Below are 45,992 nucleotides of genomic sequence, written 5' to 3'. Positions count from 1 at the left end.
CGCATAGCCGAATGAGGCGAATTCAGTGATCCTATGCTGCCGAGAAAAGCCTCTAGCGAGCTTTCACACGGCCCGTACCCCAAACCGACACAGGTGGTCAGGTAGAGAATACTAAGGCGATCGAGATAACTATGGTTAAGGAACTCGGCAAAATGCCCCCGTAACTTCGGGAGAAGGGGGGCCTCGTCCGGTGATCACTCTTGCAGTGTGAGCTGGGTGGGGCCGCAGAGACCAGTGAGAAGCGACTGTTTACTAAAAACACAGGTCCGTGCGAAGTCGTAAGACGATGTATACGGACTGACGCCTGCCCGGTGCTGGAAGGTTAAGAGGACCGGTTAGCCACTTCGGTGGCGAAGCTGAGAATTTAAGCCCCAGTAAACGGCGGTGGTAACTATAACCATCCTAAGGTAGCGAAATTCCTTGTCGGGTAAGTTCCGACCTGCACGAATGGCGTAACGACTTCTCAGCTGTCTCAACCATAGACTCGGCGAAATTGCATTACGAGTAAAGATGCTCGTTACGCGCGGCAGGACGAAAAGACCCCGGGACCTTCACTACAGCTTGGTATTGGTGTTCGGTTCGGTTTGTGTAGGATAGGTGGGAGACTGTGAAGCGCTCACGCCAGTGAGTGTGGAGTCGTTGTTGAAATACCACTCTGATCGTATTGGACCTCTAACCTCGGACCATGATCTGGTTCAGGGACAGTGCCTGGTGGGTAGTTTAACTGGGGCGGTTGCCTCCCAAAATGTAACGGAGGCGCCCAAAGGTTCCCTCAGCCTGGTTGGCAATCAGGTGTCGAGTGCAAGTGCACAAGGGAGCTTGACTGTGAGACTGACAGGTCGAGCAGGGACGAAAGTCGGGACTAGTGATCCGGCACCGGCAAGTGGAAGCGGTGTCGCTCAACGGATAAAAGGTACCCCGGGGATAACAGGCTGATCTTCCCCAAGAGTCCATATCGACGGGATGGTTTGGCACCTCGATGTCGGCTCGTCGCATCCTGGGGCTGGAGTAGGTCCCAAGGGTTGGGCTGTTCGCCCATTAAAGCGGCACGCGAGCTGGGTTTAGAACGTCGTGAGACAGTTCGGTCTCTATCCGCCGCGCGCGTTAGAAACTTGAGGAAGGCTGTCCCTAGTACGAGAGGACCGGGACGGACGAACCTCTGGTGTGCCAGTTGTTCCACCAGGAGCACCGCTGGTTAGCTACGTTCGGAAGGGATAACCGCTGAAAGCATCTAAGCGGGAAGCCTGTTCCAAGATGAGGTTTCTCACCCCCTCGAGGGGGTAAGGCCCCCGGCAGACCACCGGGTTGATAGGCCAGAACTGGAAGTCCGGTAACGGATGCAGGTGACTGGTACTAATAGGCCGAGGACTTACCACAAAGAAGCTACGCGTCCACTGTGCAGTATCTGAAACAACACACAGATACTCATTTCAACCCCACCGGTCACCCAGCAGGGTGCCCGAGTTGAGGGAACAACACGAAATGAGTGTGTGACAGTTTCATAGAGTTACGGCGGCCATAGCGGAGGGGAAACGCCCGGTCCCATTCCGAACCCGGAAGCTAAGCCCTCCAGCGCCGATGGTACTGCACCCGACAGGGTGTGGGAGAGTAGGACACCGCCGAACATCCGTTACCGAAAGGGGACCCAATATACTGGGTCCCCTTTCGTGGTTTGTGTGAAAGGAATGACTGTGTCGGAGAGTGACGACGGACGTCGGTCCTTCCGCGGAGGCGGTGCCTCCAACAACAATCGAGGCGGTGCCTCCAATAGCAATCGTGGCGGTGCGTCCAGCAGCGACCGTGGCGGCGCCGGTGGTTCGGGTCGTGGTGGCTCGACCGGTGGTCCCCGTCGCGATTCGCGCGACAACCGTGGCGGTGCCGGTGGCGATCGTCGCGGTGGCGGACCCCGTCGTGGCGGCGAGGGCGGCTTCGCGCCTCGCGGACGTGAAGGCGACCGTCCGCAGCGGCAGCAGGCCCGTCCGGACGAACCGGATCTTCCCGAGAACGTCGAGGCCGGCGAGCTCGATCCCGCTGTACGCCGCGACCTGCTGAGCCTGGACAAGACGAACGCGAACACGGTTGCGCGTCACCTGGTGATGGCCGGCAAGCTCGTCGACGACGATCCGCGTCTTGCGCTCGCGCATGCCCGCGCCGCGCGCCAGCGTGCGGGCCGTATCGCCATCGTGCGTGAGGCCGCGGGTATCACCGCATATCACGCTGGCGAATGGGCGGAGGCGTTGTCGGAGTTGCGCGCTGCTCGTCGCATGGCCGGCGGTCCTGGACTGCTCGCGGTGATGGCGGACTGCGAACGTGGACTGGGCCGCCCGGAGCGTGCGATCGAACTCGGGCGGAGTGAGGAAGCTGCAGCGCTGTCCGGTGACGAGGCCGCCGAGCTGCGCATGGTGGTCGCCGGAGCGCGCATGGACCTCGGTCAGTTCGACCAGGCCGTGGTCACGCTGCAGACCCCTGATCTCGACGCCTCGCGGACCGGTCCGGGTGCCGCTCGCCTGTTCTACGCGTACGCGGATGCCTTGGTGGCGGCCGGTCGCATCGAGGACGGACTCAAGTGGTTCCTCAATTCCGCTGCGGCGGATCTCGAGGGTGACACCGACGCGGAGGAGCGTGTGGCCGAGCTGACCGGAGACGATCAGTGACGGTTCTGCGCGACGGTTACGACGCCCTGCTGCTCGACCTCGACGGCACCCTGTACCAGGGGCCGCAGGAAATCCCCGGTGCGCGAGAGGCTTTGGCGGCCGGGGAGCAGTCCTGCTACTACGTGACCAACAACGCCAGTCGCAGCCCGGGGGAGGTCGCGGAACACCTGACCGAACTCGGATTCGACGCCGACGAGTCGACGGTGGTGACGAGTTCGCAGTCCGCGGCCAGGCTTCTCGCGGAGAACGTTGCCCCCGATTCGCCGGTCCTGATCGTGGGCACCGAAGCGCTCGCCGACGAAGTCCGGAACGTCGGACTGCGGCCGGTGCGGTCGTTCGAGGACGCGCCGGCGGCTGTCGTTCAGGGTCATTCGCCGACGACGGATTGGGCGATACTCGCCGAGGCGACCCTCGCGATCCGGGCCGGCGCGGTCTGGGTGGCGGCGAACCTGGACTCGACCCTCCCCACCGAACGCGGACTCGTCCTCGGTAACGGGTCGATGGTCGCAGCGCTGCGCACGGCGACGTCCCGGGAACCGCTCGTGGCGGGTAAACCGGCCGCGCCGCTGATGGAGGATGCGATGCGCCGCAGCAAGTGTGTGCGCCCGCTCGTCGTGGGCGACAGGCTGGACACCGACATCGAAGGCGCCAATAATGTCGGTCTCGACTCGCTGCTGGTACTCACCGGCGTGAGCACCGCGGTGGACGTGCTGCGCGCCGCGCCGGAGCAACGGCCCACCTATCTGGCGTCCGAACTGGACGCCCTCAACCGGCCCGCCGAGGAATCCCTCATCGGTGAGGACAGCCGGTGGTCCGTCGAGTTCGACGGCACCGATCTGGTGATCGAACCGACCACCGATTCCGCCGCGCCGGTGGATTCGGCTGCGCTGCTACGGGCCGTGGCCGTCGGCGCCTGGAAGTTCCCCGACTTCGCGCGGATCACGTCGAAGACGCCCGCGGTGAGCGCTGTCGTCTCAGGCTGGGGTGCCTGAAACCCGGCAGACCCGCGTTGTTCGTCACGCGATTCGCTGTATGCGTATCGGAACGCGATGGACTAGCGTTGTGCCCGATGAGCACGCCAATACCGCGCCCGGGAGCCCATCTACCTGGGCCTCCTCAGAGTGTCGACCCCGAGAAGATCCACACGGAGGTCGACGGATTGTTGTCGCGGCTCGGAGCCGTCGAACCGGATCCTGACGACGAGCACGGCGCCGGGGTCATCCCACGCAAAGCCCATCTTCTCGAGAAGGCGCACGACGTGCTGGTGGAGGCGCTGGCCACCGTGGACAAGATCTGACGTGGCCCGTCGAGCACGGGTGGATGCCGAACTCGTTCGGCGGGGACTGGCCCGGTCCCGCGAACACGCGCAAGAACTCATCGCCTCCGGCCGCGTACTGATCTCGGGTGCGGCAGCGACCAAACCGGCCACCGCGATCGAAGCGGGAACTCCGCTGCGGGTGGTCGAGGTCGACAACGAAGTGTCCTGGGCATCGCGTGGTGCGCACAAACTCCTCGGTGCGCTGGAGGCCTTCGGGCCCCGTGGGCTCCAGGTCGAGACCAAGCGCTGCCTCGATGCCGGCGCGTCCACCGGCGGCTTCACCGACGTGCTGCTTCACCACGGCGCGCGGGAGGTCGTGGCGGTGGACGTCGGCTACGGCCAGCTGGTGTGGCGGCTGCAGTCCGACGATCGCGTCCACGTCGTCGACCGGACCAACGTGCGATCGATCGACGCCGAGCAGATCGGCGGCCCGGTCGATCTGGTGGTCGCGGACCTCTCGTTCATCTCGCTGAAGCTCGTCCTCCCGGCGTTCGTGGCCTGCGTGGCCGACGGCGCGGATCTGATTCCGATGGTGAAGCCGCAGTTCGAGGTCGGAAAGGACCACGTGGGTTCCGGTGGAGTGGTGCGTGACCCTGAGCTGCGTGTCGCCGCGGTACTGGATGTCGCGAAGACGGCGGAATCGCTGGGACTGCGTACCGTCGGTGCAGTGGCCAGTCCGCTGCCGGGACCGTCGGGGAACGTCGAATACTTCCTGTGGCTCCGCGCGGATGTCACACCCGGGACGGATGATGTACCGGTCGAGTCGGTAGAAGAGTTGATCCGCACCGCGGTGCAGGAGGGACCACAGTGAGCGGGGGAAGCAGCGGCACCCAGCGAGGCGAGCGGGAGATCCTGCTCGTGGCGCACCCGGGCCGCGCCGAGATCACGGAGACCGCGCGACGCGTCGGCAAGATCTTCGAGCGTGCCGGCATCGGGCTGCGCGTCCTCGTCGACGAGGTCGACAGCACCCGCATCGAACCGATGGACGGCATGGCAGCCGACGAATTCCTGGTTCCCGGGCTGGAAGTCACCATTGTTCAGGCAGGTCCCGACGCCGCCCTCGGTTGCGAGATGGTGCTCGTCCTCGGCGGGGACGGAACGTTCCTCCGGGCAGCGGAACTCGCCCAGGCCGCGTCCATCCCGGTTCTGGGAATCAACCTGGGCCGGATCGGGTTCCTCGCGGAAACCGAGGCCGAGCACCTCGACGAGGCGCTCGCCCAGGTGGTGCGTCGTGAGTACCGCATCGAACACCGCATGACACTGGACGTGCTGGTCCGGGTGGACGACGAAATCATCGAACGCGGCTGGGCGCTGAACGAGGCGAGCATCGAGAACCGGTCCCGGCTCGGTGTCCTCGAAGTGGTGCTCGAGGTGGACGGCCGCCCCGTGTCGGCCTTCGGTTGCGACGGTGTCCTCATCTCCACCCCGACCGGGTCGACGGCATACGCGTTCTCGGCCGGCGGCCCCGTGGTGTGGCCCGAACTCGAGGCCCTGCTGGTGGTCCCGAGCAACGCGCACGCCTTGTTCGCGCGCCCCCTCGTGACGAGCCCGAATTCGCTGATCGCTGTCGAGACGGTGGCAGGCAGCCACGACGGCCTGGTGTTCTGCGACGGTCGCCGGACCCTCGAGCTGCCCGCGGGCGCCCGCGTCGAAGTGGTGCGTGGCAAGGAGCCCGTTCGTTGGATACGACTGGATTCGGCGCCGTTCGCGGACCGGATGGTGCGAAAGTTCGAGCTGCCCGTCACCGGGTGGCGAGGAAGGAAGCCCTAGACGTGCTGGCAGAGATCAGGATCGACAACCTCGGTGTGATCTCCGAGGCGTCGGCGCAATTCCACGAAGGCTTGACGGTGCTCACCGGTGAAACCGGCGCGGGCAAGACGATGGTGGTGACGAGCCTGCACCTGCTCAGCGGTGCACGAGCGGACGCGGGCCGGGTGCGTCTCGGTGCGCCCCGTGCCGTGGTCGAGGGCCGGTTCATGACGGACGAGGGCTCGGAGCACGTCGAACGTGCCGTGTCCCGGCTGCTCGAGTCGACCGGCGCCGAGCGGGACGAGGACGGCACCATCATCGCGGTGCGGACCGTCGGCAGCGACGGACGGTCCCGCGCCCACCTGGGCGGGCGCAGCGTTCCGGCGGGCGTGCTGTCCGAGTTCACCGATCCGCTGCTCACCGTGCACGGGCAGAACGATCAGCTGCGGCTGCTCCGCCCGGACCAGCAGTGCGCCGCGCTGGACAGGTTCGCGGACAAGACGGTCGGCCCGCTGCTGGCGCGGTACCGCAAGCACCGCGACGAATGGGTGACCGCACGATCCGAGCTGATCGAACGCACCGGGCGCACCCGGGAACTCGCGCAGGAAGCCGACCAGCTGACGTTCGCCCTCAACGAGATCGACGGCATCGCCCCCACCCCGGGCGAGGACGAGTCGATCGTGTCGGAGGTGCGCAGACTCAGTGAACTCGACTCGCTGCGCTCGGCTGCCGAGGAAGCGCACGCCGCGCTCGCCGGCGGCGACGACATGGACGGCGACGGCGTGGGCGCACCCGCGCTGGATCTGCTGTCCGAGGCGCGGGCCCGGATCGAATCGGCCACCGACCCCGAACTCGACGGGCTCGGACCGCGTCTCGCCGACGCGATCGCAGTGGTCACCGACGTCTCCGCCGACCTGACCACATATCTCGCCGGGCTTCCGGCGGACCCGGGGGCACTGGACTCTTTGCTGTCGCGGCAGGCGGAACTGAAGAACCTCACCCGCAAGTACGCCGCCGACGTCGACGGCGTACTGGAATGGGCAGACAACGCCCGTGCGAGGCTCGAGAAGATCGATGTGTCCTCCGATGCGTTGGCGGCATTGACGAAGCAGGTCGAGGAGTCTGCGGCGTCCACCGCGGAGGCCGCGTCGAAGCTGACCGCGGCCCGCGTCAAGGCGGCGGCCAAGCTCGCCAAGGCCGTCAGTTCGGAACTCGCAGGTCTGGCGATGGGCCGGGCCGCCCTCGAGGTGTCGGTCCGCCCCCGGATCGCCGGACCCCAGGACACGGCACCGCTCACCGTCGACGGTACGGAACTGCACGCGGGATCGTCCGGCGTCGACGAAGTGGAATTCCGGCTGTCGGCGCACAGCGGCGCACAGTCGCTGCCCATCAGCAAGAGCGCGTCCGGCGGTGAACTCTCACGGGTGATGCTGGCCCTCGAGGTGGTGCTCGCCGGGTCCGATTCGGGCGCGACGATGGTGTTCGACGAGGTCGACGCCGGTGTCGGCGGTCGGGCCGCGGTCGAGATCGGCCGGCGACTGGCCCGGCTCGCCCGGACGCACCAGGTCATCGTCGTGACACACCTGCCGCAGGTCGCGGCGTTCGCAGACACTCACCTGGTGGTCGACAAGGTCGACGACGCGGACGGCGTCGTCAGCAGTGGTGTGCACACACTCACCGACGACGAGCGGGTGGTGGAACTGGCCCGCATGCTCGCCGGACTCGACGACACGGAGACCGGTCGCGCCCACGCGGAGGAGTTGTTGGCCACGGCCAACGCCGAGCGTTCCGCCTGAACCCCGCCCGGCGGACCGTCGGCCGCACCCGTGGTAATGGTGTGACTGATGTGGTAAACGGTTCGGCGCGCCTCCACAGGTCGGTCCTGCTTCCGGTCCATCATCGAACTCATGAAGATGCCGGCACTGCTGTCACGTAACACCGAAACTTTGCCTGGGGTCAGCGGCATCGCCAGGGTGGATCGCAACACGGCCAAGTTGCTGCGACGCGTCGGACCCGGTGACATCGTCGTTCTCGACGAGCTCGACCTCGATCGCGGGACCGCGGACGCCCTGGTGAAGGCCGGCGTTCTCGCAGTGATCAACGCGTCGCCCTCGATCTCGGGGCGCTATCCCAACCTCGGTCCGGAGGTGATCGTCGCCAACGGGATCCTCCTGGTGGATTCGGCCGGCGCCGACATCTTCAAGAGCATCAAGGACGGCAGCAAGGTCCGGGTGAACGGGGGCGGTGTCTACTCCGGGGAACGGCGCATCGCCAAGGGCGACGAACAGACCGAGGCGGAGATCTCCGACCGGATGATCGAGGCGAAGACCGGTCTGGTCGACCACCTCGAGGCGTTCTCCGGCAACACCATCGAGTTCATCCGCACCGAGAGTCCGCTGTTGATCGACGGTGTCGGAGTCCCCGACGTCGACGTCGACATGAAGGAACGGCACGTCGTGATCGTGTCCGACGGCCCGGACCACGCAACCGACCTGAAGAACCTCAAGCCGTTCATCAAGGAGTACTCGCCGATCCTCATCGGCGTCGGTGCAGGCGCCGACGTCCTGAAGTCGGCGGGCTATCGCCCGGATCTCATCGTCGGCGACCCCGAGGACATCACCAGCGCCACGTTGAAGTCGGGCGCCGAGGTGGTTCTCCCCGCCGACCAGGACGGTCACGCCCCCGGTCTGTCACGGATCCAGGACCTCGGCATCGGAGCGATGACGTTCCCGGCGTCCGGGTCCCCGTCCGACCTGGCGCTGCTGCTGGCCGATCATCACGGCGCGTCGCTGATTGTCACGGTCGGGAGCACCGTCTCCCTCGACGAGTTCTTCGACCGCGGCCGCCGCGACAGCAACCCGTCGGCGTTCATGACCCGCCTGAAGGTCGGGCCGAAACTGGTGGACGCGAAGGCCGTGGCGACCCTGTACCGGAGCCGGGTGTCGGGCGGTGCGATCGCGTTGCTCGTGCTGGCCGGACTGGTCGCGGTGATCGTGGCCCTGGTGGTGTCGAACATCGGTGGTGAGGCACTGGACTGGGCCGTCGCGACGTGGAACAGCTTTGCGTTGTGGGTTCAGGGGTTCTTCAAGTGATTTCTCTGCGTCAACATGCCATTTCCATAGCGGCGATCTTCCTGGCTCTGGCAATCGGCGTGGTGATGGGTTCCGGCCTGTTGTCGAGCGGTCTCGTCTCGGGGCTGCGCGACGACAAGGCCGACCTGCAGACCGATATGGAGAAGGCGACCGAACGCAACAACCAGCTGACCGAGCAGTTGAACTCGGCGGACGGCTTCGATTCCGCGGTCGGCGGCCGCGTGGTGGCCGACTCTCTCGCGCAACGCACCGTGATGGTCGTGACGACCCCGGATGCCGACCCCGCCGACCTGGACGGGGTCAACCGGATGATCGCGCAGGCCGGCGGGTCGGTGACCGGGCGGGTGTCGCTGACCGACTCGTTCGTGGACGCCACCGGCGGTGACCGGTTGCGGACGGTCGTCAACAACGTGATCCCCGCTGGTGTCACGTTGAAGACCGGGGCCGTCGACCAGGGCAGCCTCGCAGGCGACCTGCTCGGCTCGGTCCTCATGCTCGGCAAGGAGACGGGTCAGCCGCAGAGTTCCGCGCAGGAGATGGCGCTCGCCCTCGAGACCCTCCGCGGGGCGGGATTCGTCAGCTACGACGACGGTGCGGTCCAACCGGCACAGGTCGCGGTGGTGCTGACCGGCGACCGCGACGTGGAGGACGGCGTCAGCGGCAACCGCGGTGCGGTGGTGGCCCGGTTCGCGGGCGCGTTGGACTCGAGAGGGGCCGGGGCGGTTCTCGCCGGGCGTCCGGCCTCGGCGCAGGGCAACGGTGCGGTCGCCGTGGCGCGGGCCGACGCGGCGCTCTCCGCGGCGCTCACCACTATCGACAACATCGACCGCGAAGCGGGCAAGATCACCGTTCCGCTCGCGCTGCAGGAGCAACTGAACGGCGGTGCCGGCCGGTACGGCACGGGGCCCGGCACCACCGGTGTCACCGTGGGGGCCACACCGGCGTAGCGCGCATCACATCGGGGCGGGCAATCGCGGCGCGTTGTTTCCGGGACGTACGACAAGGTGTTACCGTGAAGTCCCGTGGGTCGGCAGGCCCCAGCATTGCTCGAACAGACCAAGCCCTGCACAGTCGTCACGGGAGCCCCTTTGCCACAGTCACGCACTCATTCGCGTACCGCTACCAAGCACATCTTCGTGAGCGGCGGCGTCGCCTCCTCACTCGGCAAGGGCCTCACAGCCTCGAGCCTCGGGCAATTGCTGACCGCGCGAGGGATGCGCGTGACCATGCAGAAACTGGATCCGTATCTCAACGTCGATCCGGGCACGATGAACCCCTTCCAGCACGGTGAGGTCTTCGTCACCGAGGACGGCGCCGAGACCGACCTCGACGTCGGCCACTACGAGCGCTTCCTCGACCGCGACCTGTCCGGTCAGGCGAATGTGACCACCGGCCAGGTGTATTCGACGGTCATCGCCAAGGAGCGGCGCGGCGAATACCTCGGCGACACCGTCCAGGTCATCCCGCACATCACGGACGAGATCAAGAGCCGGATCCTGGCCATGAGCGGACCGGACCTCCAGGGCCATCAGCCCGACGTCGTCATCACGGAGATCGGTGGCACCGTCGGTGACATCGAGTCGCAGCCGTTCCTCGAGGCCGCCCGTCAGGTACGCCACGACGTCGGGCGCGACAACGTCTTCTTCCTCCACGTCTCCCTGGTTCCGTACCTGGCGCCGTCGGGTGAGCTCAAGACGAAGCCCACCCAGCACTCGGTCGCGGCACTGCGGAACATCGGTATCCAGCCCGACGCGCTGATCCTGCGCTGCGACCGCGAGGTTCCCCCGGCGCTGAAGAACAAGATCGCACTCATGTGCGACGTCGACGTCGACGGCTGCATCTCGACCCCCGACGCACCCTCGATCTACGACATCCCGAAGGTGCTGCACAGCGAGGGCCTCGACGCGTACGTCGTGCGTCAGCTGGGTCTGCCGTTCCGCGACGTGGACTGGACCGTGTGGGGCAACCTGCTCGAGCGCGTCCACCAGCCGCGCGAGACCGTGCGGATCGCCCTGGTCGGAAAATACGTCGACCTGCCGGACGCCTACCTGTCCGTCACCGAGGCACTGCGTGCAGGCGGGTTCGCGAACCGCTCGAAGGTGGAAATCTCCTGGGTGCCGTCCGACGCGTGTGAGACGGAGGCGGGCGCGCAGGCCGCCCTCGGCGACGTCGACGGCGTGCTGATTCCCGGTGGCTTCGGAATCCGCGGTATCGAGGGCAAGCTCGGCGCGATCCGCTACGCCCGTCACCGGAAGATCCCGCTGCTCGGCCTGTGCCTCGGCCTGCAGTGCGTCGTGATCGAAGCCGCGCGCAGCGTGGGTCTCGACGACGCCAACTCCGCCGAGTTCGAGCCCGAGACCACGCACCCGGTGATCTCCACGATGGCGGATCAGGAAGACGTCATCGCCGGCGAGGCGGACCTCGGCGGCACGATGCGCCTCGGTGCGTACCCCGCCGTCCTGACGAAGGGGTCCGTCGTCGCCCGGGCGTACGGCAGCGAAGAGGTGTCGGAGCGTCACCGCCACCGCTACGAGGTCAACAACGCGTACCGCGACCGGATCGCGAAGAGCGGACTCCGATTCAGCGGAACCTCGCCCGACGGTCACCTCGTCGAGTTCGTCGAATACCCGGCCGACCAGCACCCGTTCTTCGTCGCGACGCAGGCGCACCCCGAGCTGAAGAGCCGTCCGACGCGTCCGCACCCGCTGTTCGCGGCGTTCGTCGACGCGGCGCTGAAGCACAAGCTCGAAGAGCGGCTTCCCGTCGACGTGCACGGTGAGGAGCGGGCCGCCGTCGCCGCCGATGACGAGCTCGCCGACTCCGCCGACCGCGACGAGGTCGCGTCCGTCGACAGCGCGGGATAGGGCGAGACCGACCATGACCGACACCGGCCGGCACGAATTCGAGACTCTCGACTCGCGCGCCGTGTACAGCGGCGCGATCCTCGCCCTGCGGGTGGATCACGTCGCGATGCCGGACGGCCGGACCGCCGAACGTGAGGTCGTCGAGCACCACGGCGCCGTCGCCGTCGTGGTTCTCGACGACGAGGACCGGATCGTCCTGATCCACCAGTACCGGCACCCGGTGGGGCGCCGGTTGTGGGAGATCCCGGCCGGCCTGCTGGACGAGCCGGGGGAGGACCCCGTCGACGCCGCCGGCCGCGAACTGGCGGAGGAGACGGGGCTCGGGGCCCGTCGCTGGTCCGTTCTGGTGGACGTCGTTCTCTCGCCAGGGTTCACGGACGAGTCGGTGCGCGTGTTCCTCGCCGAGGACCTGTACGAGGTGGACCGGCCGGACCCGGAGGACGAGGAAGCCGACCTCGAGATCGAGCGGATTCCGCTCGACGACGTGGTGTCGATGGTGCTGAACGGGACCATCGTCAACGCCACGGCCGTGGCCGGGGTGATGGCCCTCGCCGCTGCCCGGTCCCGGCCGGGCGGTCTCGGCGAACTCCGCGACGTGACCGCGCCCTGGGTCGATCGCCCCGCCAGGTTCAGTGAGAGGAAACGCTCGCGCGCCGCCGGGGACGAGGCCGCGCGGGCATGACATGGTGATTGCGCGGCAGGTGGATTCGTACCTCGACCACCTGGCCGTCGAGCGCGGAGCTGCCCGCAACACTCTCGGTTCGTACCGCCGCGACCTCGAGCGGTACACGCAGTTCCTCGCCGAGCGGGAGGTCACCGACATCGGCCGGATCCGCGAACAAGACGTCAGCGACTTCGTGATCGCCCTGCGAACCGGCGATCCGAAACGCGAACTGCCGCCGCTGGCCGCGAGCTCGGCGGCCCGCGCCCTGATCGCGGTGCGCGGATTCCACCGGTTCGCCGCGGCGGAGGGGATGACCGCCGTCGACGTCGCCCGGGACGTGCGGCCGCCGTCGCCGGCGAAACGGCTCCCCAAATCGCTTCCGGTCAACGAGGTGCTGGCACTGCTGGAGGCAGTCGGAGGCAGCGGACCCGCCGACGGACCGCGGGCGGTCCGCGACCGCGCGCTGCTGGAGTTGCTGTACTCGACGGGCGCCCGCATCTCCGAAGCCGTCGGTCTGGATGTCGACGATGTCGACACCGAGACCCGGTCGGTGCTGCTGCGGGGCAAGGGAGGCAAGCAGCGGGTGGTGCCGGTGGGCCGGCCCGCCGTCGAATCCCTCGACGCCTACCTGATCCGGGGCCGGCCGGCGCTGGCATCACGCGGAACACCCGCGCTGTTCCTCAATGTCCGCGGCGGACGGCTGTCCCGCCAGAGCGCGTGGACGGTGCTGCAGACCGCCGCGGACGCCGCGGGCATCTCTTCGGCGGTGTCACCGCACACGCTCCGCCACTCGTTCGCGACCCACCTGCTCGACGGGGGCGCCGACGTCCGCGTCGTCCAGGAGCTGCTCGGACATGCCTCGGTGACGACCACCCAGATATATACGCTGGTGACAGTGGGTGCGCTGCGCGAGGTGTGGGCCGGAGCGCATCCCCGGGCGAGGTGACGGAAAGCGTGTCGAGGGGAAAATTCACGGTACGAGGCGGTAGCGTTCGTATAACGATGTGGGATCGGCAGCGATCATCGAGAGAACAGGGGATCATCGGACCGTGGTGACACCGCAGCCGCCAGCGGCGGAGTCAGAGCACTCGCAACAGGAGGGCGACATGTTCGACGTGCGGCAGACCGAACCCGCAGCCTTGTTCGAGGACGCTGCCGTGGTCGTGGAGGAAGAGCTCGGCCCCACGGGACGGCCGACGCGTGAGGTGCCGGAACCCGCCCCGTTGCCCTCGCACGGCCCAGCCAAGATCATCGCGATGTGCAACCAGAAGGGTGGCGTCGGCAAGACGACGTCGACGATCAACCTGGGAGCGTCTCTGGCCGAATTCGGCCGGCGTGTCCTGCTCGTCGACCTCGATCCCCAGGGGGCGCTGTCCGCGGGCCTCGGCGTCGCGCATCACGACCTCGAACTGACCGTCCACAATCTGCTCGTCGAACCCCGCGTCGCGATCGACGACGTCCTGATGCGGACACGCGTCGAGGGCCTCGACCTTCTGCCGAGCAACATCGACCTGTCGGCGGCGGAGATCCAGCTCGTCACCGAGGTCGGGCGGGAACAGACGCTCGGACGGGTGCTGCACCCGGTGCTCGACCGGTACGACTACGTCCTGATCGACTGCCAGCCGTCCCTCGGACTGCTCACGGTCAACGCGCTGGCCTGCGCGGACTCGGTGATCATCCCGATGGAGTGCGAGTACTTCAGCCTGCGCGGCCTGGCGCTGCTCAACGATACGGTCGAGAAGGTCCACGACCGGCTCAACCCGCGGCTCGAACTCGCCGGCATCGTCGTCACGATGTTCGACGCGCGGACCCTGCACGCGCGCGAGGTGATGGCCCGTGTGGTGGAGGTGTTCGGGGATCTCGTCTACGACACCGTGATCAACCGCACCGTGCGCTTCCCCGAGACCTCGGTCGCCGGGGAACCGATCACCACCTGGGCGCCGAAATCGACCGGCGCCGAAGCGTATCGTGCTCTGGCACGCGAGGTCATTCACCGGTCCGGCCGGTAAGTGGTGAATACGCAAGACATTCCGGCTCCACCGCAGACCGAGGACCCGCAGACCCCCGTATCGCACGCCGCGGAAACACAGGCCGCGGTCAAGCCCGGCTTCCGGGTGACCCTGCGGAATTTCGAGGGACCGTTCGACCTGCTCCTGACCCTGATCAACCAGCGACAGCTGGACGTGACGGAAGTGGCGCTGCACCAGGTGACGGACGACTTCATCGCCTACACCCGCACGCTGGGCGCGGAGATGGGACTCGATCAGACCACCGAATTCCTGGTGGTCGCGGCGACGCTGCTCGACCTGAAGGCGGCGCGTCTGCTCCCGGCAGGACAGGTGGAAGACGCCGAGGACCTCGCGCTTCTCGAGGCGCGCGACCTGCTGTTCGCCCGGCTGCTGCAGTACCGCGCGTACAAGCAGGTGGCGCAACTGTTCGGTGAGCTCGAGGCGGCCGCGCTGCGCCGGTACCCGCGTTCGGCGGCACTGGAGGACCAGTTCACCCAGTTGCTTCCGGAAGTGTTGCTCGGTGTCGACCCGCAACGGTTCGCGGAGATCGCCGCGACCGTGTTCACTCCGCGCCCGAAGCCGACCGTGGGACTCGACCATCTGCACGACATGCACGCGGTGTCGGTGCCCGAACAGGCGGCGCGGATGCTGGAACTGCTCCGCGAACGAGGCGCCGGGGAATGGGCGACGTTCGGCGACCTGGTCTCGGAGTGCGAGGTGACCGTCGAAATCGTGGCAAGATTCCTCGCGCTGCTCGAGCTGTATCGCGAGCAGTCGGTGTTGTTCGAACAGCCCGAGCCGCTCGGGGAATTGTTGGTGAGCTGGACCGGGGAGGGCACAGACGCCCCGGTGACCGAGGAGGACTACGGATGAGTTCGGCCCCGTTCGACGAGTCGGACGACCAGGGCGCCGTCGACGCAGATCCCGAGCTGTCGGACACCGAACTCGAAGCCGTTCTCGAGTCGCTCCTGCTGATCGTCGACTCTCCCGCCGGCGCCGAACAGCTCGCCTCCGCGACCGGCGCTTCTGTGAATCGCATCACGGACGTGCTGAACCGCATGTCCGCCGAGCTCACCGCCCGCGGGAGCGGGATGGACCTCCGATATGCCGGTGACGGTTGGCGTCTCTACACACGCACCGCGTACGCGCCCTACGTGGAACGGCTCCTGCTCGACGGCGCACGATCCAAACTGACGAGGGCGGCTTTGGAAACTCTGGCCGTGGTGGCATACCGTCAACCGTTGACCCGCGCACGGATCAGTGCGGTGCGCGGCGTCAACGTGGACGGTGTGGTGCGCACACTTCTCGCTCGCGGATTGATCGCCGAAGCCGGCGTCGATCCCGATACCAACGCCACGCAGTATTCGACGACGGAGCTCTTCCTGGAACGGCTCGGCTTGGCGTCTCTCGCCGATCTTCCCGCCTTGGCTCCGCTGTTGCCGGATGTGGATCTGATAGATGACATCAGTGACAGTCTGGAATCTGACCCACGATTTGCGAGAATGAATAAAGCTACGGCTTCCACAGAAGAGTTGGACACCGGGCTGGACACCGAAGACTGACAGGGATAGTACAAAAGTGAAGAAACCCGCTCGCCGAGATGGCACACCGGATCGCAACAACAACAAGAAGCAGCGCCCCACCAGGTCGGAGACCGGGGGTCGCTCGGACAGGTCGGAAGCTGGAGGGCGACCGAGCCGCTCCGAGACCGATCGGCGTCCGACCAGGTCGGACGCCGTCAAGGGGAAGCCGGGCAGGCCCGACGCCGCGGCCGCGAAGAACAAGCGCGGCAAACCCAAGTCGGCCAAGCCGCAGCGCGCCCAGGCCCACGCGCCCAAGATCAGCAACGCCAAGCCGGCCCGGCACCAGTACGCCGACGCCGCCGATCGGCCCGCCGGCCCGCCGCAGGGCGACGGCATGCGACTGCAGAAGGTTCTCGCCCAGGCCGGTGTCGCGTCGCGCCGTGCGGCCGAGGAACTGATCTCGCAGGGGCGAGTCGAGGTCGACGGCCGCATCGTCATCGAACAGGGACTGCGCATCGACCCCGAGAACGCGGTGGTGCGCGTGGACGGTGTCCGCGTCGTCGTGCAGAAGGACCTGGTCCACCTCGCGCTGAACAAGCCCCGCGGCTGGCAGTCGACGATGTCGGACGACCTGGGTCGCCCGTGCGTCGGCGACATCGTCTCCGAGCGGGTCGCCGCAGGTCAGCGGTTGTTCCACGTCGGTCGACTGGACGCCGACACCGAGGGACTGCTGCTGCTCACCAACGATGGTGATCTGGCGCATCGGCTGATGCATCCGTCCTTCGAGGTGTCGAAGACGTACCTGGCGACTGTGTCGGGTGCCCTCGAGCGCGGCGTCGGAAAGAAGCTCAAGGAGGGTGTCGAGCTCGACGACGGACCGGCGAAGGTCGACGCGTTCACCCTGCTCGACATCAACGAGGGCAAGTCGCTCGTCCGTGTCACGCTGCACGAAGGCCGCAAGCACATCGTGCGCCGCCTGTTCGACGCCGTGGGACACCCCGTCATCCGGCTCGTCCGGACGGACATCGGCGCGGTCGCTCTCGGCGACCAGCGTCCCGGCACGCTCCGCGTACTCGGTCGAGGCGAGGTCGGCGGTCTCTACGGGGCGGTGGGCCTGTGAGTACCTCGCCGCTGGTCGTCGCGATGGACGGCCCGTCCGGAACCGGGAAGTCGAGCGTCTCGCGGATGCTCGCGCAGCGGCTCGACGCCCGGTACCTCGATACCGGCGCCATGTACCGGATCGCGACGCTGCATGCGCTGCGTAAGGGCGTGGACCTCACCGATCCCGCCGCGATCGCCGACGCGACCGCAGGGCTGCCGTGGTCGATCGGCACGGACCCGGCGGGCGAGCAGGTTCTGCTCGACGGGGAGGACGTGGGGGAGGAGATCCGCGGCGACGCGGTGACCAAGGCCGTCTCGGCTGTCTCCGCCGTGCCGGCGGTGCGTGAACTGCTTGTCGCGGCGCAGCGTCGTCTCGCGGGCGAGGCCGAACGGATCGTCGTCGAAGGCCGGGACATCGGCACCGTCGTCATCCCGGACGCCGACGTGAAGATCTATCTCACCGCCTCGGCGGAAGCCCGGGCACAGCGCAGAAATGCGCAGAATCTCGCAGAAGGACGAGGTGACGACTACGCGGCCGTGCTGGCCGACGTGCAGCGTCGTGACCACCTCGACTCCACGCGCGCCGTGTCGCCGCTGCGGCCGGCCGACGATTCCGTGCTGGTCGACACCAGCGAACTCGGAATCGACGACGTGATCGGCAGGTTGCTGCTGGTGGTTAGCGAAAGAAGGGGAGCAGGGCAGTGACCGAACAATTCACCACCGAGTTCGCAGGCGACGGCACCTGGAGTGAGGAATCGGACTGGGAGGTCCTGGACCTCGAAGACGGTGGCGACGGAGAGTCCCACGTCCCGGTCCCCACCCTCGCAGTGGTCGGTCGCCCGAACGTCGGCAAGTCGACGCTCGTCAACCGGATCATCGGCCGACGCGAAGCCGTGGTCGAGGACATCCCCGGTGTCACCCGCGACCGTGTCTCCTACGAGGCGAACTGGAGTGGCCGCCGCTTCATGGTGCAGGACACCGGCGGCTGGGAACCCGACGCCAAGGGCCTGCAGCAGTCGGTGGCCCGGCAGGCGGAACTGGCGATGCAGACCGCGGACGCGATTCTCCTCGTCGTCGACGCCGTCGTCGGCGCCACCGCAACGGACGAGGCTGTGGCCAAGGTCCTGCGCCGGTCCAAGACCCCGGTTCTGCTGGTGGCCAACAAGGTCGACGACGGCCGAACCGAATCCGAGGTGGCCGCACTGTGGTCGCTCGGTCTCGGACAGCCGCACTCGGTGAGTGCGACGCACGGCCGCGGTACCGGCGATCTCCTCGACGAGGTGCTTGCCGCCCTCCCGGAAACCCCGCGTGAAGGCATCCCCGGCGGCGGGCCGCGACGCGTGGCTCTGGTCGGGAAGCCGAACGTCGGGAAGTCGAGCCTGCTGAACAAGCTGTCGGGCGACGAGCGTTCGGTGGTCCACAATGTCGCGGGGACCACCGTCGATCCGGTCGACTCGATCGTGGAGCTCGGCGGCAGGCCGTGGCGTTTCGTCGACACCGCCGGTCTGCGCAAGCGGGTCAGCCACGCCAGCGGCGCCGAATTCTACGCATCGCTGCGGACGAAGAGCGCCATCGAGGCCGCCGAGGTCGCGATTCTGCTGATCGACGCATCCGAGCCGATCTCGGAGCAGGACCTGCGCGTGCTGAGCATGGTGGCCGACGCCGGGCGGGCCCTCGTCATCGCGTTCAACAAGTGGGATCTCGTCGACGAGGACCGGCGACTCCAGCTGGACCGGGAAGTCGATCGGGACCTGGTGCGGGTGCCGTGGGCACAGCGAGTCAACATCTCGGCGCAGACGGGGCGCGCGGTGCAGAAGCTCGTCCCCGCCCTGGACACCGCACTGGAATCCTGGGACAAGCGCATTCCCACGGGCCGGCTCAACACCTGGCTCAAGGAAGTCGTCGCCGCGACTCCGCCACCGATGCGCGGTGGCCGACTGCCTCGCGTGATGTTCGCCACGCAGGCCGGAACGCGTCCGCCGACGTTCGTGCTGTTCACGACCGGGTTCCTCGAGGCGGGCTACCGCCGGTTCCTGGAGCGGCGTCTGCGCGAGGAGTTCAATTTCGACGGCAGCCCCGTCCGCATCTCGGTGCGGGTGCGGGAAAAGCGTGAGCGGCGAAGTCGTTGATCCGACAGAATGCGCTCTGACCAGGCGATTAGCGTTACGGACTGCCCCTGATGTAATCTCATCGAGCACCTGAACGAGGGTGTGGACGGGCTGTGGCGCAGCTTGGTAGCGCACTTGACTGGGGGTCAAGTGGTCGCAGGTTCAAATCCTGTCAGCCCGACCAGATGATCAGCGAAGGCGGTTTCCCGGAAACGGGAAACCGCCTTTTCTGTGTCTCGGGCACTCAATCCGTCACGATGACCGGGTCGCCGATCTTCGCGTTGTCGTAGAACCACTGCGCGTTCTCAGTGCTGAGATTGATGCAGCCGTGGCTGACGTTCTCGAAGCCCTGAGAGTTCACCGACCACGGTGCGGCGTGCACGAAGATCCCGCCCCACGTGATTCGGGTGGCGTACTCGACGTAGAGCCGGTAGCCCTCCTCCGAGTCGATCGGGACGCCGTACGTCGACGAATCCATGATCATGTCGCGGAACTGCTCGATGACGGGGAACGTCCCGAGCGGTGTCTCGTATCCGGGTTTGCCCATGGACGCGGGCATGGTCTGAACGACCTGGTCGTTGATGCTGACGGTGAACTGGTGCGTCGTCGTGTTGGCGACGGCGACGAGTGCGTCACCCACCTGGAACTGCGATCTCGCGCCCGCCGCCTCGACGGTCACCCGGGTGTGGGCCGGCCAGAAGTGCTCCGGGGTCCACTGCACGGTGCGGTCGTCGATCCAGGAGAACTGCCCGGGGACCGGTGTCGACGGCATGATCCGGACACCCTGTTCGGCGAGTGCGCGATCGGACACCGGTGACGCGAACCGGACGACGACGGGGTGCGCGATGCCGACGACCTGACCGCTTGCGGGGGACAGTGCCGGGGTGATGATCTTCCCGGTGACGGCCGGGGCCTGCGCCGCCGCGGTGGCGCTCACTGCGCACACGGCCAGCGCCGCGAGTACCGAGACGAGAAACAGACGTCCGACCTGCTGCGCTTTCGACATGACGTCCAGCCCTTCAGCGACTGTGAGCGTCATTTCAGTTAACCACGGCGATATCCGACAGCGGAACCAGGGAAACTGGATGCATTGTGCGCATCAGAGAGCTACGGGCGACGCGACGTCGTCACATCGGCCGCGTTTCGCCGGTCACATAGGTGACAGACCGCGACGGAAGGATGTGACCGGTGAACGAGAACGACGTGCTGGCGCAGCAGTTCGAGGCCCATCGCACGCACTTGCGCGCGGTGGCCTACCGGATGCTCGGCTCGATCGGCGAGGCCGAGGACGCCGTGCAGGAATCCTGGCTGCGACTGAGCCGCACCGACGCCGACACCGTCGAGAACCTGGGCGGCTGGCTGACGACGGTGGTGGCGCGGGTGTGCCTGAACATGCTGCAGTCACGCAGGTCGCGGCGTGAAGATCCCCTGGACGCGGTGATGCCCGACCCGATCGTGACCCGGGCGGACGGCAGCGACCCCGAACACGAGGCGGTGCTGGCCGATTCGGTGGGTCTCGCGCTGCTCGTGGTCCTCGGCACGCTCGCTCCTGCCGAGCGGTTGGCGTTCGTGCTGCACGACATGTTCGCGGTGCCGTTCGACGACATCGCCCCGATCGTGGAGCGAACCCCGGCGGCCGCCCGGCAACTGGCCAGCCGCGCACGGCGGCGTCTGCAGGGAGCCCCCGTTCCCGACACCGATCCGGTCCGCCAGCGGGCGGTCGTCGACGCGTTCCTGGCGGCCGCGCGGAGCGGCGACTTCGACGCGCTCGTGGCGGTGCTCGATCCGGATGTCGTGCTCCGCGCCGATACCGGAGCACTGCCTGTGGGCGCCTCCACGACGGTGCGCGGTTCGGAGACCGTCGCGGGCCGGGTCCTCGGGTTCGCTCGGCTGGCTCGATTCGCGCATCCGGCGCTCGTCAACGGTGCCGCCGGGGTGGTCGCGATCTCCGACGGGCAGCTGCTGTCGGTCATGGGCGTCACGATCCGGCGGGGGAAGATCGTCGAGATCGACATCCTCGCCGACCGCGAGCGCCTCGCCGGGCTCGTCGTCGAGAACCTCGACTGACGAGCCCAGCGTGGTCAGTTCGTGCGGTGCTCGCCGTCTCCGTGTGCGTTGCCGGTGCGCAGGCCGATCAGGGCCGCGGCGACGAGGAAGATGCTGCCGGTCAGCAGCGCTCGCTGGAAGCCGAGGGTGAGTGCCTCGGGCACAGGCGAATTCGCTGCGAGCAGATGCTGGGAATGCGAGGTGGCGATCGCGGCGAAGATCGCGAGACCGAGTGCGCTGCCGACCTGCTGGGAGGCGTTCAACAACGCCGCCGCGAGCCCTGCCTCGCCGGCAGGCACACCGGCGTTGGCCGCGGTCGTCACACCGACGAAGACGGCGCCGAGACCGAACGACACGATCATCAGTCCGGGCAGCAGATCGTCGAGATAGGACCCGTCGACGGGAATCCGGGACAGCAGGTACAGGCCGGCCGAGGCCACCAGCGCGCCCGCGACGATGACGGGACGGGGTCCGGTCCGGGTGAGCACCTGGGAGGAAATCCCGGCGGCGACACCGACACCCAGGCAGAGCGGCAGGTAGGCGGCACCGGTCTGGATGGGGGAGTAGCCGAGAACGTTCTGCATGTAGAGAGTCAGGAAGAAGAACATCGCGATGAGACCCGCAAAAGCAATCAGCCCTGTGACATTGGCGGCGGCAAGCCCTTTGACGCGGAATATCGACAGCGGCAGGAGAGGGTGCGGATTGCGCTGCTCGTTGATCACGAACGCCACGATCAGAACGAATGCGCCGGCGAACTCGGCGATCGTGCGGGCGCTGCCCCATCCCTGGTCGGGTGCCTTCACCAGGGCGTAGACGAGCACCAGCATCCCGCCGGTGCCGAGCACACTGCCCGCGACGTCGAAATTCGCGAACCGGGCGCGGCGCCGGTCGCCGGGAATGAGCGCGAAGACCGCCGGAAGCACGAGCGCGCACGCCAGTGGGTTGACGAACAGCACCCATCGCCAGCCAGGCCCCTCGGTGAGCACGCCGCCGAGAAACACACCGACGGCGGATGCGAGACCGCCCACCCCGGCCCAGACACCCAGTGCGGTATGCCGCTCGGGGCCCTCCTCGAACGTCGTCGTCAGAATCGACAGCGCGGCCGGAAGCATCAGTGCCGCACCGACACCCTGCGCGAGCCGTGCGCCGATCAGGATCTCCGCGTTTCCGGCGAACCCGCCGATCAGCGATGACAGCCCGATCACGACGGTGCCGGTGACGAGCACGCGACGGCGACCGAGCAGGTCGGCCAGGCGGCCGCCGAGCAGCATGAATCCGCCGTAGGTGAGGAGGTAGGCGCTCGGGACCCATTGCAGTTCCTGAACCGAGATGTCCAGGTCGCTGCGCATGTCGGGCAGGGCGATGTTGACGATGGATGCGTCGACGAAGTCGAGAAATGCCACGGCGCACAACAGCGCCAGCGTGAGAGTGCCGCGGGCGGTGGAGAGAAACGGGCGTGCCGGGGTCGATCGTCCGGCCCGGGAGGTATCGCCGACCGAGATGTCCATGTCGAAGCCTTTCTGTGCTCAGGGTTCGTGCAGAGGACGCCGCAGTGGTCGTCCGTCACTTCTATGACCGACGGCCCGGCGGTGATGTGACCGCGCCGCGGCTGCGTCGCGAGTACTGTCGGAACCCGGCAGGTCACGGAAACGGGAGGCTGGCATGGCTGGACGGTTCGAAGGCACTGTTGTGATCAATCGCCCCATCGGGGAAGTGTTCGCGTACCTCGCCGCCGGGGTCAACGACCGGGACTTCAGTCCCCGGGTGCAGGAGATCGTGAAGAAGACGGACGGTCCGCCGGGCGTCGGGACCATCTTCGTCAGCACCGTCAAGGATGCCGGGATGACCACGAAGCGGGAGTTCGAGATCACCGAATTCGAGGTGCCACGGAAGATTCGCTGGGCGGAGCGTTCGAAGAATTCCATCACCGCGAAAGAGGGTGGTTACGACCTCGAACCCTCGGGCGCAGGGACCAAGGTGACGATCTTCAACGTGCTGGAGGGGCACGGAATAGGAAAGCTGATCGCACCTCTCGCCCTTCGGGCGGCCCGGAAGGACGCACCCGATTTCGCGCAGCGGATCAAGGCCGCCGCGGAGAAGTGACCGGCCTTACCGTGCCGGAATGACGAGCTCCAGTACCTGATCGACGTTGTCCGCGAGGCTGTCCGCCGCGGTGTCGTCGCCCGACAGATACCGTGCGAGGCTCTGCTGGAACAGTCCGTCGAAGACCGCATACATGGTGGCCGGGGCGATGGTGATCGTGCGCCCCGCCAGTTCCGCGTACCGGGACACGATGCGCCAGATCATGTTTTCGAGACTTTTGTCGATCGCGGCGACGTCTGCGCGGAACGACTCCTCGAACAGCGACTGCGAGCGGAGGTCGTACCAGAGGCGATGCATGGTGGCCTCGTCGCGGAGCGAATCCACCAGCACCCGGCCGAATCCCGCCTTCAACTCCTCGGGAGTCTGCGCTGTGGCGACCACGCCGTCGTATCGCGTGACGCACCGGGCCTTGTAGTGCCGGACGCAGTGCGTGATCAGATCGACCTTGTCGCTGAAGTAGTAGTGCAGGACGCCGTGGGAGAACTCGGAGTTCTGGGCGATCTCCCGGAGGCTGGTGCGGGCGTAGCCGAGTTCCGAGAGGGTCTGCAACGCGGCCTCGGCGAGCTGATCCCGGCGCTCGGCGAATTTGTCGACCTGGCGGCGCGAGACCCGATCGGCGTTCTTCTCGGCGACGGGTGTCACGGCAATGATTCCTGTTCGGCTCGCATGGTCCAGCACGGTGTGCATCAGTCTAGCTCGCGTTCCTTGACGACTGTGTAACAAAAACTTGACAGTCGTCAAGAGAATTCTTGACAGTCGTCCAAAGTCGAATACTCTGTGATCCACACCACATTGCAGGGCTCGGTCTCGTGACGTGGTTTCCGCGAATCGTCTCGTACGAAGGCAGGTCGGAATGAGCGTGAGTGATCTTGCAGGACGGAAAGCGCTGGTCACCGGTGGTGCGAAGGGGTTGGGCGCCGGTATGGCTGCCGCCCTCGCCGACGCCGGTGCGGCGGTCGTGATCGGCGACGTCCTCGAGGAGGAGGGGCACGCGACCGCCGATTCCGTCGGGAAGTCCGGCGTCGACACCGGATTCGTGAAACTCGACGTCACCGACGACGGCAACTGGGAGCGCGCCGTCGCCGCCACCGTGGAGCAACTCGGCGGATTCGACCTCCTCGTCAACAACGCGGGCATCGAGATCTCGTCACTCGTGGTCGACATCGATCCCGCCGACATCCGCCGGATGTGCGACGTCAATATTCTCGGTGTCGCGCTCGGTCTGAAACACGGTCTGCGCGCCATGCGTCCCGGAGGCGCGGCGGGAGCGGGCGGGGCGATCGTCAACGTCTCGTCGGTGGCCGCGACGATCCCGTTCCCGGGTATCGCCGGGTACTCCGCCACCAAGTCGGCCGTCGACCGGCTGACCCGGGTCGCGGCCCAAGAGGCAGGCAAACTCGGGTACGGCGTCCGCGTGAACTGCGTGTACCCCGGGCTGGTCGCCACGGAGATGGGACTCGGGCTGGCCGCCGACATGGAGAGGCTCGGACTGTGGCCCAGCGCCGACGCCGCGGTGGCCGACGTGATCGGCCTGACGCCGCTCGGGCGACTCGGCGAGGTCGCGGACATCGCCGACACCGTCGTCTTCCTGGCCTCCGACGCCGCTCGCTTCGTCACCGGAATCGGCCTGCCGGTCGACGGTGGCATGGGCATGTAACCGATCTCCCCGGACTCTTCTCACATTCTGAAAGGCACGTCATGACCGACAAGAAGCCCGTCATCGTCTACGGAGTCTCCGGTTACACCGGGCGGCTCGTGTGTGAATACCTGCGCGAGTTCAACATTCCGTTCGTCGCCGCGGGCCGGGACAAGAAGCGGATCCAGGAAGTGCTGGACCGCATCCCCGGGCTGGACACCGTCGACCACGAGGTGGTCGAGGTGGAGCACACTGTGCCGGCGCTGACCGAACTGTTCAGCGGCGCACGGGTTGTCAGCAACATGGTCGGCCCGTTCATCAAGCACGGCGCCGTCGTCGTCGAGGCGGCTCTCGCCGCGGGCTGTCATTACACCGACACGACCGGTGAGCAGGACTGGGTTCTGGACGTGCAGGCGAAGTTCGGCGACAAGTTCGCGGAGAAGGGGCTGCTGCTGTCTCCGGGCGTCGCGCAGATGTACACCACCGGTGAAATCGCCGCGAACATCGCGCTGGAGACGCCGGGGTTGGACACTCTCGACATCCTGGTGTTGTGGAAGGGCTTTCCCACCTACGCGTCCACGCAGACGATCTTCACGATCCTCAAGGCCGACTGGTACTACCTCGAACAGAACCGGTACGAGAAGTGGGACCCTGGTACCACATTCGACGTCGTGGTGCCGGGACAGCACCAGATGGCCCTCGCGCTGCCGTGGGGCGGCACCTGCCATCCCGTGTGGTTCAAGGACGATCCGCGGGTGGCGAACGTGAAGGCGGCAGGAGGCGTGTTCGACCGTTCCGTGATGGAGGGTGTCGTCGCGACGCAGAAGATGGTCGAGGAGCAGATCAAGACCCTTCCCGCGGACGAGCAGGACGCGGCCCTCGCGGAGATCGCCGGCTCCGTGCAGGCGGGAATGCCGCCGAGGGAGAACCCGCGCGTCAACACGTCGCTGGACTCCGTGTACGCGTCGGGCCCGCTGGGTCGGGCGCACTGCGTCATCCACGGAAACTGCAACTACAAACAGACGGGGCTCCTGCAGGCGTACGCCGCGTACTCCCTGTTGCAGCAGCCTCCGAAGCGGACGGGTCTCGCGTCGGCGTGCCAGGCGTTCGGGCATCGCGAACTTCTCGGAATCCTGCGCAGCTTCGGCCTCGTGATGGAGCCGGTTCTCACCGTGCAGAGCTGATCGTCCCGGCCGCGACTTCGAGGAGGACCGCACGATGCGCTTGACCGACTACCTCGACAAGGGTGCCTCGCTCGGACCGTCGGAGCCGTGCCTGACGATGGGCGACCGGACACTGTCGTACGCCGATGTCCAGGACCTGAGCCGGCGCGTCGCGGCCGCGCTGGCACGGTCGGGGATCGCCGCGGGCGATAAGGTGGCCGTCCTGTCCGGCAACGACCCGACCGCGTTCTCCTGCGTGTTCGGGATCAGCCGGGCGGGGGCGGTGTGGTGCCCGATCAACCCGCGGAACGAGGCCGCGGAGAATCGGGACCTGCTCGACCTCTTCGACTGTCGCTGCCTGATCTTCCAGAAGGCGTTCGCGCCCTTGGTCGATCGGATCCGGCAGCAATTGCCGCTGCTGACGACCCTCGTGTGTCTCGACGGCGACGAGGAGTACGCCCACCCGTTCGACGACTGGCTGGGTACCGAACGTCTCGACGCCGAGCCCGTCGACGACCTCGCGCTGATCGTCGGCACCGGCGGGACGACGGGGAAGCCGAAGGGTGTGATGCTCACCGGCCGGAACATCGAGACGATGTCTGCGCTGACCCTGATGAGCTACCCGTTCGACGGCAGACCGGTCTACCTCGCACTCGCGCCGTTGACGCACGCGGCCGGCGTCCTGTGCTTTCCGATCCTCGCCCTCGGCGGGCAGGTGGTCATCATGCCCGCGCCCGACCTGGGGCAGTTCCTCGCGCACATCGACCGGAACCGCGTCACCCACACGTTCCTCCCGCCGACCCTGATCTACATGCTGCTGGACCACGCCGACCTGGAGACGACGGACCTGAGCTCGCTGCAGTGCTTCTGGTACGGCGCGGCGCCGATCTCGCCGACCCGGCTCGACGAGGCGCTGACCCGGATCGGGCCGGTGATGGCGCAGCTGTTCGGGCAGAGCGAGGCGCCGATGATGATCGCGACGATGGCGCCGAAAGACCATTTCCACGCGGACGGCTCGGTCGCGACCGCCCGGCTGAGCTCCGCGGGCAGGCCCTCCCCGCTGGTCACCGTCGCGATCATGGACGGGCAGGGGACGCTGCTGCCTGCCGGTGAGCGAGGCGAAGTGGTCGTGCGCAGCTCGCTCGTCATGACGGGGTACTACAAGAATCCCGTTGCGACGCAGGAGGCGTCGGCGCACGGCTGGCATCACACGGGCGACATCGGGTACCTCGACGACGACAACTTCCTGTACATCGTCGACCGGGCCAAGGACATGATCATCACCGGCGGGTTCAACGTCTATTCCGTCGAAGTGGAACAGGCGCTCATGGCGTACCCCGGAATCCAGGACTGCGGGGTGATCGGGCTCCCCGACGAGAAATGGGGTGAACGTGTCGTCGCCGTCGTCCAGTCCCGAGCCGGAACACCGATCGAGGCCGACGCACTCACGGCGTTCGTGAAAGCGCGCATCGGCAGTGTGAAGACCCCGAAGGAAATCCTGGTCTGGCCCGATCTGCCTCGTTCCAAGCTGGGGAAGGTCCTCAAGAACGAGATCAGGCAGCAGTTGCTCGGCTGACGGCCGGCGCGGGGTTCGAAACGCGGAGGATCGAAGCGTGGGTTTCGCCGCGACTGGCGATACTGTCGGGTGATGGTGAATGGGCACGCACTGAGCAGGGACCGGCTCGCCGACGCGCTGGCGCGCTTCGAACCACGGATCGTGGACCCGACGAATCGGCGGTCCGCGGCGGTCGTGATCGCCGTGATGAACGACGGCGCCGACGGTCAGGCCGTTCCGCTGACCATGCGCCCCAGCAAGATGCGCGCGCACCCGGGGCAGTTCGCGTTGCCCGGCGGCGGAGTGGATCCGGGGGAGACCGGCGAGGACGCCGCCCGGCGCGAGCTGCACGAGGAACTCGGCCTCGACGTGGAGCCGTCCGCGGTGCTCGGCCGGCTCGACGACTATGTCACCCGCTCCGGGTACGTCATCACACCGTTCGTCGTGTGGTCGGACCAGCCGATCACGTCGCTCGTCCCCAACCGCGAGGAAGTGGCGGAAGTGTTCTCGGTGGGCGTTCCCGAAATCGACGCGGAGCCGCGGTTCGTCGAGATCCCCGAATCGTCGAAACCGGTGATCCAATGGCCGTTCCGGCGTCACCTCGTGCACGCCCCGACAGGCGCAGTCGTGTACCAGTTCCGGGAGGTCGCGCTGCACGGCAGGCACACCCGGATCGACGGTTTCGACCAGCCGGTCTTCGCCTGGCGTTAGCGAGACCCCATCGACCGGCGGGCACGACTAATCTCACAGTTCGTGACCCTCTTCGAGTCTCTCGCCCGCAAGCTCGACCGCACCGGTGTCGACCCCGTCGTCTGGCACGCCCCGCCGCCACCCCTCACGGGAGTGCTCGCTCCCAACGGTGTGCTCGACGGCGCGCACCGCTGGACGCTCCCTACCGGAGAAGGCCCGGAGGACGTTGCCGTCGATCACGACGGCCGGGTGGTCACCGGAGGCAACGACGGCCGGATCTGGCGGTTCGACAGCCGAGGCGGTGCCACCGAACTCGCGAACACCCGCGGGCGCCCCCTCGGAGTCGAGGTCCTGGACGACGGCCGATTCCTGGTCTGCGACGCCGAGCGCGGTGTGCTGAGGGTCGACGAGAAGGGGCGCGTCGACGTGCTGGCCGACGCCGCGGCCGGGCGCCCGCTCGTGGCGTGCAACAACTCGGCGGTCGGCCGGGACGGCATCGTGTACTTCACCGACTCCTCGGCGCACTTCACGATCGCCGACCACCGCTACGACCTTCTCGAGCACCGGGGGACCGGCCGCCTGCTGCGCCTGGACCCGCGGACAGGGGAGACCGACCTCCTCGCCGAAGGACTGCAGTTCGCCAACGGCGTGGGACTGGCCTCGGACGAATCGTTCGTCCTCGTCGCCGAGACCGGCTCGTACCAGATCTCCCGCGTCGACCTGACCGGCCCGTCGCAGGGTGCGGCGTCGGTGTGGGCCGCGAATCTGCCCGGCATACCGGACAACATGACGTCCCAGACACGTGACGGGCTGTTCTGGGTGGCGCTCTACAGCCCGCGGATGCGGTTGCTGGACCTGCTCGCGCCGTACCCCACGCTGCGCATCGTCGCAGCGAACCTGCCGGAGGCCGTGCAACCGAATCCGGAGCACGCCGGCTGGGTGATCGCCCTCGATCACCGCGGCGAGATCGTCCACAGCCTGCGCGGAGGCAAGGGCAGCTATTCACCTGTCACCGGTGTGCGGGAACACGACGGGTGGCTGTACCTGGGAAGTCTGACCGCGGACGCCGTAGCGCGGGTTCCGGCCCCACCGCGACCGGGCGTCGCGCGGGGCGAATGACACGGCCGGACGGACGGGACGATCGACTGAACACCATCCCGGTTGTGGAAGAGTGGCGAGAGCGGTGCGACGAGCGCCCGAAGACAGGTCCGCACTCGACGCTGGGGAGATTTTGGTGAATTCGGTGGACCGGGACACTGCGCGGTCGGACCGGATCGTGACCGTCCCGAACCTCCTGAGCGTGGTTCGACTCCTCGGGGTGCCGCTGTTCGTGTACCTGCTGCTCGTCACCCATTCCGACGGGTGGGCGCTCGCGATCCTCATGATCAGCGGCTTCACCGACTGGCTCGACGGCAAGCTGGCGCGGATCCTGGACCAATCGTCGAAGCTGGGTGCGCTGCTCGACCCCTTCGTCGATCGGCTCTACGTCGTCACGACGCTGGTGACGTTCGTCCTGCGCGGATTCATCCCGTGGTGGGTGGCGGCCATCCTGATCGGCCGCGACGCCGTTCTCGCGCTCACGCTGCTCATCTACCGACGCCGCGGTCTGCCACCCCCCGACGTGATGTACCTCGGCAAGGGTGCCACGTTCCTGCTGATGTTCGCGCTGCCCATGACCCTCGCGGCGCACGGTGACTGGAGCATCGCGACCGTGGCGGAGCCGCTCGGCGCGGCGCTCCTGATCTGGGGCACGGTGCTGTACGTGTGGACCGGGTTGCTCTACACCGTGAACGCGCTGACCGTCGCGCGCACCGTTCCCGTGCGAGGACCGGGCGGCGAGGAACGCGAGGTCCATTGATGAAACGGACAGATTCCGGCATCCGCAGGAATCCGGTGCCGTCCCTGCTGCGGTCTCTGATGAACGATCATCTGGACCCCGGCTACGAGGGTGCGGCGGAGGATCGTGAACAGGGACATTCACGGCAGACGCGGGTCGGTCAGCAGGTGTGGGTCGCGATCGGTGCGCTGCTCGTGGGTCTGGTGCTGTCGGTCGCCTACCGGCAGGCGACCGAACGGCTTCCCGGCACCGAGCAGGTGCGGTCCGAGCTTCTGAGCAAGGTGCAGGACGCCGAGGACCGGGCGGGCGCCCTCGCCGCCACCCGGGACACGCTGTCGACACAGACCGACGACGCGCGCGCCACCGCGCTGGCCGGCGACGCCCGGGGTGCGGCACTGCTCGACGAGCTTCGTGGCCTCGAGGGAGACGCCGGAGTCGAGGCCGTGCACGGTCCCGGGCTCACCGTGACGTTGACGGACCCCGCGGCCAAGCCCAACCTGTCCGACTCGTCCCAGCGCAGTGTCGGGGGGAAGGCCGTGGTGCTCGACCGCGACCTCCAGTCGGTGGTCAATTCGCTGTGGGCGAGCGGCGCCGAGGCCATCGCGGTCGGGGACGTGCGGATCGGGCCGTCGGTGACGATCCGGCAGGCGGGTGGCGCGATGCTCGTGGACAATCAGCCGGTGTTCTCGCCGTACGTGGTCTCAGCGATCGGCCCGCAAGGGCCGATGCAGACCGGATTCGTGGTGAGCGACGCTTACCTGCGGATGTCCAGCGTGGCGCAGTTGTACGGCATCGGCTTCGCGGTGGCGGAGGCCGACGATCTCCACTTGCCCGCCGCCCCGGCGCGGGAAGTGCGGGCTGCCCGGGAAGTGGGAACACGATGACAACGGCGGAGTCGAATGGAGGCGTCACACGAATGAAGGCAGCACTGAAGGGCGGATCCGCGATCTACGGGGTGCTCGCCCTGATCGTGGGCATCGTGCTGGGCGTGGTGTTCAGCCCGCAAGTGCCCGACGCCGTGCAGCCCTACCTGCCCATCGCCGTCGTCGCCGCGCTCGACGCGGTGTTCGGCGGCTTGCGCGCGTACCTCGACGAGATCTTCGACTCGAAGGTGTTCGTCGTCTCGTTCGTGTTCAACGTCCTGGTGGCGGCCCTGATCGTGTGGCTCGGTGACCAACTCGGTGTCGGGACCCAGTTGTCCACCGCGATCGTCGTCGTGCTGGGCATCCGCATCTTCGGCAACGCGGCCGCGCTCCGGCGACGACTGTTCGGGGCGTGATCGCGGCGTGAGCGGACACGAGGGAAGACACGAACTGCACGGGAACGAACCGGCGACGTCGCAGCGCTCACACGTCGTCTTCGCGCTGCTGGCCGCGCTCCTGCTCGGCGGGCTGGGAATCGCGATCGTGACGCAGGTGAAGAACACCGGGTCCGGCGACACCCTCGACTCGGCGAGCCCGGCGGATCTGCTGGTCGTCCTGGACACGCTGAACCAGCGGGAGGCGGCTCTGCGGCAGGAGATCGCATCGCTGGAACAGACCTTGGCAACGTTGCAACAGAGTGGCAGTTCCGGGGCGGCGCTCGACGAGGCGCAGGCCCGGTTGACGGCACTGTCGATCCAGGTCGGCAGCGCACCGGCTACCGGCCCGGGGGTGACGATGCGCATCACCGACCCCAACAAGGGGGTCGGCTCCGAGGTTCTGCTCGACCTCGTGCAGGAATTGCGTGCCGCCGGCGCCGAAGCCGTCCAGATCCAGGGTGCGGAGGGCCCGCCCATCCGGATCGGCGTCGACTCCTGGGTGTCCGGTTCGGCCGGCGGCGTGTCGGTGGACGGCCGGAAGGTGAACGCCCCCTACGGGGTGGTCGCCATCGGTGATCCGCCGACTCTGGCGGCGGCCCTGAACATTCCCGGCGGGGTGGTCGACACGGTCGCGCGCAGCGGCGGACAGCTGACGATCGAACAATCGCAGCAGGTCACGATCTCCGCCTTGCGGGAGGCGAAACCTCGCCAATACGCTCAGCCCGGAAATTGATCTTCGCATCCGCCCGCGGATTGCCATCGAAAGGAAGCCACTGTGAGTGAGCTCGAAATCCCCGCCGATCGTCGGTACACCGCCGAACACGAGTGGGTCGAGCGGACGGGGCCCACGACGGTACGCGTCGGCATCACCGATTTCGCGCAGTCCCAGCTCGGCGACGTCGTGTTCGTCCAGCTTCCGGCGGTCGACGAGGACGTGACGGCGGGCGAATCGTTCGGCGAGGTGGAATCCACCAAGAGCGTCTCCGACATCTTCGCGCCGCTGACGGCGAAAGTCGTTGCCGCCAATGCCGATCTGGACGGCAACCCGGAACTCGTGAACTCCGCGCCGTACGGGCAGGGGTGGCTGGTGGACCTCGGTGTCGACGACGAGGCGACCCTCGACGCGGCACTGGCCGAAATGCTGGACGCCGCCGGCTATGCAGACATCACGGCAGGATAATTTCCCGAGAACACGCGAAGCGGTAATCGGATAGTTTCGGAAGGTGCCGACAGCCCGGAAAACCGGGTTGCCGGAAAAATCCGCTGTCGGAATACCGGTTCGTAATGTGCTGGCGGCCTGTCTCACTACACGCACCGGCGTGCGCAGGGTACGGTCGATGTTGAACGCATGTGCCGTGTCGGGGCGCAGGTCCGTAGTTTGAATGTGATCGTGGGAGTTTGCACAGAAGTTAATGTGCACGGGAACCGAATTATGTAGTACCGAGTGGCATTGCGTAGTCCAGCGAATCTTGCTGGATGATCGAACTAGGAGGAGAAACGGTGAGCGAGAACGGCAACGACGCGGTCTATGGGGAGACGCCGGCGGAAACCACGTCGGTCTTCCGCGCGGACTTTCTCAATGAGCTCGACAACTCCTCGGCAACCCAGGCCCCGGAAGCTCCGGTGTCGGGTGTGGAGGGACTGCCCGCGGGCTCTGCTCTGCTCGTCGTCAAGCGTGGACCGAACGCAGGGTCGCGCTTCCTGCTCGACCAGCCGACGACGTCCGCGGGACGGCATCCCGACAGCGACATCTTCCTGGACGACGTGACCGTCAGCCGTCGTCATGCGGAGTTCCGCCAGGAGGACGACGAGTTCCAGGTGGTCGACGTCGGCAGCCTCAACGGCACCTACGTCAACCGCGAGCCGGTCGACTCGGCTGTCCTGGCCAACGGTGACGAGGTCCAGATCGGCAAGTTCCGGCTGGTCTTCCTGACCGGACCCCGGACCACGGCCGGTGGCTCGCAGATCGGTGAGACGTCAGCTGGTGCGGGTAGCCAATGACCGCGGTGCGGCAGCAGCAGGCGCAATCGGGGATGTCGATCGGCTCCGTGCTGGATCGACTCCGCCCCGATTTTCCTGATGTGACGATCTCGAAGATCCGATTCCTCGAAGCCGAGGGTCTCATCAGCCCCCAGCGCACTCCCTCGGGGTATCGGCGATTCTCGATCGCCGACTGTGAACGACTGCGCTATGTCCTCACTGCGCAGCGCGATCAGTATCTGCCGCTGAAGGTCATCAAGGAGCAGCTCGAGGCCATCGACAGAGGTGTGGCCACGGTCGGCGCAGGCGATTCTTCGCCGCGCCGGCCGCGCGCGCTCACCGTGGCCCCGGGTGAGGTGTCTCCCGAGGAGTTCCTCACCGACCGTGAGGTGCGGATCAGCCGCGACGACCTGATCTCCCGGGCGGGAATCGACGAGAAGTTCCTCGGCGAACTGACCCGCGGGGGCCTGGTCGTTCCCGGACCGGCGGGGTTCTTCGACGAGGACGCGGTGACACTGGCGCGCACAGCGAGGGCGATGTCCGAGTTCGGACTCGAAGTGCGGCACCTGAGGGCGTTCAAGCTGGCGGCCGACCGCGAGGCAGGGTTGGTCGCGCAGATCGCCGGGCCCGTCGCCAAGGGCCGTGACGCCGGCGCACGTGATCGCGCCGAGGAGATGGTGCGCGAACTGGCCGCGTTGTCTCTCACGTTGCACACCTGCCTGGTGAAGTCGGCAGTCCGGGGTGCGCTCGATCGGTGAGGTGCGTTCGCCGACCGTCCCACCTCGGAAGTTCCCAACGACGCTGCGCTCGAACGGCTGTACGGTCGAAGAGCAGACACGAATCGAATAGAATCCTGGTACGGCATTGTGTGCCGCGGACGGACCATTGCAGGGTGGAGGCAGACGCGATGAGCGAAATGCACGTGATCGGAGTTCGTGTCGAGCAGCCCCAAAATCAACCTGTTCTGCTGCTGCGGGAAACCGACGGCGAGCGGTACCTGCCCATCTGGATCGGCCAGACTGAGGCGACCGCTATCGCACTCGAACAGCAGGGCGTCGAGCCGGCGCGTCCACTGACCCACGACCTGATCAAGAACCTGATCGAAGCCTTCGGCCGCACCCTGAAGGAAGTCCGCATCGTCGACCTCCGCGAGGGCACGTTCTACGCCGACCTCGTATTCGACCAGAACACCCGCGTCTCGGCTCGCCCGTCCGACTCGATCGCCATCGCACTCCGGATCGGGGTGCCGATCTTCGCCGAGGAAGCGGTGCTCACGGAGGCCGGTCTGGTCATGCCCGACGAGCGCGAGGACGAGGTCGAGAAGTTCAAGGAATTCCTCGAGTCCGTGTCGCCGGACGATTTCAAGGCCACTGACGGCTGATGTGGACCTGCAGAAAAGCCTCGGGCGCGGTAACGGTTGACGTTCTCCCGGCGCGTTGCGTTGACCCGGTCTCTTCGGAGTCATAGCGTTCGGTGCAGTGATTTTCTGCCCTGCAGATTGTATCGGGCGTACGCTGAGTAGGTTCAGGGTACGGACTAGCTCGATGTCACTGGTGGCGCTTGCGCCGCCCGATGTGCTGCGGCTGTGCCGCGGACACTGGCGACGCGCGTCACAGGCGCACTGATCGTCGGGTTCAGTGCAACATGCGAGAGGGAGTAGTCAGTGGGAGATCGGCCGCAGGAGAATGCGCTGAATCTTGCGCCCGGCGACAACGTTGCCGAGTCCGAATTCAGCTCCGAGGAGATCCAACCGGGCCTCTTCCCGGACGATTCCGTGCCCGACGACCTCGTCGGATACCGCGTCCCCATCGCCTGCCAGATCGCGGGAATCACCTACCGCCAGCTCGATTACTGGGCTCGCACATCCCTCGTCGTGCCGTCCATTCGTGGCGCAGCAGGCTCGGGCAGCCAACGGCTGTACTCGTTCAAAGACATCCTCGTCCTCAAAATCGTCAAGCGTCTGCTCGACACCGGAATATCCCTGCAGAACATCCGAGTGGCCGTCGACCACCTCCGTAAGCGCGGAGTGCGGGACTTGGCCAAGATCACACTTTTCTCGGACGGGACCACGGTCTACGAGTGCACGTCCCCGGAAGAGGTCGTCGATCTGCTCCAGGGCGGGCAGGGTGTCTTCGGTATCGCGGTGAGCGGTGCGATGCGCGAACTGACCGGCACCATCGCCGATTTCCCGGCAGAGCGCGCCGACGGCGGCGAGAGCGAGCAGAGCCCCGAGGACGAACTGGCGTCGCGGCGCAAGAACCGCGCGAGCCGCAAGACAGGCTAGCCCGTATCCGTCGGCGGCGGCGCTGCCTGCGCCGCCATCCGCAGCCGTGACATAGACTGGGCGGTGCGTCGACGCCGTGCGGGAGAGTTCCGGGCACTGCAAGCACAGAAACATCGTGTGTGCGGGAGTTCGGGCGCCGAAGGAGCAACACCTCCCCGTCAATCTCTCAGGCAGACAGGACCGTGCGGGCTCCGACGTCTCTGGAAAGCGGTGGGAGCACCCACCCGCCCACGGGGAAAGGGCCGTCTTCACACGCGAACGACGGTACCGAATCTCTCAGGCGCTCGACTCGAGCAGGCGACAGAGGGGGAGGGACGTTCCGCTACGCGGGGCGTGTCCTGATCCTCCGAACTGCTTGGGAGTTGTCGTGATCGACGCTGGAAGCCGTACATTCGCCGATCGTCATGTCGGCCCGAACGCTGCGGAACTCGCGCACATTCTCGAACTGGTCGGAGCCGATTCGCTCGACGACCTCGCGTCGAAGGCCGTCCCCGCCGTCATCCTGGACGGGGTCACGGGCGGCATCGCCGACGGCCTCGACGCACTGCCCGCACCGGTATCCGAGCACGAGGCGCTCGCCGAACTGTCCGCACTCGCCGCGCAGAACACCGTGGCGACGTCCATGATCGGTCTCGGCTACTACGACACCCTCACTCCGCCGGTCCTGATCCGGAACATCATCGAGAACCCGGCCTGGTACACGGCCTACACGCCGTACCAGCCCGAGATCAGCCAGGGCCGCCTCGAAGCCCTCCTCAACTTCCAGACGATGGTCGCCGACCTGACCGGCATGGAGGTCGCCAACTCGTCGATGCTCGACGAGGCCACCGCCGCCGCCGAGGCGATGACGCTGCTGCGCCGGGCGAGCAAGAGCAAGTCCCCGCGGTTCGTCGTCGACGCCGACCTGTTCCCGCAGACGCTGGCCGTCGTCGAGACCCGGGCCGAGCCGCTCGGCATCGAGATCGTGGTGGCCGACCTGTCCGCCGGCCTCCCGGACGGTGACTTCTTCGGTGTCCTCGCGCAGATGCCCGGCGGGTCCGGTCGCATCGTCGACTACACCGACGTGATCGCCGCCGCCCACGAGCGCGGCGCACTGGTCGCGGTCGGGGCGGATCTGCTGGCGCTCACCCTCCTCACCCCGCCCGGCGAGATCGGGGCCGACGCCTGCTTCGGCACCACGCAGCGGTTCGGTGTCCCGATGGGCTTCGGTGGCCCGCACGCCGGCTACCTCGCCGTGCACACCAAGCACGCACGCCAACTCCCCGGCCGTCTGGTGGGCGTCTCCGTCGACGCCGACGGTGACAAGGCGTACCGACTGGCGCTGCAGACCCGCGAGCAGCACATCCGCCGCGAGAAGGCGACGTCGAACATCTGCACCGCTCAGGTGCTGCTGGCGATTCTGGCGGCCATGTACGCCAGCTACCACGGTGCCGAAGGACTGAAGGCGATCGCCCTGCGCGTGGCGAACACGGCGCGCTCCCTGGCTGCGGCGCTCCGCAAGACCGGGGCAGTCGTCGTCCACGAGCACTTCTTCGACACGATTCTCGTGCGTGTCGACGGCCGGGCGGCGGACGTGGTGGCGAAGGCGAAGGACGCCGGCATCAACCTGCGGCTCGTCGACGCCGATCACGTCGCCATCGCGTGCGACGAGGCCACCACCACCGACGACGTCACGCACGTGCTGGCGGCGTTCGGCGGCGAAGGCCCGGTGACCGACGAAGCGGGCACGTCCGTCCCCGACGCGCAGCTCCGCGGATCCGACTACCTGCAGCACGAGGCCTTCACCCGGTACCGCACCGAGACGGCGATGCTGCGCTACCTGCGGGCGTTGTCCGACAAGGACATCGCACTCGACCGCAGCATGATCCCGCTCGGTTCCTGCACGATGAAGCTCAATGCCACCGCCGAGATGGAAGCGATCACCTGGCCCGCGTTCGCCGGGCTGCACCCGTTCGCTCCGACCGGGGACACACCGGGAATTCTCCGCATCATCAAGGACCTCGAGAACTGGCTCGTGGCGGTCACCGGCTACGACGCGGTCAGCCTGCAGCCGAATGCCGGTAGCCAGGGCGAGTACGCGGGACTGCTCGCGATCCGCAACTACCACCTCAGCCGCGGAGACGACCACCGCGACACCTGCCTCATCCCGTCGAGCGCCCACGGCACCAACGCCGCATCCGCGGTGATGGCCGGGATGCGCGTCGAGGTCGTCGCCTGCCGCCCGAACGGTGACGTGGACCTGGACGACCTGCGGGCGAAGATCGCCGACCATGCCGAGCGCCTCGCGGCGATCATGATCACCTACCCGTCCACGCACGGTGTGTACGAGCACGAGATCGCCGACATCTGCGCCGCCGTCCACGACGCCGGCGGCCAGGTGTACGTCGACGGCGCCAACCTCAACGCCCTGGTCGGCCTGGCCCGTCCCGGCCGGTTCGGCGGCGACGTGAGCCACCTCAACCTGCACAAGACGTTCTGCATCCCGCACGGTGGTGGTGGCCCCGGTGTCGGTCCGATCGGTGTGCGGTCCCACCTGACGCCGTTCCTGCCCGGACATCCGCTCGCACCGGAACTCGGCACCGGCGGACCGATCTCCGCGGCCCCCTACGGCAGCGCGTCGATCCTCCCGATCACGTGGGCGTACATCCGGATGATGGGCGCCGTCGGACTGCGCCGGGCAAGCCTGACCGCGATCGCGTCGGCCAACTACATCGCCCGCCGCCTGGACGAGTACTTCCCCGTCCTCTACACCGGCGAGGGTGGAATGGTCGCCCACGAGTGCATCCTCGACCTCCGTCCGATCACCAAGGACACCGGTGTGACCGTGGACGACGTCGCAAAGCGCCTCGCCGACTACGGATTCCACGCACCGACGATGAGCTTTCCGGTGGCGGGCACGCTGATGGTGGAGCCCACCGAGAGCGAGAACCTCGAAGAGATCGACGCGTTCTGCGAGGCGATGATCGCGATCCGCGCCGAGATCGACCGGGTGGGCGCGGGGGAGTGGCCGGTGGACGACAACCCGCTGCGCGGTGCCCCGCACACGGCCGGTTGCCTGGCAGCGGAATGGAACCACCCGTACACCCGTGAGACGGCGGTGTTCCCCCGCGGCAAGGCACGGCCGAAGGTGTGGCCGGCCGTCCGGCGCATCGACGGTGCGCACGGCGACCGCAACCTCGTGTGCTCCTGCCCGCCGATCTCCGCGTTCGAAGGCGCCTGACACAGACGATGCCCGTCCCGCTCACGCGGGGCGGGCATCGCTCGCTCAGTCCTCGCGCACCAGCTCGAGGATCGTGATCTCCGGCGGGGCGCCCACACGCACGGGCGGACCCCACGTGCCCACACCGCGGGTCGTGTACAGGACGGTGTTCCCGATGCGGTCCAGTCCCGTCACCGACGGCTGCTGCAGCGGCACCAGATAACCCAGCGGCCACATCTGACCGCCGTGCGTGTGCCCCGACAGTTGCAGGTCGACACCGAGGTCGGACGCTTCCAGTGCCTGACGCGGTTCGTGCGCGAGCAGCACGACGAACGTCGACGGATCGTGTCCGGCGAGCGCGGCGGGAAGATCGGGTTCGTAGGGGGCCGGCGAGGAATAGTCGTGGATGCCCGCGATGTCGATGGTGGCGCCACCGCGGGTGATCGTCGCGCGCTCGTTGCGCAGCGTCCGGATGCCCAGTCGGTCCCACACGTCCAGCCACCGGCCACCGTCGTCGGCGTAGAACTCGTGGTTGCCGCTGACACCGAACACCCCGAGTGGGGCCTCGAGGTCGGCGAGCGGTTGCAGATCGGGCGATACCTTCGCGACGGTCCCGTCGACCAGATCGCCCGCGATCGCGACGAGATCCGGCTGCTCCGCGTTCACCAGGTCGACGACGCGACGGGTGAAATCGACTCCTCGCGCCGGGCCGACGTGGAGGTCGGACACGAGCGCCACCCGCAGACCGTCGAACTCGGCGGGGAGACGTGTCAGCGGCACCCGAACCCGCACGATCCGCGGCCGCGCGGCCTCCGACACCCCGTAGCCGGCGGCGGCGACGGCACCCACCACGACGACGGTGGTGGCGATGCGCAGGCTTCGCCGCCGCGACAGGTCGACCTGTTCGCCGTTCGCGGTGCCGCGCAGGCGGCCGAACAGCCGCGTCAGCAGCGACATCAACGCAACCAGGAGAAGCCCGAGCACCAGATAGAACATCGCGCCGAGCCACACCCAGCCCACCCACCCGGGGGGACGCGCCCATCCCGGGTCGAAGGCTTCGCCGCTGCCGACTCCGATGACGGCGAGCACCCACAGGACCACGAGAGTCACGTCGACGACCACCGACCAGGGGCGACCGAGTCCGGTGGCCCGGACGAGTCGCCGGTGGAGCCACCAGGTGACGAGTGCGAGGAAGACCGCGAAGACCAGGAGCCTTGTCACGACAGCAGCTTGCTGATCGCCGTCGGCAATGCCGCCCCGTCCGAGGACGTGACCTTCTCCAGCGACCCGCCGGTGCGATCGGCCAGCGCCTGCAACGTGTTGAGGTCGGAGTTCTCGCCGATCGTCACCACGTCGATGCGCACCGGCTTCGATGTGCTCGAGGCCGCGGCGATGGCGGACAGCAGATCAGCGCGCGCCACGGAGTCGTCGTTGGCGCCGTCGGTGACGAGCAGCACCGAGTTGGTGCGGCCGGGCGTGTATCCGTCGACCGCGCTCGTGTAGGCAGCTTCGAGGGACGTGTAGGTGGAGGACCCCGTGGCGGGTGTCGCCCTGGCGAGCCGGGCGTCGAGCGCCTGCCTGCGGGTGCCCTCGGTGAAACCGCCCGCCGAGAGGGGACCGGTCGCGACCACGGTCGTATACGGCCGGGACCCGTCGAGCGCGGTGCTGTACTCCCACAGCCCGAGATTCGACGAGTCCGGAGAACGGTCCACGTGGGCCGCGAGCGCTGCCGTCGTGTTCGCCAGGCGCGTCGCCGTCCCCTCACGCTCGCCCATCGAGCTGGACAGGTCGAGCAGGACGGTGGAGGTGCGTGGCGTGATCGGATTCCGGATCACCTGCATCAGCTCGGCCGCAGCGGCCGCATCCGCGGGAACCAGGGTGGATTCGAAACCGGGAAAGGCCAACGGGGTGTCGTCGGGCCGGGTGAGTCCTTCGACTCGGAACCCGGCGTCGGCCAGGACCTGTGCCTGTTCGGGCCGACGGACGAACTCCGCGAACTGCGCGGCGGCGCGGCTCTGCGTCTCGTCGACGGACGGGCCGGCCAGGACGGCCGCCGGGTGATCTGCCACGGGTGTCGGACCCTTCGGCATCGAGGTGGTGATGTCGGCTCCGGGTGCGTCGCGCAGGGCCTGGTAGACCTGCTGTTCGGTGGCCGCGACCGCGTGGATGCCGGAGGTGGCGGGATCGCCCTGCTCGGCCAGCGCGGTGAGTGCCTCCCGCGTCGTCGCGGGTTTCGTCCCCGACGACGCCTCGTAGCCGAGCGCCAGAGCGGTGAGCGCCGACGTGACGGGTACGGAACGTGCCTGCTCCTCCGTCACCGGCCCCGTGCTGCTTCCCGTGACCGCGGCCGCGACCGCCTCGACTGCCATCTCCGTGCTCTCGGCGCCGGGGCCGACGGGGAGCGGCACGCCCAGGCTGCCCCAGCCCGGCAGGCCGAGCGTCGCGAGGGAGTCGCGGCCGGTCTGCAGCGACGGCAGGTCCTTCCAGTCGATGGCCGTCGTGCCCGGTGCGTTCGCGAACGCCGTCCGGACGGCGAGCACCACGGGGCTGGTCGCCAGGGGCCGGGCTTCGCCGCTGATGACGCCGGTTGCCGAAACCTGCTTGACGGAGTGCGAACTGGACGGAATCCACAGAGCGGGGCGAGGACCGAGTGCCGCTGCGTCCCAAGGGCCGTCCGGCCCCGCGGACAAGGCGTCGCGCACGGTGTCGGACGCGACGGCAGTGACCGTCACCGACACGCACTGATCGCGGATCACCGGCGCCGTTTCCGTGAAATGGTCGGCGAGGGTCTGGAGCTGGGGTGCGATGTCGGGATCCGCCGCGACCGCGAGCACGGATTCGCCTTCGACGCAGGCGCCCGCGGCTGCCACTCCCTGATCGTTGATCCGGTCACGCAACTGGAACCAGCCGAACACACCCAGCACGATCACGACGACGAGACCGAGCACGATCAAAGGCCCTCTGCTGATACCCCTGGCGCGCGATTCGCCGCGATGCTGCCCCACGTGCTTTCCAGCCCCTGTCCGACGAGTTGACGTTGACCCTCGCAGTGTAGTGATGCGCAGGATCACCTCGCCTGACACGTGAGTGGCGAAGTGTGCCGGGGCACGCTTCGCCACTCACGTGGGGGCTATCGGTCAGGCGTTGGCGGCTTTGTATTCGCGGCGGCGGCGGTGCAGGATCGGTTCGGTGTAGCCGGACGGCTGGTGGGTGCCGTCGAGGATGAGTTCCTTGGCGGCTTGGAAGGCGATGTTGGTGTCGAAGTCCGGGGCCAGCGGCCGGTAGGTGGGGTCGTTCTGGTTCTGCCGGTCCACGACGGGGGCCATCCGTTGCAGCGACTGCACCACCTGGTCGGCGGTGACGACGCCGTGCCGGATCCAGTTCGCCAGCAGCTGGGAGGAGATGCGGAGGGTGGCGCGGTCCTCCATCAGGGCGACGTCGTGGATGTCGGGGACCTTGGAGCAGCCGACGCCGGCGTCGATCCAGCGGACCACGTACCCGAGGATGGACTGGCAGTTGTTGTCGAGTTCTTCCTGCTTCTCGGCCTCGGACCAGTCGGTGTTCGGGGCGAGGGGGATGGTGAGGATCTCGTCGAGGGTGGCCCGCCGGGTGCCGGTCAGCCGGTTCTGGACGGCGGCCACGTCGACCTGGTGGTAGTGGGTGGCGTGCAGGGTGGCCCCGGTCGGGGACGGCACCCACGCGGTGTTCGCGCCGGCCTTGGGGTGGCCGATCTTCTGCTCGAGCATCTCGGCCATCAGCTCGGTCATCGCCCACATGCCCTTGCCGATCTGCGCCCGCCCCTGCAACCCGGCGGCCAGGCCGACGTCGACGTTCCAGTCCTCGTAGGCGGTGATCCAGGTCTGCTTCTTCATCTCGGCCTTGCGGATCATCGGCCCGGCCTCCATCGAGGTGTGGATCTCGTCGCCGGTGCGGTCGAGGAACCCGGTGTTGATGAACACCACCCGCTCCGACGCCTCCCGGATGCAGGCGGCGAGGTTGACGGTGGTGCGGCGTTCCTCGTCCATGATGCCGACCTTGAGGGTGTTGGCGGGCAATCCCAACACCTGTTCGACGCGGCCGAACAGTTCGGTGGTGAACGCGACCTCGTCGGGGCCGTGCTGCTTGGGTTTGACGATGTAGATCGATCCGGTGCGGGAGTTGACCAGCGGGCCGGTCGCCTCGGAGGTGCCGAGCCCGTGGACGGCGCACAGGGAGGTGATCAGGGCGTCGAGGATGCCCTCGGGGATTTCGGTGCCGTCCGGGTGCAGGATCGCCGGGGTGGTCATCAGATGGCCGACGTTGCGGACGAACAGCAGCGACCGCCCGTGCAGGGTCAGTTCGGACCCGTCCGGGGCGGTGTACACCCGGTCGGGGTTGAGGCGGCGGGTGAACGCCTTCCCGCCCTTGGTCATCTCCTCGGCCAGGTCGCCGCGGTTGAGTCCGAGCCAGTTGCGGTAGCCGATCACCTTGTCGTCGGCGTCGACGGCGGCGACGGAGTCCTCGAAGTCCATGATGGTGGTGACCGCGGACTCGAGCACCACATCCTTGACCCCGGCCGCGTCCGTCCGGCCGATCGGGGAGGTGGGGTCGATCTGGATTTCCGCGTGCAATCCGTGATTGCGCAGCAGCACACCGGTCGGGGCGTCGGGGGTGCCGAGGTAGCCGACGAACTTGCCCGGCTCGGCGAGGGTGGTGATGGTGCCGTCGGCGAGCTGCACCCGCAGGGTGGTGCCGTCGACGGTGTAGCGGGCGGCGTCGGCGTGCGAGCCGGTGGTGAGGGGGGCGGCGGTGTCGAGGAACTGCCGGGCCCAGGCGATGACCCTGTCGCCGCGGACCTTGTTGTAGGTGTCGCCCGCCTCCGCGCCGCCGTCGTCGGGGATGGCGTTGGTGCCGTACAGGGCGTCGTACAGCGACCCCCAGCGGGCGTTGGAGGCGTTCAGCGCGAAGCGGGCGTTGAGGACCGGGACCACCAGCTGCGGGCCGGCGGTGGCGGTGATCTCGGTGTCCACGTTCGCCGTGGACACCGCGAACGGGGCCGGTTCGGGCACCAGGTACCCGATCTCGGTGAGGAACGCCGTGTACTCGGCCGGGTCGATCGCGGTGCCGGCCCGGTCCCGGTGCCAGGCGTCGATCCGGGCCTGCAGGTCGTCGCGGGTGGCGAGCAGCGCCTGGTTCTTCGGCGCCAGATCCCCGATCACCTTGGCCGCACCCGACCAGAACCCGTCCACCGACACCCCGGTCCCGGGCAGCGCCTCCTCGTTCACGAAGTCGTAGAGCACCTTCGCGACCTGCAGACCGCCGACCTCAACACGCTCAGTCATGAAATGCCTCACTGTTCCGCTCTCGGAGCACCGCACGGGTGCCATGAACCGCACCCAATGTTACCCGCTGGTAAGGATGCGGTGTGGCGGATGTCGTGAGGGCTCGCTCCCAAGGTGAGGGCGGGAGGTGAGGTCAGGCCTTCTCTCCGGTGGACGGCTCGAGCGACGGGGCCTCCGACTCGATCGGTGTGTCGTTCTCGGCGTCGATCCGGTGCAGATCGCCAGCGGCCTCGGCAGCGCTGAGACGCGACCGACGCCAGGCGACGACCAGCAGTCCGGCCCACACCGCAACGAGAGCGAGGTACCCGAGGGTCGCAGCGACACCGGTCACGTCGAACGTCTTGAACAGCTTCTGCGCGTTGGTGATGATGATGATGCCGCCGACACCGGTTCCCAGAAGGGTCGCGGGCACCCGGCTGACGAGCCAGGCGGCGAGCGGTGCGGCGATGATGCCGCCGAGAGCCAGCCCCGCGATGATGGGGATGTTGTCGAAGAAGTCGCTGCCGAGACCGAAGATGAACCCGATGCTGGCCGCGGCGGACACCAGGAACTCCGACGCGCTGACCGAACCGATGACGGTGCGCGGTGCGGTCTTGCCGCGCGAGAGCAGCGTGCTGGTGGTGATCGGCCCCCAGCCGCCGCCGCCGCTCGCGTCGATGAATCCACCGAACAGCCCGAGCGGTGACAGGAACTTCGCCGTGTGCGGCGACGTCCGGGCGTCGTTGACGGCGGGAGGGCGGATCGAGAAGCGGAGCAGCACGTAGACACCGATCGCCAGCAGGATCGTCGACGTCACGGGGACGGCGGCGGCCGTCGACAACTGGGACAGCACCGTCGCACCGAGGAACGCGCCGATGGCGCCGGGGACGCCCAGGCGCAGGACGAGGGCCCAGTCGATGTTGCGGAACCGCCAATGCGACGCACCGGAGGCGAGCGTCGTACCGACCTCGGCGAAATGCACTGCTGCGCTGGCGTGTGCCGGTCCGACGCCGCTGAACACGAGCAGGGTGGTCGCAGTCACGCCGAAGGCCATGCCGAGAGCGCCGTCGACCAACTGGGCACCCACGCCGACCAGCGTGAAAATCAAGAGCTTGAACATCGAGACTCCGACCGAGAGAGCGAACCGTCAGGGCAGCAAAGACCAGCGAGCAGGCTGGTCAGCAACATCCCTGGTCGAAGGCATGGCCTCGGCGGGAGGGCCAGAAGGGCATGAGGGCGAGCGAGGCCGCGGGGCCTGCCTGCGCGCTCGTGCCGTTCACTCGAACTCCCACATCTCTCGTCGCGTGCGCGGCCGTCCGCGCACAAGGTTCGACACTAGCGGGAGGGGTGGGCGCGTGTCATCTTCACACGCGCCCAACCGCTCACAGTTTTCGCGCAGAGATCTCGAAGCCCGCGTCGCGCAGCCGTGTCACCAGGACGTCGCCGAGTGCCGTCGCGGGGGTGAGGACGCCGGCCGAATCCGGCAGTGCATCGCCGCCGAGGACGAGGCTCAGCGCGGATTCGCCGAGCATCACCGCGGTGGCGCGGTATCCGGGATCACCCTTCGCCTTCACCCGCGATGTGTAGCGCGCGCCCGTGGTGGTGGTCGTGTACACGTCGATGGTGAAATGACCCTTGCGTTGCGCCTCTTCGCTGGGGCCGTCGCCTGGTGAGGGCAGAACGCGGTCGAGGATGTACCGGGTGGGCGGGAGGGCCATTCCGACGATCATTCCGCCGAGGCCGGCCGCCACCGCACCCGCGATCACCGGTGTGATCGGGGAGCTTCCGACGTTCATGACCTCGCGGTACTTGAATTC

Annotated in this window: 41 protein-coding genes, 1 tRNA gene, 2 rRNA genes, 1 pseudogene and 1 riboswitch (2 of these 46 running past the window's edge); of the genes and pseudogenes, 37 read left to right on the top strand and 8 right to left on the bottom strand. The window is 67.7% G+C overall.

Features of this window, described 5'->3' with window-relative positions:
• From DTA22_RS04950 to DTA22_RS04860, 20 genes are all read left to right on the top strand, one after another.
• Nucleotides 1-1,377: ribosomal RNA gene (locus tag DTA22_RS04950) — 23S ribosomal RNA — on the top strand; it begins 1,759 nt to the left of the window's first position.
• A gap of 131 nt (nucleotides 1,378-1,508) precedes the next feature.
• Nucleotides 1,509-1,625, top strand: a 5S ribosomal RNA gene (rrf, locus tag DTA22_RS04945).
• A 60-nt stretch (nucleotides 1,626-1,685) separates the two neighbouring features.
• Nucleotides 1,686-2,654, top strand: coding sequence for a tetratricopeptide repeat protein (locus tag DTA22_RS04940; RefSeq protein WP_112298642.1), 969 nt, complete (start codon nucleotides 1,686-1,688; stop codon nucleotides 2,652-2,654).
• Nucleotides 2,651-3,646: an HAD-IIA family hydrolase gene (locus DTA22_RS04935; protein ID WP_112298641.1), complete on the top strand. Its 996-nt coding sequence runs from the start codon at nucleotides 2,651-2,653 to the stop codon at nucleotides 3,644-3,646. Before DTA22_RS04940 ends, DTA22_RS04935 begins: the two co-directional genes overlap by 4 nt.
• 77 nt (nucleotides 3,647-3,723) lie before the next feature.
• A complete protein-coding gene (locus DTA22_RS35895) occupies nucleotides 3,724-3,951 on the top strand; it encodes a hypothetical protein (RefSeq protein ID WP_050785034.1) in 228 nt (75 codons plus the stop codon).
• Between the two features lies 1 nt (nucleotide 3,952).
• Entirely contained in the window at nucleotides 3,953-4,783 is an 831-nt protein-coding gene (locus DTA22_RS04930) for a TlyA family RNA methyltransferase (protein ID WP_037229346.1), read from the top strand.
• Complete coding sequence (locus DTA22_RS04925) at nucleotides 4,780-5,742, top strand: NAD kinase (protein ID WP_112298640.1); 963 nt, start codon at nucleotides 4,780-4,782, stop codon at nucleotides 5,740-5,742. The genes DTA22_RS04930 and DTA22_RS04925 overlap by 4 nt, the downstream gene beginning before the upstream one ends.
• A gap of 2 nt (nucleotides 5,743-5,744) precedes the next feature.
• The gene (recN, locus tag DTA22_RS04920; RefSeq protein WP_112298639.1) at nucleotides 5,745-7,517 is read left to right on the top strand and encodes a DNA repair protein RecN; all 1,773 of its coding nucleotides are present in this window, start codon (nucleotides 5,745-5,747) and stop codon (nucleotides 7,515-7,517) included.
• Between the two features lie 111 nt (nucleotides 7,518-7,628).
• On the top strand, nucleotides 7,629-8,813 hold the full coding sequence (gene steA, locus DTA22_RS04915) for a putative cytokinetic ring protein SteA (protein ID WP_112298638.1): 1,185 nt from the start codon (nucleotides 7,629-7,631) through the stop codon (nucleotides 8,811-8,813).
• Nucleotides 8,810-9,760: a copper transporter gene (locus DTA22_RS04910; RefSeq protein WP_037229355.1), complete on the top strand. Its 951-nt coding sequence runs from the start codon at nucleotides 8,810-8,812 to the stop codon at nucleotides 9,758-9,760. The genes steA and DTA22_RS04910 overlap by 4 nt, the downstream gene beginning before the upstream one ends.
• A gap of 141 nt (nucleotides 9,761-9,901) precedes the next feature.
• Nucleotides 9,902-11,677, top strand: a complete 1,776-nt coding sequence (locus DTA22_RS04905) for a CTP synthase (RefSeq protein WP_052032982.1) — start codon at nucleotides 9,902-9,904, stop codon at nucleotides 11,675-11,677.
• Nucleotides 11,678-11,690: 13 nt separating this feature from the next.
• Nucleotides 11,691-12,359 (top strand): NUDIX domain-containing protein, encoded by a 669-nt coding sequence (locus tag DTA22_RS04900; RefSeq protein WP_112298637.1) that lies wholly within the window; start codon nucleotides 11,691-11,693, stop codon nucleotides 12,357-12,359.
• A 1-nt stretch (nucleotide 12,360) separates the two neighbouring features.
• Entirely contained in the window at nucleotides 12,361-13,287 is a 927-nt protein-coding gene (gene xerD / locus DTA22_RS04895) for a site-specific tyrosine recombinase XerD (RefSeq protein ID WP_112298636.1), read from the top strand.
• Between the two features lie 58 nt (nucleotides 13,288-13,345).
• On the top strand, nucleotides 13,346-14,350 hold the full coding sequence (locus tag DTA22_RS04890) for a ParA family protein (protein ID WP_037229366.1): 1,005 nt from the start codon (nucleotides 13,346-13,348) through the stop codon (nucleotides 14,348-14,350).
• Entirely contained in the window at nucleotides 14,351-15,223 is an 873-nt protein-coding gene (locus DTA22_RS04885; protein ID WP_112298635.1) for a segregation and condensation protein A, read from the top strand.
• Nucleotides 15,220-15,912: an SMC-Scp complex subunit ScpB gene (scpB, locus tag DTA22_RS04880; RefSeq protein WP_037229370.1), complete on the top strand. Its 693-nt coding sequence runs from the start codon at nucleotides 15,220-15,222 to the stop codon at nucleotides 15,910-15,912. The genes DTA22_RS04885 and scpB overlap by 4 nt, the downstream gene beginning before the upstream one ends.
• Nucleotides 15,913-15,928: 16 nt before the next feature.
• The gene (locus tag DTA22_RS04875) at nucleotides 15,929-16,993 is read left to right on the top strand and encodes a pseudouridine synthase (protein ID WP_112298634.1); all 1,065 of its coding nucleotides are present in this window, start codon (nucleotides 15,929-15,931) and stop codon (nucleotides 16,991-16,993) included.
• Entirely contained in the window at nucleotides 16,990-17,679 is a 690-nt protein-coding gene (cmk, locus tag DTA22_RS04870; RefSeq protein ID WP_037229372.1) for a (d)CMP kinase, read from the top strand. Before DTA22_RS04875 ends, cmk begins: the two co-directional genes overlap by 4 nt.
• Complete coding sequence (der, locus tag DTA22_RS04865; protein ID WP_037229374.1) at nucleotides 17,676-19,103, top strand: ribosome biogenesis GTPase Der; 1,428 nt, start codon at nucleotides 17,676-17,678, stop codon at nucleotides 19,101-19,103. Before cmk ends, der begins: the two co-directional genes overlap by 4 nt.
• A gap of 86 nt (nucleotides 19,104-19,189) precedes the next feature.
• A tRNA-Pro gene (locus DTA22_RS04860) sits at nucleotides 19,190-19,266 on the top strand.
• A gap of 60 nt (nucleotides 19,267-19,326) precedes the next feature.
• Here DTA22_RS04860 and DTA22_RS04855 read toward each other — a convergent pair.
• Entirely contained in the window at nucleotides 19,327-20,088 is a 762-nt protein-coding gene (locus DTA22_RS04855) for a L,D-transpeptidase (protein WP_112298884.1), read from the bottom strand.
• A gap of 182 nt (nucleotides 20,089-20,270) precedes the next feature.
• Between DTA22_RS04855 and DTA22_RS04850 the strand changes: the two genes are divergently transcribed.
• A complete protein-coding gene (locus tag DTA22_RS04850; RefSeq protein ID WP_112298633.1) occupies nucleotides 20,271-21,149 on the top strand; it encodes a sigma-70 family RNA polymerase sigma factor in 879 nt (292 codons plus the stop codon).
• 218 nt (nucleotides 21,150-21,367) lie between these two features.
• Here the strand turns inward: DTA22_RS04850 and DTA22_RS04845 are convergent.
• Nucleotides 21,368-22,636: pseudogene (locus DTA22_RS04845) on the bottom strand (MFS transporter); the annotation flags it as partial.
• A 154-nt stretch (nucleotides 22,637-22,790) separates the two neighbouring features.
• On the opposite strand from DTA22_RS04845, the gene DTA22_RS04840 reads away from it, so the two are divergent.
• Nucleotides 22,791-23,231, top strand: a complete 441-nt coding sequence (locus DTA22_RS04840) for an SRPBCC family protein (protein WP_112298632.1) — start codon at nucleotides 22,791-22,793, stop codon at nucleotides 23,229-23,231.
• A 6-nt stretch (nucleotides 23,232-23,237) separates the two neighbouring features.
• Here the strand turns inward: DTA22_RS04840 and DTA22_RS04835 are convergent, their stop codons facing one another.
• Nucleotides 23,238-23,873: a TetR/AcrR family transcriptional regulator gene (locus DTA22_RS04835; RefSeq protein WP_037229707.1), complete on the bottom strand. Its 636-nt coding sequence runs from the start codon at nucleotides 23,871-23,873 to the stop codon at nucleotides 23,238-23,240.
• 211 nt (nucleotides 23,874-24,084) lie between these two features.
• Here DTA22_RS04835 and DTA22_RS04830 point away from each other — a divergent pair, with 211 nt between their 5' ends.
• The 15 genes from DTA22_RS04830 to gcvP all read left to right on the top strand — a co-directional run bounded on the left by DTA22_RS04830 (nucleotide 24,085) and on the right by gcvP (nucleotide 38,896).
• Complete coding sequence (locus DTA22_RS04830) at nucleotides 24,085-24,888, top strand: SDR family NAD(P)-dependent oxidoreductase (RefSeq protein WP_037229378.1); 804 nt, start codon at nucleotides 24,085-24,087, stop codon at nucleotides 24,886-24,888.
• Nucleotides 24,889-24,929: 41 nt separating this feature from the next.
• Entirely contained in the window at nucleotides 24,930-26,051 is a 1,122-nt protein-coding gene (locus DTA22_RS04825) for a DUF5938 domain-containing protein (RefSeq protein ID WP_037229381.1), read from the top strand.
• Between the two features lie 34 nt (nucleotides 26,052-26,085).
• On the top strand, nucleotides 26,086-27,606 hold the full coding sequence (locus DTA22_RS04820) for an acyl-CoA synthetase (RefSeq protein ID WP_037229384.1): 1,521 nt from the start codon (nucleotides 26,086-26,088) through the stop codon (nucleotides 27,604-27,606).
• A gap of 72 nt (nucleotides 27,607-27,678) precedes the next feature.
• On the top strand, nucleotides 27,679-28,296 hold the full coding sequence (locus tag DTA22_RS04815; RefSeq protein ID WP_037229709.1) for an NUDIX hydrolase: 618 nt from the start codon (nucleotides 27,679-27,681) through the stop codon (nucleotides 28,294-28,296).
• A gap of 42 nt (nucleotides 28,297-28,338) precedes the next feature.
• Complete coding sequence (locus DTA22_RS04810) at nucleotides 28,339-29,394, top strand: SMP-30/gluconolactonase/LRE family protein (RefSeq protein WP_112298631.1); 1,056 nt, start codon at nucleotides 28,339-28,341, stop codon at nucleotides 29,392-29,394.
• 115 nt (nucleotides 29,395-29,509) lie between these two features.
• The gene (locus tag DTA22_RS04805; RefSeq protein ID WP_037229392.1) at nucleotides 29,510-30,133 is read left to right on the top strand and encodes a CDP-alcohol phosphatidyltransferase family protein; all 624 of its coding nucleotides are present in this window, start codon (nucleotides 29,510-29,512) and stop codon (nucleotides 30,131-30,133) included.
• Nucleotides 30,133-30,996 (top strand): DUF881 domain-containing protein, encoded by an 864-nt coding sequence (locus tag DTA22_RS04800; protein ID WP_037229395.1) that lies wholly within the window; start codon nucleotides 30,133-30,135, stop codon nucleotides 30,994-30,996. Before DTA22_RS04805 ends, DTA22_RS04800 begins: the two co-directional genes overlap by 1 nt.
• Before the next feature lie 32 nt (nucleotides 30,997-31,028).
• On the top strand, nucleotides 31,029-31,391 hold the full coding sequence (locus tag DTA22_RS04795) for a small basic family protein (RefSeq protein WP_005264197.1): 363 nt from the start codon (nucleotides 31,029-31,031) through the stop codon (nucleotides 31,389-31,391).
• A gap of 7 nt (nucleotides 31,392-31,398) precedes the next feature.
• Complete coding sequence (locus DTA22_RS04790) at nucleotides 31,399-32,145, top strand: DUF881 domain-containing protein (RefSeq protein ID WP_037229398.1); 747 nt, start codon at nucleotides 31,399-31,401, stop codon at nucleotides 32,143-32,145.
• 42 nt (nucleotides 32,146-32,187) lie between these two features.
• Nucleotides 32,188-32,592 (top strand): glycine cleavage system protein GcvH, encoded by a 405-nt coding sequence (gene gcvH, locus DTA22_RS04785; protein WP_112298630.1) that lies wholly within the window; start codon nucleotides 32,188-32,190, stop codon nucleotides 32,590-32,592.
• A gap of 320 nt (nucleotides 32,593-32,912) precedes the next feature.
• Complete coding sequence (garA, locus tag DTA22_RS04780; RefSeq protein ID WP_009473579.1) at nucleotides 32,913-33,413, top strand: glycogen accumulation regulator GarA; 501 nt, start codon at nucleotides 32,913-32,915, stop codon at nucleotides 33,411-33,413.
• Nucleotides 33,410-34,150, top strand: a complete 741-nt coding sequence (ftsR, locus tag DTA22_RS04775) for a transcriptional regulator FtsR (RefSeq protein ID WP_005243120.1) — start codon at nucleotides 33,410-33,412, stop codon at nucleotides 34,148-34,150. Before garA ends, ftsR begins: the two co-directional genes overlap by 4 nt.
• Nucleotides 34,151-34,299: 149 nt before the next feature.
• Nucleotides 34,300-34,773 (top strand): bifunctional nuclease family protein, encoded by a 474-nt coding sequence (locus DTA22_RS04770; RefSeq protein WP_005264201.1) that lies wholly within the window; start codon nucleotides 34,300-34,302, stop codon nucleotides 34,771-34,773.
• Nucleotides 34,774-35,055: 282 nt separating this feature from the next.
• Nucleotides 35,056-35,676 carry a MerR family transcriptional regulator gene (locus DTA22_RS04765; protein ID WP_037229402.1) on the top strand — a complete coding sequence of 207 codons (621 nt, stop codon included), beginning with the start codon at nucleotides 35,056-35,058 and terminating at the stop codon, nucleotides 35,674-35,676.
• 69 nt (nucleotides 35,677-35,745) lie between these two features.
• Nucleotides 35,746-35,869: riboswitch (glycine riboswitch) on the top strand.
• Between the two features lie 174 nt (nucleotides 35,870-36,043).
• Nucleotides 36,044-38,896 carry an aminomethyl-transferring glycine dehydrogenase gene (gene gcvP / locus DTA22_RS04760; protein WP_112298629.1) on the top strand — a complete coding sequence of 951 codons (2,853 nt, stop codon included), beginning with the start codon at nucleotides 36,044-36,046 and terminating at the stop codon, nucleotides 38,894-38,896.
• 45 nt (nucleotides 38,897-38,941) lie between these two features.
• Here gcvP and DTA22_RS04755 read toward each other — a convergent pair whose 3' ends face one another.
• From DTA22_RS04755 to DTA22_RS04735, 5 genes are all read right to left on the bottom strand, one after another.
• A complete protein-coding gene (locus tag DTA22_RS04755) occupies nucleotides 38,942-40,096 on the bottom strand; it encodes a metallophosphoesterase (RefSeq protein WP_112298628.1) in 1,155 nt (384 codons plus the stop codon).
• Entirely contained in the window at nucleotides 40,093-41,880 is a 1,788-nt protein-coding gene (locus DTA22_RS04750) for a substrate-binding domain-containing protein (RefSeq protein WP_112298627.1), read from the bottom strand. The genes DTA22_RS04755 and DTA22_RS04750 overlap by 4 nt, the downstream gene beginning before the upstream one ends.
• Before the next feature lie 132 nt (nucleotides 41,881-42,012).
• A complete protein-coding gene (locus tag DTA22_RS04745) occupies nucleotides 42,013-44,196 on the bottom strand; it encodes a malate synthase G (protein ID WP_112298626.1) in 2,184 nt (727 codons plus the stop codon).
• A 133-nt stretch (nucleotides 44,197-44,329) separates the two neighbouring features.
• Complete coding sequence (locus DTA22_RS04740) at nucleotides 44,330-45,295, bottom strand: sulfite exporter TauE/SafE family protein (protein ID WP_037229417.1); 966 nt, start codon at nucleotides 45,293-45,295, stop codon at nucleotides 44,330-44,332.
• 262 nt (nucleotides 45,296-45,557) lie between these two features.
• A protein-coding gene (locus tag DTA22_RS04735; protein ID WP_112298625.1) for a saccharopine dehydrogenase family protein crosses the window boundary here: on the bottom strand, nucleotides 45,558-45,992 show its 3' portion. Its footprint extends 810 nt past the window's final position; the window shows 435 of its 1,245 coding nt (coding positions 811-1,245); its start codon lies beyond the right edge, outside the window; its stop codon occupies nucleotides 45,558-45,560.

The organism is Rhodococcus wratislaviensis, from assembly GCF_900455735.1.
Lineage (GTDB): Bacteria > Actinomycetota > Actinomycetes > Mycobacteriales > Mycobacteriaceae > Rhodococcus_F > Rhodococcus_F wratislaviensis.
Note: the sequence above shows the minus strand (reverse complement) of the source record. Positions and strands in the feature narration are given on the sequence as shown.

What these genes read in the sequence shown, in the direction of transcription:
- DTA22_RS04900 (WP_112298637.1), top strand. Translation starts at nt 11,691, where the DNA reads ATGACCGACACCGGCCGGCACGAATTCGAGACTCTCGACTCGCGCGCC.
- DTA22_RS04940 (WP_112298642.1), top strand. Translation starts at nt 1,686, where the DNA reads ATGACTGTGTCGGAGAGTGACGACGGACGTCGGTCCTTCCGCGGAGGC.
- DTA22_RS04800 (WP_037229395.1), top strand. Translation starts at nt 30,133, where the DNA reads ATGAAACGGACAGATTCCGGCATCCGCAGGAATCCGGTGCCGTCCCTG.
- xerD (WP_112298636.1), top strand. Translation starts at nt 12,361, where the DNA reads ATGGTGATTGCGCGGCAGGTGGATTCGTACCTCGACCACCTGGCCGTC.
- DTA22_RS35895 (WP_050785034.1), top strand. Translation starts at nt 3,724, where the DNA reads ATGAGCACGCCAATACCGCGCCCGGGAGCCCATCTACCTGGGCCTCCT.
- DTA22_RS04745 (WP_112298626.1), bottom strand. Translation starts at nt 44,196, where the DNA reads ATGACTGAGCGTGTTGAGGTCGGCGGTCTGCAGGTCGCGAAGGTGCTC.
- DTA22_RS04855 (WP_112298884.1), bottom strand. Translation starts at nt 20,088, where the DNA reads ATGTCGAAAGCGCAGCAGGTCGGACGTCTGTTTCTCGTCTCGGTACTC.
- DTA22_RS04820 (WP_037229384.1), top strand. Translation starts at nt 26,086, where the DNA reads ATGCGCTTGACCGACTACCTCGACAAGGGTGCCTCGCTCGGACCGTCG.
- DTA22_RS04770 (WP_005264201.1), top strand. Translation starts at nt 34,300, where the DNA reads ATGAGCGAAATGCACGTGATCGGAGTTCGTGTCGAGCAGCCCCAAAAT.
- DTA22_RS04815 (WP_037229709.1), top strand. Translation starts at nt 27,679, where the DNA reads ATGGTGAATGGGCACGCACTGAGCAGGGACCGGCTCGCCGACGCGCTG.
- DTA22_RS04830 (WP_037229378.1), top strand. Translation starts at nt 24,085, where the DNA reads ATGAGCGTGAGTGATCTTGCAGGACGGAAAGCGCTGGTCACCGGTGGT.
- ftsR (WP_005243120.1), top strand. Translation starts at nt 33,410, where the DNA reads ATGACCGCGGTGCGGCAGCAGCAGGCGCAATCGGGGATGTCGATCGGC.
- DTA22_RS04795 (WP_005264197.1), top strand. Translation starts at nt 31,029, where the DNA reads ATGAAGGCAGCACTGAAGGGCGGATCCGCGATCTACGGGGTGCTCGCC.
- scpB (WP_037229370.1), top strand. Translation starts at nt 15,220, where the DNA reads ATGAGTTCGGCCCCGTTCGACGAGTCGGACGACCAGGGCGCCGTCGAC.
- DTA22_RS04740 (WP_037229417.1), bottom strand. Translation starts at nt 45,295, where the DNA reads ATGTTCAAGCTCTTGATTTTCACGCTGGTCGGCGTGGGTGCCCAGTTG.
- DTA22_RS04840 (WP_112298632.1), top strand. Translation starts at nt 22,791, where the DNA reads ATGGCTGGACGGTTCGAAGGCACTGTTGTGATCAATCGCCCCATCGGG.
- steA (WP_112298638.1), top strand. Translation starts at nt 7,629, where the DNA reads ATGAAGATGCCGGCACTGCTGTCACGTAACACCGAAACTTTGCCTGGG.
- DTA22_RS04825 (WP_037229381.1), top strand. Translation starts at nt 24,930, where the DNA reads ATGACCGACAAGAAGCCCGTCATCGTCTACGGAGTCTCCGGTTACACC.